The sequence below is a fragment of the Neorhizobium lilium genome, from assembly GCF_004053875.1.
GTDB lineage: Bacteria > Pseudomonadota > Alphaproteobacteria > Rhizobiales > Rhizobiaceae > Neorhizobium > Neorhizobium lilii.
In genome coordinates this window covers 1,242,964-1,299,514 of record NZ_SBIP01000002.1, presented here as the reverse complement: position 1 = coordinate 1,299,514, position 56,551 = coordinate 1,242,964, and the positions used below count along the sequence as shown (strand labels likewise).

Here is a 56,551-nt window from a genome sequence, read left to right as displayed (position 1 = left end):
TTCTCGAACAGGCTCCGAAGGAACGGCTGGAAGCAATGCTTGCCGGTATTCCGACCCAGGAGCGTAAGCATGGGGCCAGTTTTGCCAGCCGCCGTGGTTTCTTCGGTGCGCTCGCCGCTTCGCTCGTTATCGGTGTCATCGCTGACCGGACCTATCTCCGCTTGGGGCGCAGTATCGGGAAGGACGAAGGCAGCGAGTGGCGCTTAGCTGTTGCGCAATATATCGCTCTCTATACGGCCGATACGTTAGCTGGTCCGGTTCCTCCTGCCGATGTCCAGGCGGCTCAGCTTGCTCGTATCGACAGCAAGCTTGACCTTGCCCTTTCGCCCGAAACCGTGGCTCTGCCAGGGCCCGATTTTAAGCGAGCCCAATTGCTCCAGTATGAAGACCGTCCCTTAGCGCAGATCGTTTATCTCGATCCGGAAAGCGGCCCGATGGCGCTTTGCATCATCCACTCGGATGATGGTGCCAAGGCCCCGGATGTGGAGGGGTGCAAAGGGATGAACGTTGTCTATTGGTCGACGGCAACGCATGCCTTCATGTTGATCGGCCATGCTCCTGTCAGCCGCCTTCGGGAAATCGCAAATACGATCCGGCCGAAATTCACGGCTTAAGCATTATAAAAGATGCGATCAACAAGCTTCAGGGTCAACAACTCCGGACCGACGGACGAGGTCTTGACCCTACATCTTTAGGGCGGCTGGGGATGATCGGCCCGCGTTTCTTCACGTCGAGCCTGAAATACTTCGCGGATGTGTTCTTTGTGGCGGCTTTTATGTCCCTGCTTTAGCTTTCCCTAATTACTGCGCGTGATAATGGAGGTGACGGGAGGATGGTATGCAGAGCAAATTGGCTTGGACGAATAACGAACTCGAGGACCTATTAAGGCAGCTCGACGTGGCGTTAGAGGCTTCAGGCATTGGCATCTGGCAGCATAATCTGCGGCGGAACCAAACCCGATGGGACGAACAGCTGCAGCGGTTGTACGGGGTCAAAAAGGGGGAGCACGACGTTGTTTGGCTTGAAAGCGTCCATCCCGAGGATTGTGCTGAAGCAAGCGCGATCTTTGAAGAAGCAATTGCCAACAAAAGCGATTACGCCTCGCAGTTCCGAATTATCAGGCCCGGCGGCGAAGTCCGGCATGTTCGCTCGCGCGCCAAGTACTTCATCGACGGCAAAGGTGAAGAGTGCTTCATAGGGGCCGAGTGGGACGTCTCAGAAGATGTTCAACGAAATGAGCAACTGGCTGGGGAACGAGAGGCTGTCGAGAAAAGCCGCGGTGAAGCCAAATATGCTGCCGAGCACGATCATCTCACAGGCCTGAAAAACCGGCGGGCATTTGATGAGGCATTCGCGCGACTGGCAACAGGAGTTGATGATGTCGCAGCCCTTTGCCACATAGACATCGACCGCTTCAAGGAAATCAACGATCGATTTGGTCATGCAGGTGGCGATGCCATCCTCCAGCACGTCGCTTCGGCATTGTCCCGCGTTGTGGCGGGAGATGAAATTGCTGCTCGTTTGGGTGGAGACGAGTTCGCCATATTGGCACCCCAATGTCATAGCGAGCGCGTGGGAGTGTTGATCGACAAGGTTCGCCAGGAACTTTCCATCCCTTTCAACCTTGGTGGTGAAGCAGTTACGGTCGAGTTTTCGGCCGGTATCGCACATGCGCATGGCGCGCAAATAACTGCTCTGCTCGCATCCTCTGACATCGCGCTCTACGAAGCAAAGAACAATGGTCGTAGCCGAGACCAACTTTTTACGCCGACCCTGGCGGAGAGATTGAACCAAGAGAAGCAGTTGCTTCAAGACCTGCGCAATGCCTTGCGCCTCGGCGAAATTGTGCCCTTTTATCAGGTGCAGGTCGAGGCGCGGGGTTTTTCAATTTGTGGACTGGAAGCGCTGGCGCGTTGGCAAAGTCCGAAGGGCTTGAGAGCGCCTGGGGACTTTCTCCCGGTGGCAGCTGCCCATGGTTTGATGGAGCCTATCGACGATGCAATTCTGCGGCGTGTTCTGTTCGACATCAAGCGATGGGCAATGGCCGACATCGCGGTGCCCCGTGTTTCCGTCAATCTGTCGGCGGCACGGCTCGCAGATCCACGGCTTTTAGACAAATTGCGTTCCCTCGCGATACCGGCAGGTCGGCTGAGCTTCGAGCTCATCGAGACGATTTTCCTGGATACGTTGAGCAATCAGATAAAGGACAATATCAGGCAAATCCGGGAGCTTGGAATCGAGATAGAAATCGACGATCTCGGTTCCGGGCACGCCTCCCTGATTGGTTTGGTCGAACTTCGGCCCGATCGTGTGAAGATCGATCGTCATCTTGTCAGTCCGGTGCTGGGAAGTGAAACACAACGCCGGCTGATCAGCTCTCTCATCGATATCGCCAGGACGCTGGATATGATTGTCGTTGCAGAAGGCGTCGAGACGATGGAACATGCCACCGTACTGGCAGAGCTGGGCGTCGATGTCCTCCAAGGCTTCGCTTTCGGCCGTCCTGAGCCTGCCGTGGCGGTGATAAGGCGGCTTCTCGATCAGCATCAGGTCCACACATTGCCCGTGCGGCAAATCTGATTGCCTTGGCTCGGTCATAGCACCTACAGTGGAAAGAGCAGAACATCCCGGCTTGCAGCAGGACTGCATCAATCTACCCTCATTGCGCCTGTGACGGCCATCATCTTCGCGGCTGGTCCAGAAGTCGCGTGAGGACGTTTCGCTTTCTTTTATGCGGAATAAGATCGACATCGCTTACGAGCCTTGCCCCGCCCTCGCGGCGCTCCAGGGTGATTTTTCGGCTGTGGAAAGCTTCCAGCTCTGCTCTATGACCGACGCTTACGATGGTCACCTTCGGCAATTCGTGGATCATCATGTCCATGATCTTGTCTTGCGTCTTCTCATCGAGAGCCGACGTTGCTTCATCCAGCACGACGATATCGGGATCGTGCAGCAGAAGACGCGCGAAGGCGAGGCGCTGCTTTTCGCCACCCGATAGTGTGTGGTCCCACGGCGCGTCGTCCTCGATCCTGTCGCCGAGGTGACCAAGGCCGACTTTCTCAAGCGCGACCTTGATCTCGTCCAGCGGCCAGCTTTCGGCGGGGCGAGGATAGGCAACCGCGCGGCGAAGAGTGCCGGACGGGATGTAAGGACGCTGGGGCAGCATGAAGAGCTGGCTATCGGCTTTGAAATTGACGGTTCCGTCACCCCATGGCCAAAGTCCGGCAATGGCCCGAACCAGCGTGCTCTTGCCCGATCCGGATTCTCCGGCCACGAGCACCCGCTCCCCGGCTTCGATCCTGACCTCTGTTTCCTTGACGACCGCGGTTCCGTCGCCGAGCGACACCGAGAGATCTTTGAGTTCAAGCATGACATTGCCGTCGGTCTGGCCGTGCTTTATGCGTCCGAGCGAGTCGCTCTGCTCGGCGCGCTCCAGGCCGTCGAGAGACATCATCAGCGAAGCGACGCGTCGTGCGCAGGCGTTCCAGTCGGCAAGCCGCGGGTAGTTGTCGACCAGCCATCCAAACGCGCTTTGGACGATCGTAAAGGCAGAGGCTGCCTGCATGACTTCGCCGAGCGTCATGCTGCCGTCCAGGAACTTCGGAGCACAGAGAAGGACCGGTACGACAGGCGCGATCAGCATCGACCCATGTGATACGAGTGTCGTGCGCATATACTGGTGCGCCAGCAGCCGCCACTGCCGACGGACATTGGCGAATGTTCTGTCGAGGTCGTTGCGCTCCTCCTCTTCGCCACCCAGAAGTGCGATGCTTTCGCCGTTCTCCCGCACGCGGGTCAGCGTGTAGCGGAACTCGGCTTCCACCTGGTTCTTGACCTCGGAAACCTGAACGAAATTGCGACCGATAAAGGCAATCGAGCTTGACGTGATGACGGCGTAAAACACCGCTGCGATAACGAGGAAGCCGGGGATGGTGACAGTAGATCCTCCGATGGGCAGGGTTAAAGCGCCGCCGATCGTCCACAACACCACGATGAAGGTCGAGGCTGAGACGAATGCCGCGATGACTCCCGCCACGAAATCGACAGGCGACTCGGTCGCGATCCGCATATCTTCGGATATGCGGGCTTCTGGGTTCTGATGGTCTCCGCCGATGAGATTCAGCTGGTAGTACCGGCCGTTTGCCAGCCAGCGGGCAATCAGCGCCTTGGTCAGCCAGGAGCGCCAGCGCCGCTGGATCATCATGCGAACATAGACTTGCACGGTGACAAGGCTGACGCTTCCCGCAACCAGCGGCGGGAACACCGCAGCCAGATAGTAGACGGCGGACGCATTGCGTTGCTCGATTGCGTCGAAGATTTCGCGGTTCCAGACGTTTATTCCATACTGGAAGCCGACATTGATGCCGATCAGGGCCAAAAGCCCGATGCAGCAGGGCCAGGCCCACTTGTTGCCGCGGCGGCCCCAGAAACCGCGCGCGCTGATCCAAAAGCGCTTCAGCAGATAAGCTCTGCGCGCCTCTTCCGCCTCTTCTGGCGTTAATTGGGGATCGGGCTCGATGACATTTGGGATTGGCTCGACTTCAACACTTTCGCGGTCGTGGGGCTGCCCGCTGAGATGAAGTTCTGCCATTGTTACCGTCTCCTACACCTCGCCAGTTCGCGAGTGGCGAGAAAACGTATCGATATGTCTTCGGTTCCGGAGACTTTAAAACAGATACAAGCTCATGATAATATTGATAATCGTTAATCGGTCAGCTTCAGCCCTGCAATAACGGGAGCAACTGGTCACCCTGTCGTTTGATCTCCGCCAGATAGGGCGTATCCGACAGTATGAAGTGAGTGATCCCCAGCTCCTGGTATTTCCGCAGCGAACGGGCGACATCCTGGGCCGAGCCGACCAACCAGGTCGTGCCCGCACCCCCGCCGCCGAATTTTCCGGGTGCGGTATAGAGGTTGTCGTCGATGACATCGCCCCGAGCCTGCAGGTCGAGAAGCCGGCGCTGCCCGACGGCAACCGGTCCTGCGTGGTCGTTCCAGCCGGAGCCTTTGACCTTTGCCATCTCGGCGACCTTGGCTTCTGCATCGGCCCAGGCCTGTTCGGTCGTGTCGCGGACAAGCGTGGTAATGCGTAGCCCAAATTCAAGCGGAGGCAGGTCGCGGTCCAGTTCCTTGCTCAGCGCCTTGAGGCGCTCTATCCGCTGCTTGACGTCCTCCAGCGGCTCGCCCCAGAACAGCTGAACATCGGCCTCAGTCGCCGCCACCTTCTCCGCGGCCTCGGACGCTCCTCCGAAATAGAGTTTGGGGTGACGTCGCTCGCCCCGAGCTTCAAGGCGTGGCGCTGCCGTGGAGTTTTCGACCTGGAAATACTCGCCCGCATAGGTGACGCCTTCGTCCGTCCACAGCTTGCGGACCAGCCGCATGAACTCCTTGGTGCGCGCATAACGTTGCGCCTGATCGCCCTCGCTGTCCCCATAGGCTGCAAGGTCGTCCTGGCCCGAGACTATGTTGACCTTCACCCGACCGCCGGTCAGCTGGTCCAGCGTGGCAGCAGCGGATGCGAAGTTCGCCGGCCGCCAATAGCCGGGGCGGATCGCGATGAGCGGCTCGAATGTGGTCGTGCGGGCCGCCAGCGCGGCAGCGACGGTAAAGGTATCCGGGCGCCCCCAGCCCGTCCCGATCAAGGCGCCCTTCCAGCCATGCTGTTCCAGTGCGAGAGCCTGGGCGGTCAGCGTCTCCAGGCTGTTGGGGTTTGCCGTTGCAGTGTCGCCTCTATGGCCGGCCTTCACGTCATTGGGGATATACCAGAGGAATTCCGGTCTGCTGCTCATGCGATTGCCTGTATCGGTCGGTTGAAATCGGATTTGAACGATTGCGAACGGCTGAGATGGTCTCTCACGGAGGGGCCGTCAGCTGTTCAGGACGGGCTATCTCTGCATCCCCCAGCGGCGGACGGTGACGTTCTCGATGACGCGGAAGATGACGCCTTCCACTAGTAGGCCAATGATGATGACCATGGCCAAGCCGGCAAACACCTTGTCGGTAAAGAGCTCGTTGCGGTTGCGGAAAATGAACCAACCCAGCCCGCCGGAAGAGGACGAGACGCCGAAGACCAGTTCGGCGGCGATCAGCGTTCGCCAGGCGAAGGCCCAGGCGATCTTCATGCCGTAGAGGATCGAGGGCAGGGCGGCGGGAATGAGGATACGGACGACATAGGATGGCCCGCGCAGTCCGTAATTGCGCCCGACAAGGCGCTGCGTCTCCGGCACGCTTTCAAAGCCGGTGAGTGTCGCAAGCGCGAACGGCCACATGACCGCATGGACGAGCACCACCAGCAGGCTCTTTTCTCCGAGCCCGAACCAGAGCATGGCGACCGGAAGGAGCGCGATAGCCGGCAGCGGATTGAACATAGAGATCAGCGTCTGCAGCAGTTCGCGCACGAATCCACTGACAACGGCAAGCGACACGAAGACAAGCGCCAGTACGATCGAGATGACATAGCCCTTCAGGAGCACGAACAACGAAGCCCAGGAGGATTGGAGCAGGTTCTCCGTGGTTACTGCTTCCCACAAGGCCGCCATGGTGGCGGTGAAGGTCGGGAACAGGATTGGCTTGTTCATGTAGCGGGCAGCCAGCTCCCAGATCAGAGCGAGAAGCGCCAGAACGAGGATCTTGCGAATGATCGCCGACGTGAAGACGAAGTCGCGCAGACGGACTGCGGCCCGAGATTTTTCGGCGGGCCTGCCAAGCGAGAGATCAGACATGTTGAACAGCCTTGCTGTCGGTGCGCTTCGTAAACAGCAGGTCGTGAACTTCGCGAGACAGGGCTTCGAGCCGAGCGCTCCCTAGATCTCCCCGGCCGAATTCGCTCGTGTCGAGGCTGGTGATCGTCCGGCCCGGATGCGGACTGAGCAGATGCAGTTTCGTGCCGATCAGGATCGCCTCCTCGATCGAATGGGTGACAAAGAGCAACGTGAAGCCCAGCTCCTCGGCAAGATCGAGAAGCTCGCCCTGCAACTGCGTACGGGTAAGGGCGTCGAGTGCCGCAAATGGCTCGTCCATCAACAGAACATCGGCATCGGTCACCATTGCGCGGGCAATCGCGGCGCGCTGCTTCATGCCGCCGGATAGGGTGTGCGGATAGCCGTCCAGTACGCGCTCCAAGCCGACCTTCTTCAATATAATCTCGGACCGTTCCCGGATTTCCACCTTGGAAAGCCTGCTCGCCATGCGCAGCGGAAATTCCACGTTCTGCCGCACCGTCTTCCACGGCAGGAGCTGGTCGAACTCCTGGAAGACGACGATCCGGTCCGGTCCTGGCCCTTTGACCTCCCGTCCACGCACCCTGATGGCGCCGGATGCGGGCTTGAGGAAACCCGCAACGGCTTTCAGGATAGACGACTTGCCGCAGCCTGAAGGCCCAAGAAGCACAAGACGTTCGCCTTCGGCAGCGCGAAAGGAGACGTCGTCCACGGCCCTTACCACGCCCGCGGGCGTCCGGTATTCCAGCGTCAGGCGGTCGACTTCAAAAACCGCGGGCAAAACCGGATCACGTGCCAGCATGGATTTCAGCTTCCGTTTTCACCATGCAGCTCGTCGAAGGTGTAGTCCTTCCAGCTGTCGGCCTTTTTCTTGATGGCGCCGGTCCGGTAGAGGAAGTCGGCGAAAGCGAAGGAGCGTGACGGCACGACCGTAAATTTGCTGTCCGGAGATTCAATCAGCGACTGGATGAAGGCCGGATCGAGCTTGGACTTCTCGACGCGCACATAGGTTTCGGCAGCTGCCTTCTTGTTGGCCTCGATCCAGGCGCTCGCCTCCTTCAGGGCCTCGAAGAAGGCCTGGAAGGTTTTTGGATTTTCATCGCGCCATTCGGTGGTCGCGTAGAGATAGGTCGGCGTCACCGGACCGCCGAGCACATCGTATGACGAGAAGATCTTGTGGATCTTCGGGTCCTTCAGAGCCTGTTCCTGGAACGGCGTGTTGGACAGATGGGACGTGATCTCGGTGGAACCCGACAGAAGCGCTGCTGTAGCATCGGGATGCGGAAGACTGATCGTGTTGTTGTCGAGCTTGCCCTGGTTGCCCGGCCCGAATTCCTTTTCCGCCGCCATCTGAAGGATGCGCGCCTGGACCGAAACGCCGACGGCTGGAAGAGCGATCTTGTCGGTCGGTTTGAAGTCCTTCAGCGTCTTGAGGTCCGGATTGCTGGTGATCAGATAATTTGGCTGGTTGGCAAGGCCGGCGACGATCTTAACAGCGCCATCCGTGCGCCCCCATAGCGTCAGAAACGGGCCGATGCCGGCGGCGGCAATATCGATGGAACCCGACAGGAGCGCGGCGTTGATCGCATCGCCGCCGGATAGCTGCGCCCATTCCACCTTCACGTCATCGAGGCCGAGCGCCTTGGCATGTTTTTCGATCAGGTTCTGGTCGCGGATCACATGCAGCGGCAGGTACAGTGTGCCGAACTGCTGCGAGATCCGGATAAGGCCCTCGGCAGAGGCGCTCGTGGCGGGGACGAGCGCGGCCAGGCCTAAGGCGGCGGCGGCAACGAGCTTCAGGGTTTTCAGCATGAAACGACCTTTCAACGAGCGAGGCGGAGATAGTGAGAATTATAGATATCAGCCTGCGGCACTGGCGAGCTTGGAGCCACCGTAGTCGCCAACGGTGAATTCATTGGCGACGCTGTCGCGCAGGCCCTGCCGACGGTTCGGATCTATGCCGAGCTCGGGGAAGAGGAGCTCGCCGACGCGGTAGGCTTCTTCAAGATGCGGATAGCCGGAGCCGATGATCGTATCGATGCCGAGCGCCTGGTATTCGCGCAGCCGTTCCGCCACCTGTTTCGGCGTGCCGACAAGCGCGGTGCCAACCCCGGTACGCACCAGCCCAACGCCCGCCCACAGGTTCGGCGCAACGAGGAGTTTGTCTCGGCGGCCACCATGGAGGGCGGCCTGCCGCTTCTGGCCAACCGAATCCATTTCTTTCTGGAAGCGCTGCCAACTGCGTTCGATCTGGTCGTCCGAAATGTTGCTGATCAGACGATCCGCCGCGCGCCAGGCGTCCTCTTCGTCTTCGCGGACGATGAAATGGATGCGCATGCCGAAGCGGATCTTGCGGCCGATCCTTAAGGCCTTGGCACGCACAGCCTCGACCTTTTCCTTCACCTGTTCGAGCGGTTCGCCCCAGGTCAGATACATGTCGGTGGCATTGACGGCGAGATCCTGGCCAGCGTCCGACGATCCGCCGAAATACAGTGGAGGATGCGGCTGGCCGATAGTCGGGAAATCCGAGCGGGCGCCTTTGAGTTCATAATACTTGCCCTTGAAATCGACCGTCTCGCCCGTCAACAGCCGTTTCCAGATATCGAGGAATTCGCCTGCCTGTTCGTAACGCTCGTCGTGCCCGAGGAAGATCCCGTCACCGGCAAGTTCGGCCGGATTGCCGCCGACCACGACATTGAGAAGCAGCCGTCCATTGCTCAAGCGGTCGAGTGCAGCCGTCTGGCGGGCAGCGAAGGTGGGGGAGGTGACGCCCGGGCGAAGTGCTACGAGATATTTCAGCCGCTCTGTGACGACCGAGAGCCCGGTCGCCGTGATCCAGGAATCCTCACAGGATTGCCCCGTCGGCAGGAGGACGCCTTCGAAACCTAGCTCATCAGCCGCAATGGCGACCTGTTTGAAATAGCGGAACTCCGGCCGGCGGCTCAGATGCTCGGTGCCAAGATAGGTGCCGTCGCCATGGGTCGGAATGAACCAGAAAAAGTTCAGTGGTTCAGTTCGGTTCGCAGCGGTCATGAATATCTCCTGGCATCGAACAGGAAAGGCTAGTGACGACCCATGCCGCAGAGAAGGCAGATTATTTTCTTTTCGCCTCAGCCAGGCCACAGGAAAACTATCCTCGACGCGGCAAGGCGAACGACATTTCAGGCGATGCGAAAACAGCTGATTATTTCACCTTGAAGCCCATACGTCTTACCACCTGTATCAGCGCATCCCGCCCTTTCAGCGCGGCGACATCCGCGATCCGGCTGGCAACCACATTCGTCCAGCCACGTGGCGGCATGCCTTGACCTGTCTGGAATGCCGCCATCCGTTCGTCATAGGCAGAAAGCTCCGCTTCAGAGGTTTGTGGTTGGTAGCGCTCCCGGTGCAGGACCAGTTGTTGCGGCAGGCGCGGCTTGATCTCGGTTTCCACGGTTGGATCAGGATAGCCGACCGTCATGCCGAACACAGCAAAGCTCTCCGGCGGCAATCCGAGCACCTCGCCGACCTCAGCAGGATGGTTGCGGATGCCGCCTATGTAGCAGGTGCCCAGCCCAAGCGATTCCAGTGCAACAAGCGCATTTTGCGCAGCAAGCGCGGCATCGACCGACGCCAGAAGGAAGCTCTCGAAATAGTCGAGCCCATCACCGCTCTTGTCGCGCTCGGTTGCGATCTTACGCAAGCGGGAAAGATCGGCGAGCCAGACCAGAAAAAGCGGAGCCGATAGGATCTGCGGATTGGGGCCAGCCAGCTCCGCAAGCTTTGCGCGGCGCTCCGGATCCTCGACCGCTACCACGCTCCAGGCCTGCAAACCTGACGAAGTGGGGGCCGATTGCGCAGCCGCGACCGCCAGATGCAATAGGCCGTCCGGCACGGGTTGAGGCAGGTAGTTGCGCACCGAACGATGCGAGAGGATCGACTCCAGCGCGGAATTCCAGTTCGATGTGTCGGCTGATTGAGCCGCGCCGTAACGGCGGCGCAGCAGATCTGCGGGCGCATCGGTTGGCGCCAAGGCAGAGGCGAAACGCGTAACGGACATAAGAGCTCCTCGTCTAATTCGAATTCGGGCCGGCTCGCGCTTCACCGGCGCTTGATCTGGATGTGGAGCCAAATCATCTCCATGCCAAGGCTGCCGGCTCAGATTCCAGACGCATCGATTGAACGCTGTTCGGAAACTGCGGTGTCACAGCTCCTAAAGGCTCCCAGTCAGGTCAGCCGATACGACATCATTTGAAGGGTAGGGCTGTCTAGGCAAAGCAGCTCCGAACGCCTCACGCGGCGATCGCTTGTCCGGACCGAAGATGATCGCGAATGGCGAGTTTCAGTTCGCCGATGCTGGGAAATCGTTGATCGTCCAGGTCGATGACATGAAACTTGACTGCGATGAACCGCAGTTCTCCCTGATCCGGTACGGCGATGCCGACCGGCAATCCACCAAATTCAATAACCTGTCTCTGCATGGTCTTGGCTCCAACCTCGTTGTCGTCCCTGTTCGTCAGCACCTGGTAAGGACCAGGCGCACATTCGTGACGCGAAGCCGAGACAACAACGGAAGCTGGAAACAGCCGCGATCTCGCCGGTCGGGGCAAGCCTTGCAGGGAATGAAGTGGTCATCGCTGTTTCCGTTATCTGGTGATGTCTGGCGTGAACTCTAACGGCAGCAGCCGTCTCTCACGAGGCAAAGAAATCTATCTTTGTTGTAGATTTTAGATGGCTCTTCTCCGACGGGACGGCGCTGTTTTCCTATCTTCTGTCTGTCGGCAAGGTTGCAAATGAGGTCTGCGATGATCACGACGCTTCTCATCCCCGGCTTAAACGGTTCGACGGATGATCATTGGCAAAGGCATTGGGCGAGAGACGATCCGCAGGCGGTGGTGGTGGAGCAGGACGACTGGGCCTGTCCGGTTCTTGGGGATTGGCAGCAAAGACTTGACGAGGCGCTGTCGAAAACGGACGGCGCCCTTCTTGTTGCCCATAGCCTCGGCTGCCTGCTGGCCGCCAGCTATGCCGCCCGACCGGCCGGGAAAATCAAGGGCGCACTTCTGGTCGCCCCCTGCTCGCTGGAAGCGGTGCAACGGCTTCATCCCTGCATGGTGCGGTTCGGGGATGAGCCCTTGGATCGGCTGCCGTTTCCAAACCTCGTCATAGGCAGCCTCGACGATCCCTATATGAGCATCGAACAGCTGGAGCGGCATGTGGCAAGCTGGGACAGCGAACTGACGACGATCGGCTTTGCCGGCCATATCAATGTCGCGAGCGGTTTCGGCCCCTGGCCGCAGGGTCGTCACTTTCTCGACCGGCTGCTGAGACGTGCTTCACCCTCGCTCCCGGCACCATTGGCTCTGCCGCATACGATGCTTAAATCCGTCGCAGGCTCGCAACACTCGGCGATATGAAGTGCCGCCAATGGTACATCGTCGGCGTTTCGGCCGGACTTTGGTTGAAGCTTTGGCCTGACTCCTGTATCGCTCGGCATTGCAAGGCGGGATTAGTGGCCGCCTGGCCGTGGTTGGATTTGCGATGCTGACGAAAAAGGGAAAATACGGGCTGAAGGCTCTCGTGCATCTGGCGCAGCTGGAGCCCGGCAAGACGGCCTTCGTCAGCGAGATTGCGATCCAGAACAATATCTCCAAGAAGTTCCTCGACGCCATCCTGCTGGAGCTGCGCAAGGGCGGCATCCTTCGGTCGAAGAAGGGACCGGGCGGCGGCTATGCGCTCTCCAAACCCGCCTCGCAGATCTATATCGGCCATGCCGTGCGCATCCTGGACGGCCCGCTTGCGCCTATCCGCTGCGCCAGCAAGACGGCTTTCGAGCCCTGCGACGATTGCGACTTTCCCGACGACTGTCAGATCCGTCATTCAATGACGCAGGTGCGCGATGCCATTTCTGCCGTACTCGACACCATGACCCTGGAAGACATGGTGGCACGCCGCTCATCCGGCATTCTCAAGACAGCCGGCGTTGGCGAGTAAGCGTCTGCATCAAGCGCTTGCCGTTCCCGTCTCGTATATGAAGAATGGTTACCAGCTATAACGGCCGTGATTGTTTTGAACGTTCTGTCTTGCCAGTGGTCGATGAAGGCAACTAAGTCGAGCAGTGCATGTTAGGCGGTCGGAATGGAGGCATTCATATCGCAAAGAGCGTGATACGTTTGACCCATGCTGATTCCGTCCTGGCCGAGGTCCGTGCCGGGGAACGGGGCTCCGGATTTCTCGAGACCCTAGCGAGGACATGTGAACAGCGACCAGACATTTCTTGATCTCTACGCCGGCAAACGAATCCTCGTAGTCGAGGACGAGTATTTCCTGGCCGATGAGGTTCGGCGCAGACTAACCGAGCTTGGGGCAACGGTCATCGGCCCAGCGGCGAATGTTGGAGATGCGATCGAGCTACTCGATACCAATGATATCGATGCTGCAATCCTTGACGTGCACCTGGGGGATGAATTTGTTTTTCCGGTCGCCGAGCGGCTGGAGGAGATGAATGTTCCGTTCGTTTTTGCCACCGGCTATGATCCGGCTTTTATTCCCCGGCAATTCACGGGCTTTTCTCTCTGTGAAAAGCCAACGGAACTCGGTAAAATTGCAAAGGCACTTTGGAAGGGTGAACCGGACCGCCTCCAGTAGTATCGTCAATCACCCAGCTGAAGTGTGATTTTTTCCCGGGCGCGGTTGACGCGGCTCTTAACCGTGCCGACGGGGCAATCGCAGCGTTTCGCGGCTTCCTCGTAACTTACGCCCTGGATAAAGATAAGATCGATCGCCGTGCGGTATCTCTCCGGAAGATTGGAAATCGCAGCTTCGAGTTCATGGCCGCGTACCGACCATTCCTGATGGGGCTGAACAACGGAACGGCGCGCAAGCGCATCGTCAAACCCCACATGCTCGCGCTTAGCCAGACCAAATCTCGTGCAGAAGCTATTCCGCATGATCGTGAACATCCACGACTTGAGTCGCGTACCTTCCTCAAACCTATCGATATTGCTGAGCGCCTTAAGGAGGGTTTCCTGCACCAGATCGTCTATATCCGTGGACGAGGAATAGAACCTCCGCGCAAACTTTCGCAAAGCCGGCATGAGTTCTATCAGCTCAGCTTCCAGTCTTGAATACCGATTCGGTCCGGACATTTGACTCTCCTGTCTCAAGTCGAAACCCGGTCGATCAAAGCCTGTTCCTGCAAAAGTGACAAGAAATCATTTTCGTACGCCAGCGTACGAATGGTTGCTGACTTAAAGCTGCGTTGCGCCGAAACCTCTGTTCGGAAGTAGTCTACCAGACGGCCAGCGGATCGATTTCCACCGTGCCGCCCTCACGGGCGCTTTCCAAGGCGGCAATACCGCACAGGACGGACATGGCGCCGGCGCGCGAACCGGCGCGCTGCCGCAGTCGGTCGTTGGAGCCGGGCTTGAAGATCATGTCGCGCATACGGTTGTCGCCGCCGTAATGGCCACCCGGCTCATGCGGGATCCAGATACGTTCCACACCGCCGCCGAAGCTTTTCACCAGCAGGATCTTGTCGGCTGGAGGCTCCGTCCAGGGCTGCTTCTCGAATTGCCGAAGCTCGATACGTCCCTTGTGCCCATTGAAGGCAATATGATGCCCTTCGATCGGCATATAGGTGTTGAGCGAGTAGGAAACCTGAACATTGTTGCGATAGCGGATCGTCGCCGTCATCGTGTCGGGAATGTCGATCTCTTCGCGGAAGACGCAGGCGTCGCGCACATAGCCATCGACCGTGGATGGGTCCTCGTAAAGCGCGTCCAGGAAGGGGTCTGCGGCAAGGTCGAGGTAATAGGGGCACTCGATTTTGTGCGGACAGAGCTTGCAACGCGGGCCGCGGAAGGGACCGTTACGCCCGTAATGCAGCAGCTGCGCGAAGGATTTTACCTCGACCGGATCGGAGTCCAGATACCAGTTCAGAAGATCGAAATGGTGCGTCGCCTTGTGCACGAAGAGGCTGCCGGAGCGGGCGGTGAAAGCATGCCAGCGGCGGAAGTAATCGGCTCCATGCTGGTTGTCGAGATACCAGTGGAAGTCCACGGAGGTGATGTCGCCGATCGCTCCTTCCTCGATCAGTTCCTTGATGCGCGATGCCGTCGGGGAAAAGCGGTAGTTGAAGGAAACGTCGACGCGCCGTCCGGTGCGGGCCTCTGCATCGCGGATGCGGGCGATCTTCTCGCGGGTCGTGGTCAACGGCTTCTCGCTGATGACGTCCGCACCGCCTTCCAACGCCCGCACGATAATGTCGTCATGTGTGTCGTCCGGCGTGCAGACGATCACCAGGTCGGGGCGAAGCTCCGCCATCATGCGATCGAAATTGGCATAAAGCGGTGCGTCGGAGCCGATCATGGTGCGGGCGCGCTCCGCCCGCATCAGGTTCACGTCGCAGATGCCGACGAGCTCGACATATTCGCTCCAGCCGTTCAGCAGTTCGCGACCCCACATCGTGGTGCCTCGATTGCCGGTGCCGACCAGCGCATAGCGCCGTCTCTGTGTCGCCTGTGACATGGTCGTTCTCCTCCCGAATTCAATTACGCAGCGGTGTCGGCCTGGCACACGCTGTCGTAGCGCTCAACGATGATGCCGAGGACTTCGTCTACCGGACGCGCCTGCCAGCGATGCGAAAATATCTCCACCTCCTGCGGCCCAAGGAAGCCAGCGCGCTCGATCATGGCGCGGAAGCGCCCGAGGTCCACGACCCCGTCGCCCATCATGCCGCGATCGTTGAGCGGATCGGCGGTGGGCACAAGCCAGTCGCAAATATGGTGCGCCAGGATCTGTCGGTTCCGGCCCGCACGCGCAACCTGCTCTTCCAGCTCCGGATCCCACCATACATGATAGACATCGATCGCAACCCCGGTTCCTTCGCCCAGCCGGTCGCAGAGATCGAGGGATTGCTTCAGCGTATTCAGGCAGGCGCGTTCGGCCGCGTAGAAAGGATGCAAGGGCTCCAGAGCAAGCTTGACGCCCACTTGGCGCGCATGGGGAAGTATCTCGGCCATGCCATCCTCGACCATCTGCCGCGCACCGGGCAGGTCCCGGGAGCCCTTGGGCAACCCGCCGACGACCACGACCAGGCAGTTGGCGTTCAGTGCCGCTGCTTCGTCAATGGCGCGAAGATTATCCTCGATGGCGGCTTGCCGACCGGCCGCGTCGATCGCCGGAAAGAAGCCGCCGCGGCAGTGGCCCGTTACCCGCAGGCCATTTTCGGCAACGATGCGGGCTGCTTCCGCAAGGCCTGCCTGGGCTACGTGCTCGCGCCAGGGGGAAATGGAGGTGATGCCGTGCCTGAGGCACGCATCGACGATCTCGCCAAACGAGCCGGCCTGTCGCACGGTCGCGAAATTGATCGATAGATTCTCCAGTGACATGCCAAGCTCCTCCATCGGATTTCTCTGGTTCATAAACTGGCGAAGGTCGCCTGGGCCGCATGCTCGGAAAAGCCGAGGCCGGCAGCACGGTTAACGGAGCCCAAGGCAAGGCGACCCCGTTCCACCTTGAGGCGCAGCCTGCCGCCGTCAGTCCGGTGGTAAAGGTCGCCATGGCTGCTCGACCAAGCCTGAACTTCCGCGCTGCTCGCTCCGCTCATGCCATCGACGTAATGGTGGCCGTTGCGTTCGATATGCCCGAGGTCGAGCAGGCCAGCGAGAGCCAGATCCTGCTGCAGGGCAATGCCGGCTTGGGTGGTGAGATCCTCTGCAGACATGAAGTAGCCGCTGCCGTCCTGCCCGTTCCAGAGCGTTACCCGCATGGCGTTCAGCAGAGCCCGGTAGAAGCCCTTGCAGGATTTGGACGATATTCCTTTGTACCCTTGAGCCCGGGCGCGCAGGAAGGCGTCCGGGTCGCCATCGGATTCGTCGATCTCCAGCGCGATCCTCGAGCCAAGCCCCGCAACCGACGTGGACAGCGCGTTAGCCCGCGCGATCGGCTGTTCGATGAAGAGGAGCGAGGCCCTTAGGCGCTGAAGCGCCGGCTCCGCTTCTATGCGGTCAAGTAGATCGGCGACCGCAGCCCCATCGGCAAATTGTTCATTGCCATCCATGGTCGCCCGGTAGTGCGGCAGCCGGTCCAAAACAGCTGCAACCGCCCGCAGGCGCTCAAGATCGGCGGTGGGGTTCCCCGAGAGCTTTATCTTGAAATACTCGATGCCGTAGGTACGGATTTCCTCTTCCAAGCATTCCGGAAGACCGTCGTCCAACCGAGCTATTTTCATTTCTCCCGCCGTCAGGGCATCCGCATACCCCACGGTATGGCGCAGATGAAGGAAGGACGCAGGCTTGAGCCCGCTCAGGAAGGCCGGGATGTCGAAGCCCGCAAGGTCGGACGTCGTGGACGCGTCCATACCCGGCAGGTTGGCGGCAATCGCATGATGCACCGGCACATCGTTTATCCGGCAGAGCGCGTCGAGGACGGCGCGGTCCACCAGCGCCAGCCCGAAGGAAGCGATCAACCCGTTAAGGCCTTGCTTTTCGCAGATCCCATGTTGCGACGGCTCGATCGCTGCATGCAGGCCGAAGGCGGTCAGAGGCTCGGCGGCAGTTGCAAGGTCGACGGCGACAGCAAGCGAGCGGCGCAGCTGCGCTTCGTTATCAGCATTGCTGAGGCTTGGGTTCTTGTCGAACCATTTCGGAACCATGAGCTCGGCTGCGTAACCGGTGGCAACCTGCCCGTTTTCATCTGCAACTTCCAGAGCCAGGAAGATCTGCGAAGCCTCCTGTACGGTTGCCGCACCGAAGCGGAAAGGCAGCCGCATGGAGAGACGTCTTTCGCGGATTTCCGCCTGCCGAACTTTCAAACGCCGCTGGCTACCCATCTCAATTTATGCCTCGAACTGCGAGGAAGGTCTTCATCCGCGCGGCCGCCATGTCTGGATCGGACAGGACGTTGGCCTTGTCCGCCAAGCGGAAGAGTTCGGTGAAATGCAGCGTTGAGCGCGTGCTCTCCTGGCCGCCGATCATGGTGAAATGGTCCTGCAACCCGTTCAGATAGGCTAGAAAGACGACGCCGGTCTTGTAGAAGCGGGTCGGCGCCTTGAAGATGTGGCGGGACAGTGCCACCGTCGGTTCCAGGATATCGAAGAACTCGTTATCGGCGCCGCGCTTGAGGCTTGCGAGAGCTTGTGAGGCTGCTGGCGCAATTGTGTCGAAGATCCCCAACAGGGCATCCGAATATCCCTGTCCGTCGCCGGCGATCAGTTCGGCATAGTTGAAATCGTCGCCGGTATACATCCGCACGCCCGAGGGCAGGCGGCGGCGCATGACGATCTCCTTCTCCTTGGACAGCAGGGAGATCTTGATGCCGTCGATCTTGTCGCTATTTTCGGCGATCATCTGGAGGCAGGTTTCCATGGCCTGCATGTGATCCGAAGAGCCCCAGTAGCCGGCAAGGGCGGGATCGAACATCTCGCCCAGCCAGTGAATGATCACCTTGTCCCGCGCGCTTGAGAGGACACGGGAATAGGTGGAGAGATAATCCTCGGTCGAGGCAGCGTTGCGGGCAAGCGCCCGGCTTGCCATCAGGATCACCCGGCCGCCCTGGCCCTGCACGAAGTCGAGTTGCTCCTGGTAAGCGGCAACGATGGCGTCGAGGTCATGGACCTTGTCTTCGAGATGATCCGTGCCGACGCCGCAGGCAATCAGCGCATCGTCGCGGCTGGCAGCCTCCTTCAGCGAACGGGAAATAAGCTCCTGCGCGTCGCGCCAGGTAAGGCCCATGCCGCGCTGTGCCGTGTCCATGGCCTCCGCCACGCCCAGCCCCAGATCCCAGAGACGATGGCGAAAGCGTAGCGTGGCCTCCCAGTCTATGGCTGGCGTCAGCCAGGGATCGTTGTCCGCCAGTGGATCGGCAACCACATGGGCGGCAGCGAAAGCGACCCGGTTGAAGTCCCGTGCCTGACGCTTCTGGAACGGGATCGGCGTGCCGGTCATCGTGTATGGGATGATGGTCCGATCCGGATTGGGGAGCGAGAGAGACGTCATGGTCAGTTCCTCACATAATGGCGGGAACGTCGAGCCAGCGGCGTTCCCGCCAGGACTGGAGCCCGAGTTCGGCAAGCTGCACGCCCTTGACGCCCTCCATCAGCCCATAAGGCCAGGGGCCGTCTTCCGCGAGGTAGCGGAGGAACATTTCCCACTGCGCCTTGAAGCCGTTGTCGTAGACGATGTTGTCGGGCACTTCCTGCCAGGTCTTGTAGAAATCGATGGTCTGCGGCTGGTCCGGGTTCCAGACCGGCTTTGGCGTCGCCGTGCGCGGCTGGATATAGCATTTGCTAAGGCCGGCCACGGCCGATCCATGCGTACCGTCCACCTGGAATGTAACCAGATCGTCGCGGCGGACGCGAACGGCCCAGGAGGAATTGATCTGCGCAATGACGCCGCCTTCCAGCTCGAAAGTCGCGTAGGCGGCGTCGTCCGCATCGGCCTCATAGGCATTACCCTGTTCGTCGACGCGCTTTGGAATATGGGTCGTGCCAAGGCAGCTCACCGCCTTTACCGGGCCGAACAGATTGTCGAGCACATATCGCCAATGGCAGAGCATATCGAGAATGATGCCGCCACCATCCTTCAGGCGATAGTTCCACGACGGCCTCTGGGCCGGCTGCCAGTCGCCCTCGAATACCCAGTAGCCGAACTCGCCGCGCACCGATAGGATTTTGCCGAAGAAGCCGGAATCCCGCAGCATCGCAAGCTTGCGCAGGCCGGGAAGGAATAGCTTGTCCTGTACGACGCCGTGCTTGATGCCCGCGCTTTCGGCCAACCGCGCTACGGCGAGCGCATCCTCCACCTTGTCCGCAATGGGCTTTTCGCAATAGACGTGCTTGCCGGCATGGATCGCCTTGGTCAGCAGCTCGGCGCGCATCTGTGTCGTCCCGGCGTCGAAGAACAGCGTGTCGTCCGGGTTTGCCAGTGCCGCGTCCAGATCCGTCGTCCAGCGTGGTATGTCGTGACGCTTGGCGAGTTCCTCGATCTTGGCGGCGTTGCGCCCGACCAGAATGGGATCGACCATCAGTCTCTCGCCATTCTTCAAGGTGAGGCCGCCCTGGGCGCGGATCGCCAGAATCGACCTTACCAAGTGCTGATTATATCCCATGCGTCCGGTGACGCCGTGCATGATGATGCCAAGACGCTTCATGATGTTCCTCCTCCCGATCGCCGGCTTGTCCATGTGCAATGGCACCGGCCTAGATGTGCAAACAGAAGCGGGTGCGGCTGCCGCAGGCTCTCCCAGGGAGCCAGCGCGGACTGCCGAGGATCAAGCGGCCTCCTCCGCCCAATCCGCACGCAGTTGTAACTATCTGGTTATTTGAGACTACGAAGACGGCAGTCTGTCAAGCGTCTTTTTTCAACGATGTAGAAGCTCAGCCGAGGCGCGGTTCCCGTCGCATTCAGGCGTAAGCCGTGGCTAGTACGGTCGCGACAATATGCTGACCCCAGCGCTCCAATTCGGCAGGCGCAACCAGATCTCGCTGAAAAATCGTGGATAAGGTGAAGCGGTTCGACAGGTAGAAATAGCCAAGGGACGCGATCGTTAAATAAACATCGACCGGATCCAGTCCTGCCCGAAACACGCCGTCGCGGCTACCGCGCTGCAACACATCCTTCAGCTCGGAGATGAAATTGGAGTGCATTTCCGCGACCACCTTGGACTGGCGCAGATAGCGGGCCTGGTTGAGGTTCTCGGTTGCAAGAATGCTAAGGAATTCAGGATGATCGAGGAAATAGTGCCAGGTGAAGAGGGCAAGTTCGCGCAGGCCCTCGGCGGGAGGCTTGTGGGCGAGATCCAGTCGGCGCTCAGCATGCCGAATGTTGCGATAGGCATCTTCCAGAACGGCGAGATAGAGGGCGTCCTTGTCACCGAAATAATGATAAATCATACGCTTATTGGTTCCGGCCCGGCGTGCGACGACATCCACTCGGGCACCTGCCAGACCCTTGGCGGCGACTTCCCGACGTGCTGCCTCCAGAATGGCGGCGCGTGTGCGTTCCGGATTTCGCGGTTGCGAAATGCTGCGACGCCGTTTTGGTTTCTCCGACTCTGCGGTGTCGGTAATGGCTTCCTTGGCGGTGTCGCTCACTGCACAAATCCCGCTTGACATGTTTTATCTTCGGTGTTCCCATGTAACCACATAGTTATAAGACGGCAATATGCCGTTTGCAGTCATCGTAAATTGGCAGTCATTAGGGAGGAGTTGCCAATGCCTATGGTGCTTGACAGGAGAAGCGTGCTTTGGGGCGGACTTTCGGTCCTGTCGCTGGCGGCTTTCAATACCCCGGCTCTCGCCCAGGCGGCTCGCTTGCGGATGATCTGGTGGGGTTCTCAGGAGCGTGCAGACCGCACCAACAAGGCGATCGCCGCCTTCAAGGGCGTGAAGCCAGACATCACGATAGCCGGCGAGTTCGCTGGCTGGAGCGACTACTGGCCGCGTCTGGCGACCCAAGTCGCGGGCCGAAATGCCCCCGACGTGATCCAGATGGATTACCGCTACATCTTCGAGTATGCGCGGCGCGGCGCGCTTGCACCGCTCGACGATTATATCGGCAAGGCGCTCAAGATCGACGATTTCGGCAAGGCGAATGTGGATTCTGGCCGTGTCGATGGCAAGCTCTTCGGCGTTAATCTGGGGGTCAACTCCAGTGTCGTGATCTACGACAAGGCCGCCTGGGAGAAGACCGGCGCCAAGGCTCCGAGCATGGGCCAGACCTGGGAGGAGTTCGCCGAAAATGCGATCGCCTTCGGCAAGAAGAAGCCAAAGCCCGGCTATTTCGCAACGGCCGATGCCAGCGGGCTTGAGCCGAGCTTCGAAAACTATCTGCGGCAGAACAAGAAGGCATTGTTTGCCGCGGATGGCCAGCTGGGCTACGAGCCGGCCGACGTCGCCGCCTGGTTCAAGATGTGGCAGGACATGCGCAAGGGCGGAGGCTGTGTTCCAGCCGACGTGCAGGCGCTCGACCAGCTCAACATCGAAAGCAACGCGCTGACGACAGGCAAGGCAGCGACCGCCTTTGCGCATTCCAATCAGTTCGTGGGCTATCAGGCGCTCAACAAGGCCAAACTCGCGCTCACGGCCTATCCAAAGGTCAGTGCGTCCTCACCGTCTGGACATTATCTCAAACCGTCCATGCTGATGAGTGTATCGGCCACGAGCCAGAATGTGCCGAACGCCGTGGACTTCATCAACTTTCTCGTTGCCAACCCGGCAGGGGTGGATTTGCTGGGCGTCGAACGCGGCGTGCCTGCCTCCACGGCCATGCGTGATCAGCTGACGACCAAGCTCGATGAAGTAAGCAAGGCCATGGTGGAATATATTGCCGCCATTACACCGGCGGTCGACCCGCTGCCGATCAACCCGCCGCAGGGTGCGGGCGAGCTCGCTTTCGTGCTGACCAGGGTCAGCCAAGAGGTCGCGTTCGGACGCATTACCCCGGAAGAGGGCGGCGAGCGCATGGTCAGCGAAGCCACGCGCACCCTGTCGCGGAAGTAGCCCATGGCGCTTCATTCCGAGATCCTGTCGAAGGAGAGCCGCCCGGCGGCTCTCCGGAGCCGAGGAGCGTTCGGGGGTGTCCTGGAACGCAATGCGGCAGGCTATGTTTTCCTGTTGCCGTGGCTGCTGGGCTTTTTCGGGCTGACGCTCGGTCCAGCGCTCGCCTCACTCTATCTGTCTTTTACCAATTACGACCTGCTCCAATCGCCTGATTGGGTGGGCGCGGCAAATTATGTACGCATCCTCACGGATGATCCGAAATTCAGCGCTGCCATGCAGGTCACCTTTACCTATGTGATCCTTTCCGTGCCGCTGAAGCTGGCCTTTGCACTGGCGGTCGCCATGGCCTTCAACCGCGGCATCAAAGGCCTGACGCTCTATCGCGCGATCTTCTATCTGCCTTCGCTGCTTGGTTCGAGCGTTGCGATCGCCGTGCTGTGGCGGCAGCTCTTTGCATCGGACGGTCTCATCAACATGGCGCTGTGGCAGCTGTTCGGCTTCGAGGGACCGAGCTGGATCTCCAATCCCGACTACGCGCTCTATACGCTTGTCATGCTGTCGATCTGGCAGTTCGGCTCACCGATGATTATCTTCCTGGCCGGTCTTCGGCAGATCCCGACGGATATGTACGAGGCCGCGCAGATGGACGGTGCCGGCAAGGCGCGGCAGTTCTTCAAGATCACGCTGCCGCTGCTGACCCCGGTCATCTTCTTCAACGGGGTGATCCAGACGATCGAGGCCTTCAAGGCCTTCACGCCTGCCTTCATCATCTCGGAAGGAACGGGCGGTCCCATCAACTCGACGCTGTTCTATACGCTCTACCTCTATCAGGAGGCCTTCGGCTTCTTCCGGATGGGCTATGCGTCGGCACTCGCCTGGATCCTCGTCATCATCATCTCGCTGTTCACCGCCTTTTCGTTTCTCGGCGCGCGCTATTGGGTGCACTACGATGACTGATGCAACTCACGCCCTCCTGGCGCCCCCGAAGGTCCAGCGCTCTGCATTCAAATCGATTTTGCTTCATGCGGTGCTGATCCTCTGTTCGTTCGGCATGCTCTATCCCATCCTTTGGATGATCTCCGGTTCGTTCCGGCCACAGGAAGAGCTTTTCGGCACGTCCTCGCTTATACCTTCGGCGCTCGATCTCGGCGGCTATGTTCGCGGCTGGAGCGGCCTGCAGGTCACCTTCGGCCGGTTCTTCTGGAACTCGCTGGTGATTTCGGTGCTGGCCACGATCGGCAATGTCGTCGGCTGCTCGCTTGCGGCCTTTGCATTCTCGCGCCTGCGCTTCGCCGGACGCAATTTCTGGTTCGCGCTGATGCTCGGCACGCTGATGCTGCCCTATCACGTCGTGCTCATCCCGCAATATATCCTGTTCCTGCACCTCGGCTGGGTGAACACGCCGCTGCCGCTGATCGTGCCGAAATACCTGGCGACCGATGCCTTCTTCATCTTCCTGATGGTGCAGTTCTTCCGCGGCATCCCCAAGGAACTGGACGAGGCGGCTGTCATGGATGGCTGCAGCCCTTTCCGCATCTACTGGAAGATCATGCTGCCGCTATCGCTGCCGGTTCTGGCGACGGCGGCGATCTTCTCCTTCATCTGGACCTGGGACGATTTCTTCGGGCCGCTGATCTACCTTAGCGATATCAACACCTACACGGTGCAGCTGGGGCTGAGGTCGTTCGTGGATTCCACCGGCAGTTCCGATTGGACGGCGTTGTTTGCCATGTCCAACCTCTCGCTCATTCCCGTCTTCCTGTTCTTCCTGTTCTTCCAGCGGCTGCTGATCGAAGGCATCGCAACCACCGGCATGAAGCGCTGACCCATACAAAGAGTGATCCCATGACACCTGTCCGTTTTGCCGTGATCGGCATCAACCACAACCACATCTTCGGGCAAGCCAACTGCCTGCTCGATGCCGGAGCCGAATTTACCGGCTTTTATGCGCAGGAGGATGACCTCGCGGCAGAGTTCGCGGCCAAATACCCGCAGGCAAAACGCTATGACGACCCACGCCGTGCGCTGGACGATCCGGCGATCGAGCTCATCGTCACGGCGGCCATCCCGGATCAGCGGGCACGGATTGCCCTTGAAGCGATGCGGGCCGGCAAGGATGTGATGACCGACAAGCCGGGCATGACGACACTGGAAGATCTGGCGGAACTGCGCCTGGTCCAGGCGGAGACCGGCCGCATCTTTTCCGTGCTTTACTCGGAGCATTTCGAGAACCGGGCGACCGTGCGAGCCGGGGAACTGGTCGCATCCGGCGCGATCGGCAAGGTCGTGTCCACGGCCGGCTTTGGGCCGCATCGGATGCGCCCGGCCCTGCGACCAGAGTGGTTCTTCGAGCGTAAGCGCTACGGTGGCATCCTTGTCGACATCGCTTCGCACCAGTGCGAACAGTTCCTGTTCTTCACGGGTGTCGAAAGCGCAGAGATCCTGTCGGCAAGCGTCGGCAATCGGGCGCATACGCAATGGCCCGGCCTGCAGGATACGGGAGACATCCATCTTGCAACACCCGATGCTACGGGTTTCATCCGTGTCGATTGGTTCACGCCGGAGGGCCTGTCCACCTGGGGCGATGGTCGTCTCTTCATCACCGGCACCGAAGGGATGATCGAACTTAGAAAATATGTTGATGTCGCTGGCCGGTCGGGCGGCGACCATCTTTTCCTGACGGACTCGAAGGGCGTCACCCATATGGATTGTTCGGCCCTGCCGCTGCCCTATGGAGCGCAGCTGCTGTCCGACATCCGCAACCGTACCGAGACGGCCATGCCCCAGAGCCGCTGCTTTGCCGCGATGGAGCTGGCGCTGAAGGCTCAGGCCAAGGCCGAAGGAGCCCAGAATGTCTAAGCGCTTCAAGGTCGGCATTATCGGCTGCGGCATCGGCCGCTCGCATATCGTGGAAGGTTATCTGCCGCATGCAGACAAGTATGAGGTCGCCGCACTCTGCGATCTCGATGAAACGCGCCTCAACGCGGTTGCGGACGAGTTCTTCGTTTCCCGCCGCACACGTTCATCCGACGAGCTGATGAGCGATCCGGACATCGACATCATCGATATCTGCACGCCGCCCGCCGTTCACACCAAGCTCGTGCTGCAGGCGCTTGCCGCGGGCAAGCATGTGGTCTGCGAAAAGCCGCTGACCGGGTCTCTCGCCGAGGTGGATCAGGTTCGTCTGGCGGAGAAAAACTCCAAAGGCCTGTTGATGCCCATCTTCCAGTATCGCTACGGCGAGGGAGTGGCGCAAGCAAAGCGGATCATCGATAGCGGCCTGGCCGGCAAGCCTTATGCGGCAACCGCCGAAACCTTCTGGCGGCGCACTGCGGACTATTACGACAACCCGTGGCGCGGGCGGTGGGCGACCGAGCTCGGCGGTGTTCTGATGACGCATGCCATCCATCTGCACGATATGCTGACCTATCTTCTCGGTCCGATCGAGCGGGTCTTCGCGCGGGCCGAGACACGCGTCAACGCAATCGAAGTGGAGGATTGCGTCTCCGCCAGCCTGTTGATGCAGAACGGCGCGCTTGCCTCCCTGACGGCGACGCTTGGAGCCGCGGAAGAGATCAGCCGTCTGCATATCGCCTTCGAACACGTCACCTTCGAGAGCAATCACGAGGCCTATTCGCCGGGCGACGGACCTTGGCGGATCGTGCCTGTCAGCGACGAGGTGCGGCAGGCGATCGACGCGCTTCTGGCCGATAGCCCGCCCGTCGGACGGCGCTTCAACGGACAGATGGAAGCTTTCTATGGCGCGCTCGTCTCAGGAGCGGCGCCACCGGTGACCAGCGAGGATGCGCGCCGCTCGCTGGAGCTGGTTACGGCCATCTACCATTCGAACGACACGCATTCCGATGTGGTCCTGCCGATTGCCGAGGACCATCCGAAATATCACAGCTGGCGGCCTTGAAGCACCGGTCAGTGGGAGGAGTTTGACATGGCGAGCGGTATCACGCTTGAGAAGATCCAGAAGCGCTACGGCGCCTTGCCCGTCATTCATGGCGTGGATTTGAAGATCGAGCCGGGAGAGTTCACGGTCTTCGTCGGGCCTTCGGGCTGCGGAAAATCCACCCTTCTGCGGATGATCGCAGGGCTTGAGGAGATTTCTGGCGGGGAGCTGCGCATCGACGGTGAGCGGGTCAACGAGACGGCCCCATCCAAGCGCGGCATCGCCATGGTGTTCCAGTCCTACGCGCTCTATCCGCATATGAGCGTCTACAAGAACTTGTCCTTCGGGCTCGAGACGGCTGGCATGAAGAAGCCGGAGGTCGATGCGCGGGTGAAAAAAGCTGCGGACATCCTGCAGATCGGGCCGCTTCTGCAGCGCAAGCCGAAGGCGCTTTCCGGCGGGCAGCGGCAGCGCGTGGCGATCGGCCGTGCGATCGTTCGCGAGCCCCGGATCTTTCTCTTCGACGAACCGCTCTCCAACCTCGATGCGGAACTGCGTGTGCAGATGCGTGTAGAGCTTTCCAAGCTGCATCAGCAGCTCGGCAGCACCATGATCTATGTCACCCATGACCAGGTGGAAGCGATGACGATGGCCGACAAGATCGTCGTGCTGCGCGATGGGCGCATCATGCAGGCCGGGCGTCCGCTCGATCTTTACAACGACCCTGCCAATCAGTTCGTGGCTGGCTTCATAGGCTCGCCCAAGATGAACTTCCTGTCGGCCAAGCTTGACGAGACGGATGCTTCCCATCGCACGATCGAAATCGCCGGGCAGCGGATTGAGCTTCAGAAACCACTTGCGGCAAGGGAAGGCGAGCCGTTGACCTTCGGGCTGCGGCCGGAACATATCCAGCCGCAAGACAATGCCCTATCGCTCGGCTCGGCTTCCGTGCAGCTGGTAGAGCACCTGGGCGGCTCGACAGTCGTCTATGCCAGCACCCAGGACGGCCAGCCGGCCACAGTTCTGCTGGAAGGCCAGCGGCCGATACGGATCGGCGAAACTATCCCGCTCTCCTTCCATCCCTCCAAGAGCCACGTCTTCGGGCAGGACGGCCGCCGGGTCTGTTAGGACCAGTCGATTAACCTGAAGCGCTCCATCGCTTGGACGTCATCGTCAAAGGCCGCATCCACTGAACAGACGCGGCGGGGATATAAATCCCCATGTCCGGATCTCGTCCTTTGCTTCAATCCGCCCTAAATAGCTTCGCACGCTGTTTTGCACTTCAGCCCCCGATCCGGAGGAAGGTCTGTCATGTTCTTCAAGAAGAAGCTTTTAGGTATCGCATTGGCGCTTGGCGTTTCAGCCACCATGGCGCAGGCACAGGTGGTCGTATCCTCCAAAATCGACACCGAAGGAGGCGTGCTGGGCAACATCATCCTTGCGGTGTTGAAAGCCAACAAGATCGATGCCACCGACCGCATCCAGCTCGGTGCGACGCCGGTCGTGCGCAAGGCCATCACGGCTGGCGAGATCGACATATACCCCGAATATACCGGCAACGGTGCCTTCTTCTTCGAAAAGGGCGACGATCCGGCCTGGAAGGATGCGGGCAAGGCTTATGAGACCGTCAAGAAGCTGGACTATGACGCGAACAAGATCGTCTGGCTGACGCCGTCGCCGGCCAACAACACCTGGGGCATTGCAGTCCGCAAGGACGTGGCCGATGCCAACAAACTCAAGACGCTGTCCGACCTCGGCAAATATGTGGCTGGCGGCGGCAAGATCGTGCTGGCCGCGTCTTCGGAATTCGTCAACTCCGCGGCTGCGCTGCCGGCCTTCCAGAGCACCTACGGCTTCACCCTGAAGCCCGACCAGCTGATCACGCTGTCGGGTGGCGACACGGCTGCCACCATCGGTGCAGCCGCCAACCAGACGAATGGCGCCAATGCCGCCATGGTCTATGGCACGGATGGTGGGATTGCGCCGTCCGGTCTCGTGGTTCTGGAAGATGACAAGGGTGTGCAGCCTGTCTACCAGCCGGCGCCGATCATTCGCGAAGAGATTCTGAAGAAGAACCCGACCATCGAGAGCTTGCTGAAGCCAGTGTTCGAAAAACTCGACCTCGTCACCCTGCAGGACCTGAATGGGCGCGTGCAGGTGGGCGGCGAGCCGGCCAAGGCGGTTGCGGAAGACTTCCTCAAGAAGAACGGCTTCTTGAAGTAATCCGCCTTCGGCTCCAAGATGCCATCGAGCCGGGCGCCGTGCCCGGCTTTTTCTTCAGGAAGTGGTAGCGTGGCTTGAGCATCCGCATCGACAAGCTTGGCGTCGTTATCGGCCTGATCGCGCTTTACGGCATGTTCGCAGCCTCGTTCGCGGTGCTCAAGCCCAACCGCATCCTGCAGGGACAGGCAAAGAGCATGCTGGAGTCCTTGCCCGGCGCCAGCGGCTGGGGGCTACTGCTGCTGCTGCTGTTCATAATCCTGATCGCGCTGATACGGGTGCCGGCCTGGAGCCGGCTTGTCGGGGCCGTTGCGGCACTTGCCGCACTCGTTTTCGCCATCGGCTTTGCCGCCGGGGCGCTGACGCCGCCGGGCAACAGCTATGCGCGCGTTTCGCCCGCCGCCGGGTTCTGGGTTCTGGTCTTCGCCTTTGCGCTTCTGGCTGCCGATGCCATCACCCGGCTCCAGCCGCCCCCCTGGATGCGGCTCCTGTTCCTTGGCGTCTTCGCACTCCTGGTCTGGGGTATTTTTGCCTCCGATCTCTGGGCGGGGCTTTCGATCATGAAGGAATATGCTGGCCGGTCCGAGGTCTTCTGGTCGGAAGCCGGCAAGCATGTGACGCTTGCCATCGGCTCGCTTCTGTCGGCCTGTCTGGTTGGATTACCTCTCGGCATTTTCTGCCACCGGGTTCCATCGATCCGAGCCACGGTGCTCAACACGCTGAATTTGATCCAGACGATCCCGTCGATCGCGCTGTTCGGCATCCTTATCGGGCCGCTTGCCTGGATCGCGACGAACATTCCCGGCGCCGCGGCCATGGGCATACGCGGCATCGGTACTGCGCCAGCCTTTGTTGCGCTGTTCCTTTATTCGCTGCTGCCGATCGTCGCCAATACCGTGGTGGGGCTTGCCGGCGTGCCGCGCGAGGCCAATGACGCCGCCCGAGGCATCGGCATGACAGACCGGCAGCGGCTTATCCAAGTCGAACTGCCGCTTGCCATGCCGGTCATCCTCACCGGAATCCGCATCGTTCTTGTCCAGAATATCGGGCTTGCGACGATCGCGGCGCTGATCGGTGGCGGCGGATTCGGCGTCTTCGTCTTCCAGGGGATCGGCCAGACGGCCATGGATCTGGTATTGCTCGGTGCTGTGCCGACCGTGGCTTTGGCCTTCGCCTCTGCAGTCATTCTTGACGCGCTGATCCAGATGAGTTCCGCAGTGCCGCAAAGGGCCACATCCGCATGATCGAGATCGACGCCATTACCAAGCGCTACGACGATATCACCGTCGTCGATACGGTGTCGATGATCGTGGAGCCGCGCACGGTCACGGTGATCGTGGGCACGTCCGGTTCGGGAAAGACGACGCTGCTGAGGATGATCAATCGACTGGTGGAGCCGAGTTCGGGCGCAATCCGGCTGGATGGAGAGGACAGCCGCTCTATCCCGGGCCATGAGCTTCGCCGCCGGATCGGCTATGCCATCCAGGGACATGGGCTGTTTCCGCACCGCACGGTCGCGCAGAATATCGCAACCGTGCCGAACCTGCTCGAGTGGCCGAAGGCCCGCGTGGACGCCAAGGTGGAGGAGTTGTTGTCGCTCTTCCAGCTCGACCCGAAGGTGTTCGCAAACCGTTATCCGCACGAGCTCTCGGGCGGGCAACAGCAGCGCGTCGGCGTGGCGCGGGCGCTGGCAGCGGAACCGAAGGTCCTGCTGATGGACGAGCCCTTCGGTGCGCTCGACCCGATCATCCGCGCCAAGGCGCAGGAGGATCTCCTCGCAATCCAGAAGCATTTCGAAACCACGATCGTACTCGTGACCCACGATATGGACGAAGCCTTCCACCTCGCCGACAAGATCGCGGTCATGGACAAGGGGCGGGTGCTGCAATACGGGCCGCCGCCCGAACTGGTCCGTCATCCAGCCAATCCTTTCGTACAGACCCTGATCGGCGACATGCAGCGACCTTTCCGGCTGCTTGCGGTCTCGACCGTTGCTGGCGCGACGGAGCCGGGCGAGGCGGGGGGCGAACCCATATCCGAAGACCTCAGCCTGCAGGAAGCTCTCGCAGAGCTTATGTGGAGTGGGCGCAGGGCCGCCCCGGTCATCTCGCAGACAGGTGAAATGGTGGGACGCATCACGCTCGATGCGCTGCTGAAGCATGCGGCGAGGCCAAAATGACGCCGACGATCCTCGTCAGCATCTGGGTGCCGAGACTGTTGCGCGGCCTGCTGCTGGTCGTGCTGCTTGCCTTCCTGCTGTCACCGGAGAGTTTCGAATCGCTGCTCAAGCCGCTGGTGCAGCCCAATGCTCCCGCCATCTACAATCAGGGCAGCCTGCTCACCATCACGCTCCTGCATCTGCGGACGGTGTTTCTGGCAACGGTCGCAGCGACCGTGATCGCCGTGCTGCTCGCTATTCTCGTCACGAGGCCTTTCGGCGCGGAGTTTCTGCCGCTTTCCCGCAGCCTGGTGAATATCGGCCAGACCTTTCCGCCGGTCGCGGTTCTGGCCCTCTCCGTGCCGGCGGTCGGTTTTGGAGAGAAGCCGACGCTGATCGCGCTGTTTCTCTATGGCCTGCTGCCGATTTTCGAGAACACGCTGACGGCGCTGACCAATCTGCCGCGCCCGGTGATGGAGGCGGCCAAGGGTTCCGGCATGACGAGCATTCAGCGCCTGCTGAAGGTGGAACTGCCGCTGTCGCTTCCGGTCATCGTCGGCGGCATCCGGCTGTCGGTGGTGATCGGTCTGGCAACGGCGACGATCGGCTCCACCGTCGCGGCCAAGACCCTGGGCGAGGTCATCATTGCCGGCCTGCAATCCAACAATCTCGCTTTTGTCCTGCAGGGCGGGTTGATCGTCGGGGCGCTGGCGGTACTGATCTACGATGCTCTCGGGGCCGTCGAGGCCATGCTCGCCCGCCGCGCCGGTCTCGCCTGACAGAGAACCTCTGGAACCATGGGGGCCGGCGGCGGTTGACTTGGGAGACCCCCGATGAAGGAGATCCCATGGCTCAAGACCCATTCGAACCCGTTCCCAATCCAACATCGCCCGTGCCGCCCGTACCGGTTCTGCCGCCGATAGACGAGCCGGAACCCGATCGTTTGCCGGACGAGGATCCAATCCCAAATCCCGACGAGAACGACGAGCCGCCGATCTATGCGCGGCGGCGGATGGGAAAGCGCCAGAGCGACGACCGCTTGCCTCGCAGCAGGAACTGAAGCGGTCTTTCCAGGCCCTCATAGGCGAGGATCCCGGCAAGCGTCCCGATGATCACGCAGACGATGAGAAGCAGTGTCGGCGGAAGCGAGCCCGCAGCCTTGAGGGCTACCGAGATTGCAAACGTGTGCCACAGGTAGATGGAATAGGAACTGTCGCCCAGATAGGCCAGAGCCGGGAACTGCGGCAGCTTGCCCCGGGTTTCGATGGCCAGCGCGCCGATCACCAGCATCACGGCCAAAGGTCCGCAGGTCCAGGGGCCGAACTCCATGCGTAGGATCTGGATCGTTGCAAAACCGGCAAGCGCCAGCACGGCCATGACCGCCCCTAAGGACGCCGGAGGAAGGGCGCCGCGCTGCCACAGCTTTGCAATGACCGCACCCGCTACGAATTCAAGAATGACGGGTGCAGTGTAGAAAGCGACAAGCGGATCGGCTGGGCGAAACAGCATGCCAAGAATCGTGAGAAGGCCGAAGATGCTGCCAAGCAGGGCAAGCCTCAGGCCGGGCCGCGCGAAAAGCGTTGCGGCAAAGACCACGTAGAAGAAGATCTCGTAGTTCAGCGTCCAGCCCTGCACAAGCACAGGCCACATTTCTCCATTGCTGGGGGATTGCATGGGGATGAACAGGAAGGACGCCAGCGTGTGGGTAAGGCCGATCCGGAGATTGGGGAAGAGGCCGATCACCGCGCCCAAGAGCATGACAGCGGTCGCCGCCCAATAGGAAGGGGCAATGCGCAGGAGACGGTTGCGCAGAAAGCTCATCGGGCGGGTGGGGCGGCTGTCGCTGATCGCCATCATGATGAAGCCGCTGACGACGAAGAACACGTCCACACCGGCGGCGCCGATGGTGAAATGCAGCCCGCCTCGCTCCCCGGCATGAAAGACGACCACGGCAAGCGCCGCGAGCGCCCTCAAATACTGGATGGAATAAAGCGTGGGCATGGTTCGTATCCTCTGCCCGAAGGCAAGTCTGCGTCAGGCCGTCAAAAGCGTGGCTGAAGTCCGGCAGGCGCGGTCCTGGCGGCGGCGCGGCGGGGCTCGGCGACCTGGAGCGGTGCGATCGCCAGCCTGCCGGCGGCGAAATAGAACAGGAAGGAGCCGACCTGATAGGGGTTGATGATGTCGATCTCGACGAAGGAGCGGATCAGGAGCAGGCCGGTCAGTCCGAACAGCACTAGTGAATCCGGGGTGGTGTTGAAGGTCAGCAATCGCTTCAGATGGCCGGTCAGCGTCGTCAGCAGAATGAAGACAAGAAGCAGGGCACCGATCACGCCGGTTTCTACCGTCGTCTCGATATAGGTGTTGTGGAAATGGAAGCCGCTTTTTCCTGTAATGCCGAAATCGTCCCAGAGACGTTCGGCGTCGGCGAAACCGGGGACCCAGAAACCCTGATAGCCGATGCCGAGATAAGGCGATTGCTGAGCAATCGCGATCCCCTGCTGCCAGAGATAGGTGCGGCCGGTGAGGGTCGAATCCTTGCCGAAGAGGCCGAGGATGGCATCCATGGCGCCGAATTGCAGACCGCCGACCACGGCGCCTATCCCCATGACCATGGCGGCCGCGAAGAACATTCGCCGGTGCCGCGGCGAAAAGATCATGAAGGACTGCATGCCGATGCAAAGTGCCACGACCCCGATCGTGGTGATCGCCGATGTCGCCGATTGGGAGGCAAACAGGCAATAGGCCGAGAAGAGTGCCACCACGCCGATGACGGGCAGCCACAGGCCCCACAGCCGGAAGACCATCACGCCTGCATAGCAGAAAAATATGCCGAGAGAGGCAAAGAAGCCGAGCTGGTTCTTGGAGGAAAAGGCGCCGACGAAGCCGAAGGTGCCGTCCATGGAATCGAGCAGGTAGGTGCCGAAGACGATGGAATAGACCAGCACCAGGCCGACGCCGAGGATCGCTCCCTTGCTGAGGTTCTCGATGCTGACGGCCCGCATGGCGATCAGGGCGCATGCGATATGGGTCAGGTACTGGATCGCGGTGCGCAGCGATACGCCAAAGGCCGGTGACCAGAAGGCGGACACGAAGCAGAACAGCCCGAACCCGAAGATCCAGAGATATTTGCCATAGCTGCCGAGCGCTTTGCGATAGTTCACCAGAACCAGCAGGAACCACGCACCATAATAGGCAAGAATGGAGATCTGTCCGAAGCGGCTCGAATAGGCGAAAACGAAGAAGGAGATGGCGACCGCCATCATCGCATAGATCTGGTTTCGTCTTGGATCGATGAAGCTCGAGCTCGCAATCTTCATGAGGCAGACCTCACTGCATCAGGAGTTCGGAGGTTACCTTCACCACGTCGCCCGGCTGAAGCTCCGTGTTTTCGTCCACGGACACTTCCTTGGCACCCTGACCTGCGTCGCGGACCACGGTGTATTTGATGTTCGCGGCCTGGCGGCTGGGATCGAATTTCAGCGCTTCGGCCGACTGAGCAAGCGCTTCCGTCATCAACTGCCGGCTCGTGCCCAGCTGCAGACTTAGCTTTTCAAGCTCCGCTTCGGTGTCCTGAAGCTCCTTGGCACGCTGGGCGACCCAGTCGTTGCGAATATTGATCTCGTCCTGGTCGGCCTTGCTGATCGACTGTTTGGCCTGAAGCGCATTGGTATCGATGTCGAGAAGACTCGTCTGGATATCGGCAGTCCGCTCTTCCAGGGTAATCAGGCGATTGTTGTTGGTAATGCCCTGTTCGGTGAGGCGGGACATCTTGTCACGAGAGTCGGTGGCGATCTCCAGCTGCCGCTTCTGGGTCTCCGTCTTCTGGGCAAGCGACTGAACCTCGCTCTGCAGAAGAGAGCGCAGGTCGGCCAAAGCCTTCAGCTGAAATTCGTAACGGTCGCGGCGCGATTTCATCAGGGAGGCTTCGCTGTCGAGCAGCTGCTGCGCATTCTTGAAATTCTTCAGCTCCGGCGGCATTTCGATTTCCTTGGCATTGCCCACCTCGGAGAGGAGACGGGCTCGCCGGGCGATCAGCCTGGCGCGCTGGGAATCGTAGACGGCTGCCTCGCCCTGAGCGTTGAGAAAGTCTCGGGCAAAGCGCTGCCCGGCCTCCGAGCGCTTCAGCCCGCCGGCAAGGCTCAGCGCTTTCAGCACGGTGAGCCGGGGAGAGTAGGGGTATTCGCCGGGCTTATCGACATCTCCCGCCAGGAAGACCGGGCGGAACTCGGCGACCTCGACCGAAGCGGAAGGCAGATTGCGCAGGGCGAACTTGGTCCGCAGCTCCTCGCCGATTTCGCCGGCCACCTCGCCGGTGGTCTTTCCCGCCGCCGCCAGATCGCCGATGAAGGGGATGGAGATCGCCCCCGAGGGGCCGACCGTGTATTCGCCGCCGACGACGTCCCAATTCTTGATGCTGCCATCCGCGGGCTGCCACTCGGCAACGCGGATGCGCAGCTTGTCCATAACGCCCAGTTTGTAGCCGCTGTCGGCGGCCCCGGACGAGACAGTGGAAATCGCAAAAGCGGTGGCCGCCAACACAAATGTGGCAGTCACACGCCCCGCAGATGCAAGGTTCTTGCGCATGAACATCTCTTTCAATCGGCATGCCCGTTCAAGCCGGGCATCGTCTGGTCGATGCAGTCTGTGATCGAAGCCGGGCGGCTGCCCGGACACCGTATGTCAGTAACTGCCGCGGGCAAAGCATACAGCCGGAATCGTCTTCACGATAATGGCAATGTCCCGGAAAAGTGACCAGTTCTGAACATAGTGCGTATCGAACGCGATGCGGGTCTCGTAGGAGACATCATTGCGGCCGCTGATCTGCCACAGACCGGTCAAACCCGGCCGGGTGCGCAGGTAATAGACAGCGAAGCTGTCGTAGACCTTCAGCTCGTCATCGACCACCGGACGGGGGCCTACGACGCTCATTTCTCCGCGTACGATGTTGAGAAGCTGCGGCAGCTCGTCAAGGCTCAGCTTGCGCAGAACCTTGCCAACGATGGTAACACGGGGATCGTCCTTCAGCTTACGCGTCAGGCGCCATTCTTCCATGGCCTCGGGATTGTCCCGAAGGTATTTTCGCAGGAGATCATCGCCATTGGTGGCCATGGTCCTGAACTTGAGGCATTTGAACGGCCGACCGTTGTGGCCGATCCGGGTGTGTCCGTAAAATGCTGGTCCATTGTCCGAATACTTCACAAGCGCCATTATCATCAGAAAAATCGGGCTGAAGATGATGAGGGCGCAAAGCGCAGCCGTGATATCGAAGCTACGCTTGACCAAGCCGCCAATCGGCAGTGCCGCGGGGGTCTGATCGGAATTGACAAACGGCGAACCTGCCGAACGTGTCGCTGACTTCATAGAGAAGACTCCACTTTGTTTTGCGATAGTCGGTGCCTTTGAGGCGCGTCTTTGCACCTGCGATATGATAATAAGTCTGTGTTCGGAATTTGATGCTAGTCATTTTTTATCGGCATGCAGGCCTTGCCGGGGCTTGACGCCGTTCGTCACAAATCTGTCGTCATGAGTGTTACTGGTCATGGTCAGTAGTCGCATTGGCGAATACTTAAATCGATTTGTACTGTTCTGCGGTTATGGAATAATCGCTTGTCATCCCGTTAAAATTGCATGTATCGTACCTAAATGGGTGTAGCCGGAATGTCCGTTCCCTCTTCCGAAACAGGCGAAAGTAGCTTCAGGCTCCGACCAAAGGCCTAATCCTGTTGCACTGCAATACAATGTTGCGGCGCAAAAGAAAGATCGCGGAAGGCGTGACCTTTGTAATAAAAGTTGATCGAATATCGGATCAGGGGAGGCTCCTGGAGGGGTAAGGAGGAGCCAATGGGGCGGTCAGGGCTGAAACGTGGCGAAAAAGTGACACGTCATTTGTGGTATTTCGGTAAGAAAGAGTTTAGGTTAATCTGAAGAGGGCTTGAGGAACTGCGGAAACATTACGAAGTTTCAACGTGAAACGGCCTACACGATGGGGTAATGACTAACCTCTTCGGCAGGCTCGTAAACGTTCCGCAGAAGAGGAGCCTGTGGAACTGTTGCACTGAACATATAAAGCTGTTCGGGAGGAGTCTTATGTACGCGCCGCGCGTCTTTGTCAGCATGCTGGCAGTTTTGATCGTATTCGCCGTGTCGTCCTATCTTATCCATGGGTCGATCGTGACCGCGCTTATACAGACGCTGATCTGTACCGTGATCATTCAGGCGGGATATTTCGTTGGTATATTTTACCTCGTTCGGCGCGAAAAGCTTCGTAGCGAGGGAATACCTGCCCGCGAATCCATCCTTCTCCGGGGACTTGAAAGGGAAACGAGGGAGGAGATCCAGCCGACCGTCGCCCGCAACTTCCAGGCCCGCGACCGGTAGCATCTGCCATTGAGTTTGGTGATGCGCCTTGGTGGACGATTGTGCCCAAGGCCGATTTTCTTTTGACCCGGCTTCACATGAGGGCCATGTTCCTACGCTCATAATCGTTGCCCGTAACGATGGAGAGCATGAGTGGCCGAAACTTCCGCCCAGACGATCTGTGTCATCATTGCCGCGAAAAATGCCGCGGACACCATTGCCAAAGCCGTGCATTCGGCGCTGGCCGAGGGTCTCGTCAGCGAAGTGGTGGTGGTGGATGACGGTTCGACCGACCGGACATCGGATGTCGCTCGCGGTGCAGACGATGGTTCTGGCCGGCTGAAAATCCTGTCCTTCGCCCAGAACCGGGGGCCGTCGGCTGCCCGGAATGCGGCCATTGCCGCGTCGCAAGCGCCGCTCATCGCCATTCTGGATGCCGACGATTTCTTCTTTGCGGGCCGTTTCTCGCCCATGCTGGCGGAGGATGGTTGGGACCTGCTTGCCGACAACATCGCCTTCATCTCCGATCCTGCCGCGCTCGCCGTTCCGGAACGTTTCGAGACGCGACCCCGGACGATCTCGCTGGTGGATTTCGTGGAAGGCAATATCTCGCAGCGCGGCAAGCCGCGCGGCGAAGTGGGCTTTCTGAAGCCGATCATGCGCCGCGCCTTTCTCGACGCCCACAAGATCCGCTATGACGAGAAGCTGAGGCTCGGCGAGGACTACGATCTCTACCTCAGGGCGCTGGCCAAGGGCGCCCGCTACAAGGTGATCGAACATTGCGGCTATGGCGCCGTGGTGCGCCACGACTCCTTGAGCAGCCGCCACCGGACGGAGGATCTGCGGATGCTTTACGAGGCGGACGAGGCGATCCTGCGGGACGCGTCGCTTGCTCCCGATGCCCGTGCGGTCATCAGCAGGCACCGCAACCACATCCGCGACAGGTACGAGCACCGCGCCTTCCTGGATACCAAGGCGCAGTCCGGCTATGCGGGCGCGCTTCGCCGGCTTCTCAGCCGGCCGCAGCACATCCCGTCGATTGCCGCTGGCATTTTCCTGGACAAGCTGGACGGCTTCCGGGGCAGGACATCCCCGGTTGCTTCATCCCCTTCTGCCGTTCGCTACCTGCTGGCGGGCGTGCCCGCCGGCAGAAAATAGGGTCAGGCCAGTCAAAAATAGTCGCGGCGTACGCTATCGAGCACGTCGCGGAATCTCTGCTTGCAGTTTTCCAGCGCTCCGTCCGGGCTCAGATGCGGCTCGGCCCGGCTTGCCTGCCACAATGCCAGAATGGAAGGCGCTGCCAGTGCCTGCTTGGCGATCCCGCGTAGACCTGTCTGGCTGGGCGCCGAACGGGTCATGACATCGCCGCCCGCATGGGCCGGTGCCGGCGCCGATGAGGCTCCCGGTCGCTGTGCGTCGAAACGGATGCCCCAGAAACGGGCCTTTTTGGCCACCGCTTCTGCGCGGGTCGATACCGGCACATAGCGGGGTTCATAGCGGGCGCGGACGGAAGATGCCCAATCGCTCCACTTGAAATTGTTGATGGCACGCGACGTGGTGACGGCGACCCACGGCACCCGGAAGGCATCGGCCAGGATGGCGCCGTGCATGGATTCGGCCACGATGAACTCGGACTGAGCAATGTGGCGGATGACGGCCTTGGCCTCGCCGCGCGGATCGAGATAGGTCAGGCCCACCGGTTCGCAGACGGCGGGCCACATGCCGAATTCGGCGGATTCCCAGTGGGGGATGAACGTCTTCTTGTGGATCTTGGAGAGGTTCTGGAACTCCGGCATGTCGGCGATCATGACGGCCGGATCAGTGATGCCCTTTCCCGCCGGCAGGCCAAGCTTGGCGGCCGTCAGCGGGCCACGCACGCAGCGAACGTCCCAATCCGGCGTGGTGATGTTCGGCGCTTCGCCATAGCCGTAGCCGCTGCCGATCACCAGCTTCTTGCGGTCTGTCGGCAGAAGAACCGGATTGAGTACGGTGCCTACGCCGACCAGCACCGTCTCGGGATGAACGTCGCGGAAGCCTGGGAGAAGAAAGTCCCAGAGCCAGAGATTGAGGTCGTCGCCGAAATTGCCGTGATGAGATTCCCAGTGATAGGGGTACATGGCAGGCCTCCGTTGAGAATTGACAGATGGGAACCGCGCGATCAGCGCCCGGTTCGTCCTAGTTTTCCGGCACCGAGCGCAAAGGCGGCGCCGATCAGGCCCGGGTCCCGCATGACCCAGCGGGCAAGCAGACCAAAATCAGGCGCCTGTCTGCGCTTTAGCCGTCCAGCCTGGCTCCACAGTGCCTGTCTTCGGGCGGTATTCTTGTAGGACGCAATCGAGGCAACGTCGTCGGGGCGGGCGCGGAAACGCTGCTCCAGAGTGTCGAGGGCAACCCAGGTGTTGAACTGCTGGCGCAGAAACTGGGGCGACTGGTTGTCGATGCTATGGAAGATGTTGATCCCCATGCCTCTTGCAGCACCCGGCGCGTCGCAAAGAATGGTGCGCTTCGATTTCAGGATGCAATCGCAGAAGAACAGCACGTCTTCCGCTGCCAGCCGCAGCGTCGGCTCGAACCGGATGCTCTCGAACACAGGCCGGGCCATGACCATGCAGGTCAGGTGCAGGAAGCTCCAGTTTTTCAGCATGACGCTCGCCAAATCCGGCATTTCGATCACCAGCGGGTTTTCGGACAGCCGGGTGCCGCCTTCCGTCCGCTCGAGTTCGGCCATGCCGAAATGGTAGTAAAATTCCTCGCTCGCCTGCATCGAGGCCCAGTAACATTCCGCGCCGAACCGCGTCATGCTCTCGAAGGCGTTGCCGAGATGGTTTGGCAGCCATATGTCATCGGAGTCCAGCAGGGCGACGAATTTGGTTTCCGGCGGCACGGCGTCCAGGCCGGTATTTCGGGCGCCTCCCGGTCCGCCGTTCGGTTGGCGGATGACTTTGATGCGGGATTTCCAGGCCTCGTCGATGCCCTGAAGCTCGACATCTGCGGCAAGGGGTGACTCGTCGTCAACGATGATGATATCGAAATCCTGGTAGGTCTGCTCGAAGACCGATGTCAGCGCCCGGCGCAGAATGCCGAGTTCCTTTTGGTAAAATGGAATAACAACCGTAAATGTCGCCATGTTTTCGCCCCTGCTTTTTTCAAGATTGCAAGCCGCTGACTTTTGGCAGGCCTTGAGGTAGAGCGGCCACGGCCGCGTTCAAAGATACTCCAGTACGGGATTTAGGATATGGCTCCAACTCAAGGCGTGAAGTCCATCACGACGAATGTCGGCTGGAGCGTGCTCTCAAAAACCGCGACTTTCGGGCTGAAATTTGTCACCGTCCCCATTCTGGCAAGACTGCTGACGCCGGAAGATTTCGGATCCGTAGCCGTTGCGCTGACGGTTGTCCAGTTCCTGGCCATGATCGGTGGCGCTGGACTGACCTCCGCCCTGATTGTCGATCGGGACGGAGACCTCGATACAGTTCATACGGTTTTCTGGTCCAATCTGGCCATGGCCGTCGCCATGGCGCTCATCCTTTTCTTCGGCGCCGACGTGCTTGCGACGATGATGGGCGCGCCCAATAGTGCCGGTCTCCTGCGCATCATGGCGCTGCTCATCCCCCTGCAATTGACGGCGGACGTCGCCTATTCGCTGCTCGCCCGCGAGATGAATTTCAGCAAGGACGCGATCCTCAGCACCGTTTCGGAAGTTACGGCGGCGCTGGTCGCGCTTGGGCTTGCTCTCCTCGGCTTCGGGGTGTGGGCTCTGGTCGTGCAGTTGTTTTCCTCGGCGGCGATCCGGCTGTTCGGCCTCTATGCCATTACGCGCTACGCGCCGCGGCTTGTCATCCGGCCGGCTCGGATTCTGCCGCTGCTGCGCTATTCCTCCGGGCTCATGGGCTCGGAAATGGCGAATTTCGTCACCTTTCAGGCGCCGATGGTAGTCATCGCACGTATTCTCGGCCTTGCCGATGCCGGCGCCTATTCCGCCGCCAACCGGTTTGCCAGCATTCCGAACCAGGTCGTCCTGTCTGCCGTCATGGGCGTCCTCTTTCCCGCCTTCAGCCTGATGGGAGACGATCGGAAGCGGCGGTCCGAAGCGCTGATGTTCAGCACGCAGGCAATGACGGTGGTTCTCGCGCCGGCGATGTTCGGGCTCTGGGCCGTGGCGGAGCCCGCCATGCTGGTGTTGTTCGGGCCGCAATGGGCCTATGCGTGGCCGGTCCTCGGCCTGCTGTCGCTTTCCAAGGCGATCATCACGCCCTGCAGCACCTTCATCCCCTACCTCAAGGGAACGGGGCATAGCCGTGTGCTGTTCTGGTCGGCCGTGCTGCGGGCCATCGCCACAACGGCCGCGATTGCCGGCGGCGCCTATTACGGCAGCCTGGTGGATGCAATGATCGGGCTTTGCATCGTCAACGCTGTCACGCTTGTCGGATATTCCTGGGCCGTCTTCCGGGTGGACAAGATCCCGTTCTTCTGGGGCTTGCTGACGAGCAGCCGTTCGATGATCACCTCTTTCATCATGGCGATCGGTGTGCGCGTCTTCCTCCACACCTTCTCGGCACAGTTAACAAGCCCCTACCTCCAGGTGCTTGCCGGGGCCGCCGTCGGCGCCGTGCTCTATGCCATTCTCTTCCTTCTCACCGAAATGAGACTCATCCGAAAGATCGTGGATCTCGTTCGGCGGCGGAGAGGACGCCCAGCCACGGAACCAAGCTCTGCCTAACTTCGCCACAGATCCGCCACAATACGGCCATTTTTTAAGGCGGCCCTCTGTTGAGGGATCACTTTTGGGTGTGCCGAATAAAAAAATTTCGTGATCAGCCGCATCTGAATTTTCTTGTTGCGGCGCAGCAATGAGAATAACGAACCTCCCACGGAACAGGCGTTTTTTAGGGATTTCTAACGTAACGCCGGCTAAACACGAGTCGGTATCATATTGCCGCTATAAATTGCTTTCCTCAATTTTTTGCTGCACCGCCACATTTTGCGCTCATCTCACCCTGATCCTGTCGGGACGACTGCGGGCTAAAGTCTGCTCTGATGAAACGGCGATGAGGGGGGCATCGCCCAAAAGGGTGACTCGTTTGACTGTTGATCAAAACGTATCCTCCCGTATCAATCTGATGCGTATTTTGCTGATCTGCGGCATTGTCTTCGTACATGTGCCGAGTAATGACGGCACCAGCCAGTTCCTGGGGGCAAACGGCCTCTTCGACTGGCTGCGCGTATTTCTGGGCGACAGCCTCTTCCGGATCGGCGTGCCATGTCTCAGCGCGATTTCCGGCTATCTGCTGTTCGTGCGCGGCATGGAAAAGTTCGACTACGGAACGACCTTGTGGTCGAAGGCGCGAACGGTGCTCCTGCCTTTCCTGCTTTGGAATTGTGGGCTGTTCATAACCGTGCTCGTCATCCAGCGGGCGGACATGGGCATCGGCTACTTCCACGACCTGTGGAATTCATCTCCGCGCGAGCTTCTGACCTATGCGTTTGCGATCGAGGATTTTCCCGTCAATGTTCCGCTTTATTTCCTGCGCGACCTGCTCGTCTGCATCCTTCTGTCGCCGCTTCTGGCCTTGTGTGTCCGCCGGGCGCCCCTGTCGACGCTGGCGGTTCTTTTCCTGATTGCCGTCGTTCCGGATGTCCCGGTCGGTATCGTGTTGAAGAAATCCATCCTGTTCAGCTTCACCTTCGGCATCTATCTGGCGCTGAATAAAGTGGACTTGAGGGCGCTTGATCGTTTCGCCCTTCCGGGAACGCTGGCAGTGCTGCTGGCAGCCGGAGTCCTGTCCATCGGCCTCTACCGGACAGGCCCGGATTTCCCATGGTTCCTGGACTTGGCGCTGAATGCGCTCTCCATCGTTGGGGCCGGCGGCTTCTGGCTTGTCTCGGCTTTAGCGATCCGGACCCGGCTCAGCGAACGGCTGGCCGCGACCGGAAGCCTGAGCTTCTGGATCTTTTGCGCTCACTACCCGTTGCTGGTGGTAATGTGGATGATCTGGAACCGCGCCATGGCGGATTCCCTCTACCCGGTCTTCTATCTCGGCGCAGTTGCCACGAGCTTCATCATTCTGGTTGGGACCAACTGGTTCGTGTCTCACGCCATTCCGAGCCTTTATCAGGTGCTGACAGGCAGCCGCGGCCGGAAAGAGAAAATGCAGACGCCTGCAAAACGCCAGCTTCCTACACCTTATGCTCGCCACGGCGAGCCCCCCCTATCGCATAACAGCAGAGGTAAGCCATGACGGTTGGAACGATTTTCGCGCGACGATCCTGCTCCGTCCTTGCCGTGCTGCTCGGCCTGGCGCTGCCCTCGGTGACGCAGGCGCAGAGCGGCGTCACCGGCAAATCCTTTGTCGAGGACTTCGATAAGATAGATCCAGCTGTCTGGTACATTTCCGATGGCTGGAACAATGGCAGCCATCAGAACTGCAACTGGTCGAAAACTCAGGTCAAGGTGGAAAGCGGCATGCTCAAACTCGGTTTCGCAGAAGGCAAGACGGGCGACCGCAACTATGCCTGTGGCGAAATCCAGACCAAGGCACGTTTCGGCTACGGCACTTACGAGGTGCGGATGAAGAGCGCGACAGGGTCCGGGCTCAACTCTGCCTTCTTCAGCTATATCGGCCCAACCGACAAAAAGCCCTGGGACGAGATCGATTTCGAGGTTCTCGGCAAGAACACCAGTGAAGTGCAGGTCAACCAATATATCAACGGCAAGGGCGGCAATGAAAAGCTGATCCCGGTGGCGGGCGGTGCCGACAAGGGTTTCAACGACTATGCCTTCATCTGGGAAGAGAACCGTCTGCGCTACTTCGTGAACGGCAAGCTTGTGCAGGACGTCACCGACAAGGCCAAGATCCCGACCAATGCGCAGAAGATCTTCCTCAGCCTCTGGGGCACAGACACGCTGAAGCAGTGGATGGGGCCGTTCAGCTATGCCGGGCCATACTCCCTTACAGTGGATCGCGTTGCATTTACCGCGCTCGGGGAGACCTGCCGGTTCCCTAACTCCGTTCTATGCAAGCTGAACTGAGCCTTTGAGCAGGTACTGTCACAAACGACGGATAGGATCGAAGGATCCGGAAAGGAATTAGGCGAGTTGACGTTGCGGGTCCTTTATCTGGCGCATGATCTGGTGGATGCCGCCATCCGGCGGCGCGTCCTCACTTTGAAGGCTGGCGGCGCCGAGGTGGATGTCGCCGGTTTCCAGCGCGGCGGCAATCTTCTGGCCGAGCAGGACGGCGTCGCCTCTCTCGTGCTGGGCGAGACTGCCGATGGCCGCTTCGCCCAACGCATGGGCGCAGTGGCGGCTGCGCGTTTTAGCCTGAAGCGCAAACTTGCCGGTCTCTCCCGGCCGGATGTCATCATTGCCCGCAATCTGGAAACCTTGGCGCTGGCAGAGCCGGCCGCAGCGTTTTTTGGCGGCGGTGTTCCTGTGGTCTACGAATGTTTGGATATCCATAGGCTGCTTCTGGATGACGGGGCGAAGGGCAGGGCGATGCGCCTCGCCCAGCGCCATTTCGCACGCAATGCCAGCCTGCTGATCACCAGCTCGCCTGCCTTCGTGGAGAACTTCTTCAAGCCGCGCTCAGGCCTCGACCTGCCCGTCTTGCTTCTAGAGAACAAGGTGCTGATGCTTGATCCCGATCAGGCCGGGGTGCCCGCCGCGCCACGGGCCGCACCGCAAGGCAAGCCTTGGCGGATCGGATGGTTCGGCGCGATCCGCTGCGCCAAGTCGCTTGCCATATTGACCGAGTTTGCCAGGCGAATGGAGGGTCGGGTGGAGATCGTGCTGCGCGGCCGGCCTGCCTATAGCGAGTTCGCCGATTTCGACGCCCAGGTCGCAGCGGCCCCGCATGTGGAATTCCATGGCTCCTACCGCAACCCGGAGGATCTGGCGGCCATCTATGGCGATGTTCATTTCACCTGGGCGATCGATTTCTTCGAGGAGGGACTGAACTCGGACTGGCTCCTGCCCAACCGCCTCTATGAAGGCGGATTGCACGGCGTCGTCCCGATCGCGCTCGCCTCCACGGAAACCGGCCGCTTCGTCTCCAGCCGCAAGATCGGCTTGACACTCGACGGGGCAGAGCCGGAAAGTCTGGTCACGCTTTTCAACGGGATGACCGATGAGCGCTATGAGAAGCTGACCGCGGCCGTTGCCGCCATCGACCGCAGCCAGTGGGTCACCAGCCCAACCGACTGCCGTGCTCTCGTTGCACGCCTTGCGGCGCTCGATCGCAATGCTTCGTCGTCGGCCGCCGTGGCCGCTGTTTCAACTCTGCAGTCGTGAGGTCAAGGATGGTTATGAGTATGCCCTCGAATACCGACATGCCGAATATGCGCGTACTGCTCGTTATCCCTTGTCTGAATGAGGCGAAGACGATCGAACCGCTGCTTCATAAACTCCATGCCCAGCGCGGCGACACCGATATGCTGATCGTCGTGGCAGACGGCGGCAGCACGGACGGGACGCCTGAAATCGTGGCCCGCGTCTCGGAAACCGTTCCACAGGTCGTGCTTCTTCCCAACCGAAAGAAGATTCAGAGTGCCGCCATCAACCTTGCCGTCCAGCGGTTCGGCGAAGAGCGGGATTATCTGATCCGTATCGATGCGCATGGCGATTACCCCGACGATTATTGCCGGGCTCTGCTGGAAGAGGCCGTGGCGCTCGAAGCAGACTCGGTGGTGGTCGGCATGGATACGGTTGGTTTTGGCCTGTTCCAGAAGGCGACGGCCGCGGCACAAAACTCCAAGCTCGGCAATGGCGGCTCCAAGCATCGCGCCGGCGGCGGCGGGGAGTGGGTGGATCATGGGCATCACGCCCTGATGCGCATTGCAGCCTTCGAGGCAGTCGGCGGCTATGATGAGAGCTTCAGCCACAACGAGGATGCGGAGCTTGACTTCCGGCTGCGCAAGGCCGGCTTCCGCATCTGGATGACCGGCAAGACCTATATGACCTACTATCCGAGGGCGAGCGCCGCCGCGCTGTTCCGGCAATATCTCGGTTATGGCCGGGGCAGAGCCAAGAACCTGCTGAAGCACCGCTCCGTTCCGAAGATCCGGCAGGCCGTTCCGCTTGCGGTCGCGCCGGTGGTGGTGATCGGGCTTTTGGCGCTGCTTCATTGGTGGGCGGCCATCCCGCTGGCGATCTGGGCAGTCGCCTGCCTCGGCTATGGGGTGTGGATGGCGGTCGGACAGCGCAACCCGCTCGGGCCGCTCGCGGCTGTTTCCGCGATGATCATGCACTTTGCATGGTCGGCGGGTTTCTGGCTGGAACTGATCGGCGTCAAAGCGCGGAGGGCCGCATGATGGAGGAAACCCCGCTGCGCATCGATATCGGCATCTGCACCTTTCGCCGGCTGGAGCTTGAAGAGACACTTCGATCGCTCTTCGCACTCGCTGTTCCGCCGGCTGCCACGGTGCGGCTGATCGTGGCGGATAACGACGCAGTGCCCAGCGCCCAGCCTCTGGTGGACCGGTTGCGGGAGATCTCGCCATTCCCGATCGCCTATGTGCACTGCCCGCAGTCGAACATCTCGATCGCCCGCAATGCCTGCCTTACCGAGTGCAATGCCGACTACCTTGCGTTTATCGATGACGACGAGACGGCGGAGCCCGGCTGGCTTACGGCGCTCACCGCCACTGCGCGGCAGACGGGAGCGGATGCCGTGCTAGGTCCGGTTCGCGCGGTCTATGGCGCTGAGAGTGCCGCCTGGATGCGCGACGGCGACTTCCATTCGACAATGCCTGTCTTCGTCGGCGGCACGATCCGCACGGGCTATACCTGCAACGTGCTTCTCGACATGCGTTCGCCACATCTTGCCGGCGCGAAATTTGCCTTGTCGCTCGGCCAGAGCGGCGGTGAGGATACGCATTTCTTCACCCAGCTGACTGAGTCCGGCGGCAGGATAGAGTTCGCATCCGACGCCTTGATCCTTGAGGCGGTGCCGGCGAAACGAGCGAGCTTCTCCTGGCTTGCCAAGCGGCGCTTCCGTTCCGGCCAGACCCATGGCCGCATCCTGGCTGCCAAGAATTCCGGATTGCGCCGTGTCCGGCAGACGGCGATGGCCGGGCTGAAATTCGGCTATTGTGCTGCCGTCGTAGCCGGCACCGTCTTCCTGCCTGTCACACGCACGCACTATGCATTGCGGGCGGCCCTGCATGCCGGCGCCGTCATGGGCAGCCTCGGCATGCGCGAGATCCGCCAGTATGGAATTACGGAGACCGCATGACCGCAATTTCAGCGCCCACCGTTATGCTGGATGTCACCTTCGTGATCGCCGCCTACAATGCCGCGGACACGCTGGCCGATGCGATTGCAAGCGCGCTTGCGCAGGAGGGCGTATCCCTGGAAGTGATCGTGGTGGACGATTGCTCGACGGACGGCACGAGGGAAATGGTGGCGGACTATTCCGATAGCCGGGTGCGTCTCATCGCGCAGGCAATCAATGGCGGGCCGGCCGCCGCCCGTAATGCAGGCTTCTCAGCTGCCACGGGACGCTGGATCGCGGTGCTCGATGCCGACGACACCATCCATCCGCATAGGCTGCGGACCATGATCGACCGGGCGAAGGCTGCGGATGCGCAGGTGGTGGTGGACAATATCGACGTCGTCCCGCTCGATGGCGGTGCGCCCGAACCGATGTTCCCGCGGGAAGAGCTGCAAAAGCGTCCGCTGATGACGCTTGCCGAGTTCATCCGCTCCAATGTGATCTTCGGTTCGACCTTCAACTTCGGCTATATGAAGCCTATCTTCGAGCGCATCTTCCTGCTGGAGCACGGCCTGCGCTTCGATGAGACGCTACGGATCGGCGAGGATTATGCCCTGCTCGCCGCAGCACTCGCCAGCGGTGCGCGTTGTGCGGTCGAACCGTCCGCCGGTTATGTCTACCATCTCCGGCACGGTTCGATTTCGCGCATTCTGAAGCCGCATCACTTGCATGCCATGCTGGAAGCGGACGAAACGTTTCTTCAGCGCTACCGGCTGGATGCGGATGCTATGGCCGCCCAAAAACTCCGGACGCGCAGCATTCGGGAAGCGGCTTCCTTCATCACGCTCATCGATGAGATCAAGAAACGCTCCGTCGGCGGGATACTTAAAACGGCAATCGGTCACCCGCAGGCGCTCAAGCACCTGCGCATGCCGATCGCTGTGCGTATGCGCCGGCTGGCCAAAGCCGTCGGCGTTCACTGAAATCCGATCGAAGAGCAGGGTCGCTCTTAGAAAAGGACAATTGCATGATCATGATGAAACCAGTTCGTAAGGCAGTCATACCTGGTGGCAACGAGATGTTTGCGCAGCTGTTGCCCGGCATGGTATTCTATGGGCCGCAAGACCGCGTGGCCTGACTTACAGACCCTAGTCCGAGGAGCGACAGGCAGGATCTGTCGTTCCCGATCAATCCTCCCAAAGCGGACACAGCCATGGATCAGGTAAACTTCCGGCCGATGACGATTTTCCCGAGCGAAAGCAAGGATGCTGACAGCTTCATCGATCTCGACAAGCTGTGGACGGCAGCCATGCGCCGGCTTGGCGTCATCATCGTCTGCGTCATCGCAGCCGTTGTCCTGGCCGGTCTTTACCTGTTGACCGCGCAGCCGAATTACACGGCGATGACGCAGATCCTGCTGGACGAAAATCTGTCGCGCTACGCGGAGGATGCGACGGACAACCAGACGGCTCAGTTGATCGACAACCGCATGTCGAGCGCGGTCGAGATTTTGAAGTCCAAGGCGCTGGCGCTCAGCGTGGTGGAAAAGGGCAATTTCGACCAGAACGAGATGCTGGTGAACCCGCCCAAGTCGCCGGTCGATCTTATCAAGGGGGTCGTCCAGAGCGTAGTGTCGCTCGTCTCGCCCGGCAGCCCTCCGGCGACCGATAGCCAGATCCGCGCCGGCCGCCGGGAAAAGGCCGCTGCCGTGCTGCAGCAGGCGCTGACGGTGGAGCGCATCGGCCGCAGCTCCGTTATTGCCCTTTCGGTCAAGTCACCCGACCCGCAGCTGTCCGCGCAGATCACCCGCACCTATGCAAGCTCCTACCTGACGGAGCAGCTCAATGCCAATTTCGACGCCACCGAACGGGCCACGCTCTGGCTGCAGGAGCGTCTCACCGACCTGAACACGCGAGCGCAGGAAGCGTCGCTGGCCGTGGAGAAGTATAAGCGCGAGAAGGGGCTGGTTTCGCCGCGCGGCGAGCTGCTTTCCGCCCAGCAGCTGTCGGACCTGAACAGCCAGCTGATCGTTGCGCAGGCCGACGTGGCAAGCGCTTCCGCCCGTTATAATCAGTACAAGTCGATCCTCGATCAGGGCGCCGACACGGCCGTCCAGAATGCCGTCGTTTCCACTCGCGATACGGACAACACCGTCCTGCAGGATCTTCGCAAGCGCGTCATCGCCGTCACGGATCGCATGCAGGCAGTCGTGCAGCAGTTCGGCGCCAATCACCCGCAGGCCGTGGCCCTGGCCCGGGAGAAGGACGATCTCTCCCAGCAGATCTACCGGGAATTGCAGCAGCTGACCGGCAGCTTCAAGAATGATCTCGACGTCGCCAGTTCTCGGGAGCAGTCCCTGCGGGCGAGCATCGAGCGCGTGGCCGGCAACAATTCCGATGCCAATGTCTCCATGGTCCAGCTGCAGGAACTGCAGCAGAAGGCCGATGCGCTGAAGGCGCTCTACCAGTCCTATCTGCAGCGCTTCGAAACCGCGAGCCAGCTTCAGTCGCTGCCGATCGCCAAGGCGCGGGTCATCTCCGATGCCGGCGTGCCGACCGCACCGTCAAGCCCGCGCAAGACGCTGACCATAGCGCTTTCCGTAGTGCTTGGCCTGATGCTGGGCTGCGCGATCGCCGCGCTTCTTGAATTCCGCGAACGCTTCTTCCGCACCAGTGAAGACGTGCAGGAAAAGCTTGGCATGCGGTTCCTCGGCTACCTGCCCATGCTCAACGCGATGCAGTCCGAAGATAACACAGCGGCTCCCGCTCCTGCAGAAGTCGCAGAAGGCGCGCAGCTTCCTGCCGGAGCGCCCATCTCCTTCCGCCGGATGATGCGGATCGCGGTGGAATCGCCGCGTTCCCAGTTTGCCGAAACGCTGCGCAATACCAAGCTTGCCTGCGATATCGTCTTTCAGGGTCGCAAATGCTCGGTCATCGGCGTCGTCTCCTGCCTGCCCGGCGAAGGCAAATCCATGGTGGCGGCAAATCTTGCCGGCCTGATCTCGGCGGCCGGCGTGCGGACCCTCGTCATCGATGCGGACATGCGCAATCCGGGCTTGAGCAAGATGCTGGCGAGCGAGCCTGAAGTCGGGCTGGTGGACGTGGTGCTGCAGAAAACGCCGTGGACGGCGGCCGCACGGGTCGATCGCCGCTCACGCCTGACCATCCTGCCCATGACCATGCGCAGCCGGCAGCTCAGCCACACGAGTGAACTTCTCTCATCGACCGGCATGAGCCAGTTCCTGGACAGCATCAAGGATACGTTCGACGTCATCATCGTCGATCTCGCGCCGTTGATCCCGGTCATCGATGCCAAGGCCTTCGAGCCTTATGTCGATGGCTTCGTCTTCGTGACGGAATGGGGGGTAACGCCGGTCAAGGCGGTGCAGAGCGTGATGCGCTCCGAGCCTCAGATTGCGTCGAAAACCATTGGCGTGATCCTCAACAAGACCGACATGTCGAGCCTGCGCAAATATGCGGATCCCGGCGCACCGGAGCGCTTGGCCGAAAGCTACTCTTCCTATTATCGCGAAGGTCCGGCCTCACGCCCGAAGTAGGGCTCACACTTCCATTGGGTCGCTTCGGCGGCGCGGCACATCCCTGCCGCGCCGTCTTGCCGATGGGCATAAGGCCCTTCCTTGCGCTGCCGAACTTGCCTACGATGGCCGGTATCGCGATCATCTCCAGACGGGAATTTTCATGGCCTCGCTCAATCGTTTCTCCGTAAAGCCGCTCTCGACCATGACGCGCCTGCTGGCCGACGTCGCCTCGGCGCGGCGCGAGCCGGAACTGGTCATCCGGGATGCGCGCATCCTCTCCACCTATTCGGAGCGGATGATCGACGGCCGGGAAGTCTGGGTCTCGGGCGGACGGATCGCAGCCGTCAAGCCAGCCGGAAGCTACAGCGGTGGCGCCGCCAAGCTCTACGATGCGCGAGGCGGCATCGTCGCGCCAGGACTGGTCGATCCGCATATCCATATCGAGTCCTCGATGGTCACGGCCTGCGCCTATGCGGAAGCAGCCCTCCTCAACGGAACGACCACGATTTTCTGCGACAGCCACGAGATCGGCAATGTCATGGATGTGGCCGGCGTCGAAGCCATGCTGGAGGACGCGCGCCAAGCACCCCTTTCGATCTTCCTGACCGTGCCGAGCACGGTGCCGGCCACGACTGCGGAGATGGAGACGGCAGGCGGGGACCTGACGCCGGACAAGATCGCTGAGTTGTTCGACAAATGGCCGGAGGCCGTGGCGCTCGGTGAGAAGATGGATTTCGTGCCGGTCGCCATGGGCGACGAGCGCAGCCACGCCATTCTCGCCGCGGCGCTGCAACGGGGGCGGCCGGTGTCGGGCCATGTCTACGGCCGGGAGTTCGTCGCGGCCTATGCCGCATCGGGCGTCACCGACACACACGAGGCGATCGATCGCGATATTGCCGACGACCTGCTGGAAGCGGGCGTCTGGCTGTTCCTGCGCGGCGGCCCGCCGACGACGCCATGGCACTCCCTGCCGCAGGCGATCAAGACGATCACCGAGCTTGGCGCCAGCCACAAGCGGGTCGCCGTCTGCACCGACGACCGTGACGCGGAAGATCTGCTCGCCTTCGGCATGGACTGGGTGACGCGTGAAGCGGTGAAATACGGCATGACGCCCGAGCAGGCCTGGTCGATGGGCTCGCTGCACGGCGCAACACGCTTCGGCATGGAAAACGAGATCGGCGGGCTGGGCGGTGGCCGTCGGGCGGATCTCGTCCTGCTTTCCGACGACCTGAAACCGGTCAGCACTTGGTATGGCGGCGAACTGGTGGTGGACGACAAGAAGATCACGCCTCTCCTCGACGAGGCGCTGTCCAAGCCATACCGCTATCCGGACGCGGCCTACCACACCGTCAAGCTGCCGAAGGGCCTGAAGCTGACGCCCGACCTGCCGACCGAAACCGTCGTCGCCCACACGATCAAGACGGAGCTTCCGGGCATCACGCTCCGGCATGTGACCGTCACGCTGGAACCCGCCAATGACTGGCAGGCGCATTTCGACAAGCACGATCTCTGCTTCGTGACGGTGGTGGAGCGCCACGGCAAGTCCGACGGCAATGTCGCGCATGGGCTTCTAAACGGTTTCGGGCTGAAGAAGGGCGCGGTCGCCTCTTCGGTGGGGCATGACAGCCACAATATCATCGTTGCCGGCACCAATGCTGCGGATATGCAGGTGGCACTGGATGCGATCGAAGCGACACAGGGCGGCGTCTGCGTCGTCATGGACGGCAAGGTGACGGCCATGGTACCTCTGCCGATAGCCGGCCTGCTGTCGGACAAGCGCGTCCACGCGGTTGCAGACGAGGTGAAGGCCCTGAAGCTCGAATGGGAAAAGGCCGGCTGCACCATCGCCTATATGGGTTTCAACCTCATCCCGCTGTCGGTCATTCCGGAAATCCGCATCACCGACAAGGGGCTGGTACTGGTGCCGGAAATGCGGATCGAACCGCTGTTCGAGCCTGCATAGGCGGTCTTGAAAGCGCCGGCCGTAAGATCGTCACACTTGGTCATTTTCGCCGCGCCTCTGCCTTGATGCGCGTGTACCCTCGCGGCCGATTCGCTGTCCGAAGGGGCGGGGCACACTATTATTCAAGGAGAGCATGATGACCGACGCCAAGAATGGAATTTCCGGGCTGCGGCCGCATATCACGGTGATCGGCGTCGGTGGCGGTGGCGGCAACGCGATCAACAACATGATCGCGGAAGATCTACAGGGTGTCGAGTTCATCGCCGCCAATACGGATGCCCAGGTGCTCGCTACCTCCAAGGCGTCCCGCCGCATACAGCTCGGCGCGCATATTACCGAGGGCCTGGGCGCAGGCTCCCAGCCTGAAGTCGGGCGTGCGGCCGCCGAGGAATCGATCGATGAGATCATGGATCACCTTGCCGGATCGCATATGTGCTTCGTCACGGCCGGCATGGGCGGCGGCACCGGGACTGGCGCTGCCTCGGTGATCGCGCATGCGGCCCGTTCGGCGGGCATTCTCACGGTCGGCGTCGTCACCAAGCCGTTCTTCTTCGAAGGCAATCGGCGCATGAGGATGGCGGAAGCGGGCGTCGAGGCGCTGCGCCAGGCGGCCGATACCGTGATCGTCATTCCCAACCAGAATCTTTTCCGGATTGCTGATGCGAAGACCACGTTCGCCGATGCCTTCATGACGGCCGACCGGGTGCTGTTTGCCGGCGTCGGCTGCATCACCGATCTGATCGTCAAGGAAGGCCTGATCAATCTCGACTTCGCGGACGTGAAGTCAGTCATGCGCGGCATGGGCCGGGCAATGATGGGCACGGGCGAAGCTGCCGGCGAGGGCCGCGCGATGAATGCCGCCGAAGCGGCAATCGCCAATCCGCTGCTGGACGACGTGTCGCTGAAGGGCGCACGAGGCGTGCTGATCTCCATCTCCGGCGGTTCGGACATGACGCTGTTCGAAGTGGACGAGGCGGCGAGCCGTATTCGCGACCAGGTGCAGGACGATGCCGATATCGTCGTCGGGGCGATCTTCGACCGCAATCTTGATGGCAAGTTCCGCGTGTCGGTCGTGGCGACGGGGCTCGAAGACGGTGGGCTCGCGGCCCCCGCGCCGGAATACGGGACAGAATACGTCCAGGCCCGCACCCTGCAATAACCTTTGGTCGGCGCCGGCGGAGCAGTCCGCCGGCGCCGTTTGCCATCAGGCTTTCTTCAGCGCCGCATAGGCGACCGCCATACGGGCGGCCAGTGCCGCGTTATTGCGCACGAGGGCGATGTTGGCCTTCAGGCTCTCACCTTTCGACAATTCGTTAATGCGCGCCAGAAGGAAAGGCGTCAGCTCCTTGCGGCCTATGCCGCGTTCCTCCGCCTCCCGCACCGCATCCGCAATCGTGCCGTCGATGAAATCGGGCGTCAGCGCGGCCTCTTCCGGGATCGGGTTGGCGATCAGCAGACCGGTGCCGGTGCCGAGCTGGTGGTGCAGGTGCATCGCCTTGGCGATGTCTTCGGCCGTGTCCAGCCTGTGGTCTGCCGTGTAGCCGCTCTGGCGGGTGAAGAAGGCCGGAAAATCCTCCGTGCCATATGCGATCACGGGCACGCGCTGGGTTTCCAGATATTCGAGCGTCTTGGCGATATCGAGGATTGATTTGACGCCTGCACAGACGACTGCTGTCTTAGTGCGGCCAAGTTCGGTCAGATCGGCCGAAATATCGAAGGTTTGTTCGGCACCGCGATGGACGCCACCGACGCCGCCGGTCGCGAAGATGTCGATGCCGGCGAGGTCGGCCAGCAGCATGGTTGCCGACACCGTGGTTCCCGCCGTCTGGCCGCGCACCATGGCGACAGCCAGGTCGCGTCCCGACGCTTTCACGACGCCCTTGGCCTGCGCCAACTGCTCCAGTTCGTGATGTTCGAGGCCGGCGCGCAGTTCACCATTGATGACGGCGATGGTCGCGGGCACGGCGCCGTTCTCACGCACCACGGCCTCGACGCCGAGCGCCGTTTCCAGGTTCGCCGGATAGGGCATGCCATGGGTGATGATGGTGGACTCGAGCGCCACGATCGCGCCGCCGCTTGCGAGCGCTTCGGCCACTTCCGGGCTGAGCTTGGGCTTTATCAGAGACATGAGATTTCCTTTCAACCGGTGATGCGATGCAGGTTTGCATCGAGAAACGTGTCGGAGAGTTGCGGGTGGACGCTGGCCGGTGTTTCCGTCGTCATGGCGCCCAGCAGTGCGCCGATCCTTGCCGCGGCATAGAGATCGTCGCCCGCCATCAGGCGGTGCAGCGTGCCGGCAATCATGGCATCGCCAGCGCCCGTCATATCCACCGAGGCGGCGGCGACAGCAGAGAAGACCCGGATGCCCTCCATGCCGGCGACGACGATCCCCTCCGCGCCCATGGTGACGATCGCCTCTCCGGCGCCCGCCTTTTGCAGGCCGAGGGCCGCGTCCTGCGCGTCCGCCATGCTCCTGCCCGTAAGGCGAGCGAGAATGGCATTGGCTTCATCGAGGTTCATCAGCAGAAGGTCGATGCCGGTCAGGTCGTTCGGCAGGCGGGCGGCCTTGACGGTGGACACCGCGTCGATGGCCAGACGAAAACCGGCGGTCCTCGCCTTACCGATCAGGGCGGCCAAGGTTTCTGCGGGCAGGTTGCAGTCGCTGAAGACCCAGCCGGCGGACGCCAGATGGGGCCAGATGCGGTCGATATGGTCGGGCAGCAGAAGATCGAAGATGCTCATGTCGGCAAGCCCCATGACGAGGTCGCCTGCGGGGTCGAGCACCGCCGCATATTCCGCCGTCGGCCGCTCGCCGGTCACCGAAACCTGGCTCACGTCTATGCCGCGCTCGCGCATGGTGCTGAGCAGCGTGCGACCTGCCTCGTCGTCGCCGACGATCGATACGAACGTGGTGGCGGTGCCGAGCCTTGCGAGGTTTTCCGCAACATTGCGGGCGACGCCGCCCAGGCTGCGGACGCCGTCCACCGGATTGGAGGTTTCCGGCACCAGCGGCTGCCGCGCCCGGTATTTGCGGTCGAGTACCGCCCCGCCGATGCAGACGGCCCGCGCCGGTTCCGCCAGCACATAGCCGCGGCCGAGAATATGGCCCTTCTGCATGAGCTGGACGATATGCGCAGCTACCGTGGAGCGCGCCAGGCCCAGCATGGAGGCAATCTCCTGCTGGCCGACAAAGGGATTGTCGCGGATTGCCGCGAGCACGGCTGCTTCCTGCGGGCTTGCTTCTGTCATGACCGGAGCCTCGAATGTTGTTGGCTCAATACAACATCTGACTAGCAAGTCAACAATAGTTGCGAGACTGATTAGCGCTGGGTACGCAGCCCATCCATCAGCAGGCCGATCAGGCGATGCGCCCGCTGGCGCCATTCCGGCGAGTCCGGGATGGAATAGATGCTCGACAAGGCGTGCAGCAGGTCCGTCGTTTCTATGTCCTTGCGCACGAAGCCTTGAGAACTAGCATTCTGTAGCAGACTGTCCAGCGCGCCGCGCACAAGGCCCGCGCCCTCCGCAAACAGCGCGGAATTGGACGTCATCAGGATGCGCAGGCTGTTTGCCATGCCGCGCTTGGTCGCCATGTAGCCGACGAAGCGGCGGGTCCATTCCTCCAGCGCCACATCCGGCGGATGGTTGGCCGACAGGTCGGCTGCGGCGGCGGCAAGCCCTTCGAGTTCGCGCCGATAGACGGCTTCCACCAGATGCTCACGCGTCGGAAAATGCCGATAGAGCGTACCGATCCCGACGCCTGCCTGACGGGCGATGTCCTCCAACGCGGCCTCGCCTGCCTTTTCCGCAAAGACAGTAGCAGCCGTCTCGACAAGCTTGTCGCGATTGCGGCGGGCGTCCGCGCGGAGCTTGTTGGGCGCAGGGCATGGTGTTGTCGTCTCGGCCGAGGACAAATGAAAAACTCCGCAGCATGGCCTTGACGAAAGCCGGCCAATCCTTAGTTTAAACGGAGGCGCCTCCGTTTATCTGGAGTGCCTTACACTTC

At 60.8% G+C, this 56,551-nt stretch carries 51 protein-coding genes (1 of these 51 cut by a window edge); 27 read left to right on the top strand and 24 right to left on the bottom strand.

The features are described 5' to 3' along the window. Positions 1 to 614 carry the 3' portion of an anti-sigma factor family protein gene (locus EPK99_RS12480; protein ID WP_128443329.1) on the top strand. Its footprint begins 178 nt before the window's first position, so only the last 614 of its 792 coding nucleotides appear in the window; the start codon falls outside the window, past its left edge; its stop codon occupies positions 612 to 614. A 223-nt stretch (positions 615 to 837) separates the two neighbouring features. Then, complete coding sequence (locus EPK99_RS12475) at positions 838 to 2,580, top strand: bifunctional diguanylate cyclase/phosphodiesterase (RefSeq protein ID WP_128443328.1); 1,743 nt, start codon at positions 838 to 840, stop codon at positions 2,578 to 2,580. Positions 2,581 to 2,680: 100 nt separating this feature from the next. On the opposite strand, the gene EPK99_RS12470 is transcribed toward EPK99_RS12475, so the two are convergent. From EPK99_RS12470 to EPK99_RS12435, 8 genes are all read right to left on the bottom strand, one after another. Further along, positions 2,681 to 4,591, bottom strand: coding sequence for an ABC transporter ATP-binding protein/permease (locus EPK99_RS12470; RefSeq protein ID WP_128443327.1), 1,911 nt, complete (start codon positions 4,589 to 4,591; stop codon positions 2,681 to 2,683). Positions 4,592 to 4,718: 127 nt separating this feature from the next. Then, positions 4,719 to 5,789 (bottom strand): LLM class flavin-dependent oxidoreductase, encoded by a 1,071-nt coding sequence (locus tag EPK99_RS12465; protein ID WP_128443326.1) that lies wholly within the window; start codon positions 5,787 to 5,789, stop codon positions 4,719 to 4,721. A gap of 96 nt (positions 5,790 to 5,885) precedes the next feature. Continuing rightward, entirely contained in the window at positions 5,886 to 6,722 is an 837-nt protein-coding gene (locus EPK99_RS12460; protein WP_128443325.1) for an ABC transporter permease, read from the bottom strand. After that, a complete protein-coding gene (locus EPK99_RS12455; protein WP_128443324.1) occupies positions 6,715 to 7,521 on the bottom strand; it encodes an ABC transporter ATP-binding protein in 807 nt (268 codons plus the stop codon). The genes EPK99_RS12460 and EPK99_RS12455 overlap by 8 nt, the downstream gene beginning before the upstream one ends. A 5-nt stretch (positions 7,522 to 7,526) precedes the next feature. Next, positions 7,527 to 8,531 carry an ABC transporter substrate-binding protein gene (locus tag EPK99_RS12450; RefSeq protein ID WP_128443323.1) on the bottom strand — a complete coding sequence of 335 codons (1,005 nt, stop codon included), beginning with the start codon at positions 8,529 to 8,531 and terminating at the stop codon, positions 7,527 to 7,529. Positions 8,532 to 8,579: 48 nt separating this feature from the next. Next, positions 8,580 to 9,752, bottom strand: coding sequence for an FMNH2-dependent alkanesulfonate monooxygenase (ssuD, locus tag EPK99_RS12445; protein WP_128443322.1), 1,173 nt, complete (start codon positions 9,750 to 9,752; stop codon positions 8,580 to 8,582). Between the two features lie 151 nt (positions 9,753 to 9,903). Continuing rightward, positions 9,904 to 10,758, bottom strand: coding sequence for an NADPH-dependent oxidoreductase (locus tag EPK99_RS12440; protein WP_128443321.1), 855 nt, complete (start codon positions 10,756 to 10,758; stop codon positions 9,904 to 9,906). A 232-nt stretch (positions 10,759 to 10,990) separates the two neighbouring features. Continuing rightward, a complete protein-coding gene (locus tag EPK99_RS12435) occupies positions 10,991 to 11,179 on the bottom strand; it encodes a hypothetical protein (protein ID WP_128443320.1) in 189 nt (62 codons plus the stop codon). A 324-nt stretch (positions 11,180 to 11,503) separates the two neighbouring features. On the opposite strand from EPK99_RS12435, the gene EPK99_RS12430 reads away from it, so the two are divergent. The 3 genes from EPK99_RS12430 to EPK99_RS12420 all read left to right on the top strand — a co-directional run bounded on the left by EPK99_RS12430 (position 11,504) and on the right by EPK99_RS12420 (position 13,346). Beyond that, the gene (locus EPK99_RS12430; protein WP_164901760.1) at positions 11,504 to 12,115 is read left to right on the top strand and encodes an RBBP9/YdeN family alpha/beta hydrolase; all 612 of its coding nucleotides are present in this window, start codon (positions 11,504 to 11,506) and stop codon (positions 12,113 to 12,115) included. 124 nt (positions 12,116 to 12,239) lie between these two features. After that, a complete protein-coding gene (locus EPK99_RS12425) occupies positions 12,240 to 12,692 on the top strand; it encodes an RrF2 family transcriptional regulator (protein ID WP_128443318.1) in 453 nt (150 codons plus the stop codon). Positions 12,693 to 12,953: 261 nt separating this feature from the next. Then, positions 12,954 to 13,346 (top strand): response regulator, encoded by a 393-nt coding sequence (locus EPK99_RS12420; protein ID WP_128443317.1) that lies wholly within the window; start codon positions 12,954 to 12,956, stop codon positions 13,344 to 13,346. A 5-nt stretch (positions 13,347 to 13,351) separates the two neighbouring features. On the opposite strand, the gene EPK99_RS12415 is transcribed toward EPK99_RS12420, so the two are convergent. The 7 genes from EPK99_RS12415 to EPK99_RS12385 form a co-directional block, all read right to left on the bottom strand. After that, entirely contained in the window at positions 13,352 to 13,846 is a 495-nt protein-coding gene (locus EPK99_RS12415) for a sigma-70 family RNA polymerase sigma factor (RefSeq protein ID WP_128443316.1), read from the bottom strand. A 142-nt stretch (positions 13,847 to 13,988) separates the two neighbouring features. Beyond that, positions 13,989 to 15,227 (bottom strand): Gfo/Idh/MocA family protein, encoded by a 1,239-nt coding sequence (locus tag EPK99_RS12410; RefSeq protein ID WP_128443315.1) that lies wholly within the window; start codon positions 15,225 to 15,227, stop codon positions 13,989 to 13,991. Positions 15,228 to 15,250: 23 nt separating this feature from the next. Beyond that, the gene (locus EPK99_RS12405; RefSeq protein WP_128443314.1) at positions 15,251 to 16,090 is read right to left on the bottom strand and encodes a sugar phosphate isomerase/epimerase family protein; all 840 of its coding nucleotides are present in this window, start codon (positions 16,088 to 16,090) and stop codon (positions 15,251 to 15,253) included. A 29-nt stretch (positions 16,091 to 16,119) separates the two neighbouring features. Then, on the bottom strand, positions 16,120 to 17,532 hold the full coding sequence (locus tag EPK99_RS12400) for an enolase-like domain-containing protein (RefSeq protein ID WP_128443313.1): 1,413 nt from the start codon (positions 17,530 to 17,532) through the stop codon (positions 16,120 to 16,122). Between the two features lies 1 nt (position 17,533). Continuing rightward, entirely contained in the window at positions 17,534 to 18,697 is a 1,164-nt protein-coding gene (locus EPK99_RS12395; RefSeq protein WP_128443312.1) for a dihydrodipicolinate synthase family protein, read from the bottom strand. A 10-nt stretch (positions 18,698 to 18,707) separates the two neighbouring features. Then, positions 18,708 to 19,850 (bottom strand): Gfo/Idh/MocA family protein, encoded by a 1,143-nt coding sequence (locus EPK99_RS12390; protein ID WP_128443311.1) that lies wholly within the window; start codon positions 19,848 to 19,850, stop codon positions 18,708 to 18,710. Between the two features lie 253 nt (positions 19,851 to 20,103). Beyond that, positions 20,104 to 20,814 (bottom strand): TetR/AcrR family transcriptional regulator, encoded by a 711-nt coding sequence (locus tag EPK99_RS12385; protein WP_128443310.1) that lies wholly within the window; start codon positions 20,812 to 20,814, stop codon positions 20,104 to 20,106. A 99-nt stretch (positions 20,815 to 20,913) separates the two neighbouring features. On the opposite strand from EPK99_RS12385, the gene EPK99_RS12380 reads away from it, so the two are divergent. From EPK99_RS12380 to EPK99_RS12335, 10 genes are all read left to right on the top strand, one after another. Beyond that, positions 20,914 to 22,200 (top strand): ABC transporter substrate-binding protein, encoded by a 1,287-nt coding sequence (locus EPK99_RS12380; RefSeq protein ID WP_128443309.1) that lies wholly within the window; start codon positions 20,914 to 20,916, stop codon positions 22,198 to 22,200. Positions 22,201 to 22,203: 3 nt separating this feature from the next. Further along, complete coding sequence (locus EPK99_RS12375) at positions 22,204 to 23,157, top strand: carbohydrate ABC transporter permease (RefSeq protein WP_164901759.1); 954 nt, start codon at positions 22,204 to 22,206, stop codon at positions 23,155 to 23,157. Continuing rightward, positions 23,150 to 24,025, top strand: coding sequence for a carbohydrate ABC transporter permease (locus EPK99_RS12370; RefSeq protein WP_128443308.1), 876 nt, complete (start codon positions 23,150 to 23,152; stop codon positions 24,023 to 24,025). The genes EPK99_RS12375 and EPK99_RS12370 overlap by 8 nt, the downstream gene beginning before the upstream one ends. A gap of 20 nt (positions 24,026 to 24,045) precedes the next feature. Next, on the top strand, positions 24,046 to 25,059 hold the full coding sequence (locus tag EPK99_RS12365) for a Gfo/Idh/MocA family protein (protein WP_128443307.1): 1,014 nt from the start codon (positions 24,046 to 24,048) through the stop codon (positions 25,057 to 25,059). Beyond that, positions 25,052 to 26,119, top strand: a complete 1,068-nt coding sequence (locus EPK99_RS12360; protein WP_128443306.1) for a Gfo/Idh/MocA family protein — start codon at positions 25,052 to 25,054, stop codon at positions 26,117 to 26,119. Before EPK99_RS12365 ends, EPK99_RS12360 begins: the two co-directional genes overlap by 8 nt. Positions 26,120 to 26,146: 27 nt before the next feature. After that, complete coding sequence (locus EPK99_RS12355; RefSeq protein ID WP_128443305.1) at positions 26,147 to 27,226, top strand: ABC transporter ATP-binding protein; 1,080 nt, start codon at positions 26,147 to 26,149, stop codon at positions 27,224 to 27,226. A 183-nt stretch (positions 27,227 to 27,409) separates the two neighbouring features. Continuing rightward, on the top strand, positions 27,410 to 28,321 hold the full coding sequence (osmF, locus tag EPK99_RS12350) for a glycine betaine ABC transporter substrate-binding protein OsmF (protein WP_128443304.1): 912 nt from the start codon (positions 27,410 to 27,412) through the stop codon (positions 28,319 to 28,321). 131 nt (positions 28,322 to 28,452) lie between these two features. Then, positions 28,453 to 29,562 carry an ABC transporter permease gene (locus EPK99_RS12345; protein WP_128443421.1) on the top strand — a complete coding sequence of 370 codons (1,110 nt, stop codon included), beginning with the start codon at positions 28,453 to 28,455 and terminating at the stop codon, positions 29,560 to 29,562. After that, entirely contained in the window at positions 29,559 to 30,497 is a 939-nt protein-coding gene (locus tag EPK99_RS12340) for an ABC transporter ATP-binding protein (RefSeq protein WP_128443303.1), read from the top strand. Before EPK99_RS12345 ends, EPK99_RS12340 begins: the two co-directional genes overlap by 4 nt. Then, positions 30,494 to 31,255 (top strand): ABC transporter permease, encoded by a 762-nt coding sequence (locus EPK99_RS12335; protein WP_128443302.1) that lies wholly within the window; start codon positions 30,494 to 30,496, stop codon positions 31,253 to 31,255. Before EPK99_RS12340 ends, EPK99_RS12335 begins: the two co-directional genes overlap by 4 nt. A 217-nt stretch (positions 31,256 to 31,472) precedes the next feature. Here the strand turns inward: EPK99_RS12335 and EPK99_RS12325 are convergent, their stop codons facing one another. From EPK99_RS12325 to EPK99_RS12310, 4 genes are all read right to left on the bottom strand, one after another. Then, complete coding sequence (locus tag EPK99_RS12325) at positions 31,473 to 32,477, bottom strand: acyltransferase family protein (RefSeq protein WP_128443300.1); 1,005 nt, start codon at positions 32,475 to 32,477, stop codon at positions 31,473 to 31,475. A 41-nt stretch (positions 32,478 to 32,518) separates the two neighbouring features. Beyond that, a complete protein-coding gene (locus EPK99_RS12320) occupies positions 32,519 to 33,793 on the bottom strand; it encodes an O-antigen ligase family protein (protein WP_128443299.1) in 1,275 nt (424 codons plus the stop codon). Positions 33,794 to 33,803: 10 nt separating this feature from the next. Then, positions 33,804 to 35,060, bottom strand: coding sequence for a polysaccharide biosynthesis/export family protein (locus EPK99_RS12315; protein ID WP_128443298.1), 1,257 nt, complete (start codon positions 35,058 to 35,060; stop codon positions 33,804 to 33,806). A 96-nt stretch (positions 35,061 to 35,156) separates the two neighbouring features. After that, positions 35,157 to 35,837, bottom strand: coding sequence for a sugar transferase (locus EPK99_RS12310; protein WP_128443297.1), 681 nt, complete (start codon positions 35,835 to 35,837; stop codon positions 35,157 to 35,159). Positions 35,838 to 36,563: 726 nt separating this feature from the next. Here EPK99_RS12310 and EPK99_RS12305 point away from each other — a divergent pair. Together EPK99_RS12305 and EPK99_RS12300 are read left to right on the top strand one after the other, a co-directional pair. Further along, positions 36,564 to 36,854 carry an exopolysaccharide production repressor protein gene (locus EPK99_RS12305; protein WP_128443296.1) on the top strand — a complete coding sequence of 97 codons (291 nt, stop codon included), beginning with the start codon at positions 36,564 to 36,566 and terminating at the stop codon, positions 36,852 to 36,854. Positions 36,855 to 36,986: 132 nt separating this feature from the next. Next, the gene (locus EPK99_RS12300) at positions 36,987 to 37,991 is read left to right on the top strand and encodes a glycosyltransferase family 2 protein (RefSeq protein ID WP_128443295.1); all 1,005 of its coding nucleotides are present in this window, start codon (positions 36,987 to 36,989) and stop codon (positions 37,989 to 37,991) included. An 11-nt stretch (positions 37,992 to 38,002) separates the two neighbouring features. Here the strand turns inward: EPK99_RS12300 and EPK99_RS12295 are convergent, their stop codons facing one another. Beyond that, entirely contained in the window at positions 38,003 to 38,950 is a 948-nt protein-coding gene (locus EPK99_RS12295) for a polysaccharide pyruvyl transferase family protein (RefSeq protein WP_128443294.1), read from the bottom strand. A 41-nt stretch (positions 38,951 to 38,991) separates the two neighbouring features. Then, entirely contained in the window at positions 38,992 to 39,960 is a 969-nt protein-coding gene (locus tag EPK99_RS12290) for a glycosyltransferase family 2 protein (RefSeq protein WP_128443293.1), read from the bottom strand. Positions 39,961 to 40,068: 108 nt separating this feature from the next. On the opposite strand from EPK99_RS12290, the gene EPK99_RS12285 reads away from it, so the two are divergent. From EPK99_RS12285 to ftsZ, 10 genes are all read left to right on the top strand, one after another. Continuing rightward, on the top strand, positions 40,069 to 41,553 hold the full coding sequence (locus EPK99_RS12285; protein ID WP_128443292.1) for a lipopolysaccharide biosynthesis protein: 1,485 nt from the start codon (positions 40,069 to 40,071) through the stop codon (positions 41,551 to 41,553). 361 nt (positions 41,554 to 41,914) lie between these two features. Beyond that, the gene (locus EPK99_RS12280) at positions 41,915 to 43,072 is read left to right on the top strand and encodes an acyltransferase family protein (RefSeq protein WP_281033461.1); all 1,158 of its coding nucleotides are present in this window, start codon (positions 41,915 to 41,917) and stop codon (positions 43,070 to 43,072) included. Then, a complete protein-coding gene (gene exoK, locus EPK99_RS12275) occupies positions 43,069 to 43,863 on the top strand; it encodes an endo-1,3-1,4-beta-glycanase ExoK (RefSeq protein WP_128443291.1) in 795 nt (264 codons plus the stop codon). The genes EPK99_RS12280 and exoK overlap by 4 nt, the downstream gene beginning before the upstream one ends. Before the next feature lie 66 nt (positions 43,864 to 43,929). Next, positions 43,930 to 45,123, top strand: a complete 1,194-nt coding sequence (locus EPK99_RS12270; protein ID WP_128443290.1) for a glycosyltransferase — start codon at positions 43,930 to 43,932, stop codon at positions 45,121 to 45,123. Positions 45,124 to 45,143: 20 nt separating this feature from the next. Beyond that, positions 45,144 to 46,142, top strand: coding sequence for a glycosyltransferase family 2 protein (locus EPK99_RS12265; protein ID WP_245582395.1), 999 nt, complete (start codon positions 45,144 to 45,146; stop codon positions 46,140 to 46,142). Further along, complete coding sequence (locus EPK99_RS12260) at positions 46,139 to 47,065, top strand: glycosyltransferase family 2 protein (RefSeq protein WP_128443289.1); 927 nt, start codon at positions 46,139 to 46,141, stop codon at positions 47,063 to 47,065. Before EPK99_RS12265 ends, EPK99_RS12260 begins: the two co-directional genes overlap by 4 nt. Continuing rightward, complete coding sequence (locus EPK99_RS12255; RefSeq protein WP_281033459.1) at positions 47,062 to 48,027, top strand: glycosyltransferase family 2 protein; 966 nt, start codon at positions 47,062 to 47,064, stop codon at positions 48,025 to 48,027. The genes EPK99_RS12260 and EPK99_RS12255 overlap by 4 nt, the downstream gene beginning before the upstream one ends. Positions 48,028 to 48,257: 230 nt before the next feature. Beyond that, positions 48,258 to 50,600, top strand: a complete 2,343-nt coding sequence (locus EPK99_RS12250; protein ID WP_128443288.1) for a polysaccharide biosynthesis tyrosine autokinase — start codon at positions 48,258 to 48,260, stop codon at positions 50,598 to 50,600. 142 nt (positions 50,601 to 50,742) lie between these two features. Continuing rightward, positions 50,743 to 52,545: an adenine deaminase gene (locus EPK99_RS12245; RefSeq protein ID WP_128443287.1), complete on the top strand. Its 1,803-nt coding sequence runs from the start codon at positions 50,743 to 50,745 to the stop codon at positions 52,543 to 52,545. Between the two features lie 136 nt (positions 52,546 to 52,681). After that, complete coding sequence (ftsZ, locus tag EPK99_RS12240; RefSeq protein ID WP_128443286.1) at positions 52,682 to 53,704, top strand: cell division protein FtsZ; 1,023 nt, start codon at positions 52,682 to 52,684, stop codon at positions 53,702 to 53,704. A 45-nt stretch (positions 53,705 to 53,749) separates the two neighbouring features. Here the strand turns inward: ftsZ and EPK99_RS12235 are convergent, their stop codons facing one another. The 3 genes from EPK99_RS12235 to EPK99_RS12225 all read right to left on the bottom strand — a co-directional run bounded on the left by EPK99_RS12235 (position 53,750) and on the right by EPK99_RS12225 (position 56,459). Beyond that, entirely contained in the window at positions 53,750 to 54,673 is a 924-nt protein-coding gene (locus EPK99_RS12235; protein ID WP_128443285.1) for a pseudouridine-5'-phosphate glycosidase, read from the bottom strand. Positions 54,674 to 54,684: 11 nt separating this feature from the next. Beyond that, positions 54,685 to 55,794 (bottom strand): carbohydrate kinase, encoded by a 1,110-nt coding sequence (locus EPK99_RS12230; RefSeq protein WP_128443284.1) that lies wholly within the window; start codon positions 55,792 to 55,794, stop codon positions 54,685 to 54,687. Between the two features lie 71 nt (positions 55,795 to 55,865). Further along, positions 55,866 to 56,459, bottom strand: a complete 594-nt coding sequence (locus EPK99_RS12225; RefSeq protein ID WP_128443283.1) for a TetR/AcrR family transcriptional regulator — start codon at positions 56,457 to 56,459, stop codon at positions 55,866 to 55,868. Positions 56,460 to 56,551: the final 92 nt, after the last annotated feature.

What these genes read in the sequence shown, in the direction of transcription:
- EPK99_RS12470 (WP_128443327.1), bottom strand. Translation starts at nt 4,591, where the DNA reads ATGGCAGAACTTCATCTCAGCGGGCAGCCCCACGACCGCGAAAGTGTT.
- EPK99_RS12340 (WP_128443303.1), top strand. Translation starts at nt 29,559, where the DNA reads ATGATCGAGATCGACGCCATTACCAAGCGCTACGACGATATCACCGTC.
- EPK99_RS12295 (WP_128443294.1), bottom strand. Translation starts at nt 38,950, where the DNA reads ATGTACCCCTATCACTGGGAATCTCATCACGGCAATTTCGGCGACGAC.
- EPK99_RS12335 (WP_128443302.1), top strand. Translation starts at nt 30,494, where the DNA reads ATGACGCCGACGATCCTCGTCAGCATCTGGGTGCCGAGACTGTTGCGC.
- EPK99_RS12325 (WP_128443300.1), bottom strand. Translation starts at nt 32,477, where the DNA reads ATGCCCACGCTTTATTCCATCCAGTATTTGAGGGCGCTCGCGGCGCTT.
- EPK99_RS12320 (WP_128443299.1), bottom strand. Translation starts at nt 33,793, where the DNA reads ATGAAGATTGCGAGCTCGAGCTTCATCGATCCAAGACGAAACCAGATC.
- EPK99_RS12260 (WP_128443289.1), top strand. Translation starts at nt 46,139, where the DNA reads ATGATGGAGGAAACCCCGCTGCGCATCGATATCGGCATCTGCACCTTT.
- ssuD (WP_128443322.1), bottom strand. Translation starts at nt 9,752, where the DNA reads ATGACCGCTGCGAACCGAACTGAACCACTGAACTTTTTCTGGTTCATT.
- EPK99_RS12390 (WP_128443311.1), bottom strand. Translation starts at nt 19,850, where the DNA reads ATGAAGCGTCTTGGCATCATCATGCACGGCGTCACCGGACGCATGGGA.
- EPK99_RS12245 (WP_128443287.1), top strand. Translation starts at nt 50,743, where the DNA reads ATGGCCTCGCTCAATCGTTTCTCCGTAAAGCCGCTCTCGACCATGACG.
- EPK99_RS12370 (WP_128443308.1), top strand. Translation starts at nt 23,150, where the DNA reads ATGACTGATGCAACTCACGCCCTCCTGGCGCCCCCGAAGGTCCAGCGC.
- EPK99_RS12425 (WP_128443318.1), top strand. Translation starts at nt 12,240, where the DNA reads ATGCTGACGAAAAAGGGAAAATACGGGCTGAAGGCTCTCGTGCATCTG.
- EPK99_RS12460 (WP_128443325.1), bottom strand. Translation starts at nt 6,722, where the DNA reads ATGTCTGATCTCTCGCTTGGCAGGCCCGCCGAAAAATCTCGGGCCGCA.
- EPK99_RS12230 (WP_128443284.1), bottom strand. Translation starts at nt 55,794, where the DNA reads ATGACAGAAGCAAGCCCGCAGGAAGCAGCCGTGCTCGCGGCAATCCGC.
- osmF (WP_128443304.1), top strand. Translation starts at nt 27,410, where the DNA reads ATGTTCTTCAAGAAGAAGCTTTTAGGTATCGCATTGGCGCTTGGCGTT.
- EPK99_RS12455 (WP_128443324.1), bottom strand. Translation starts at nt 7,521, where the DNA reads ATGCTGGCACGTGATCCGGTTTTGCCCGCGGTTTTTGAAGTCGACCGC.
- EPK99_RS12345 (WP_128443421.1), top strand. Translation starts at nt 28,453, where the DNA reads ATGTTCGCAGCCTCGTTCGCGGTGCTCAAGCCCAACCGCATCCTGCAG.
- EPK99_RS12450 (WP_128443323.1), bottom strand. Translation starts at nt 8,531, where the DNA reads ATGCTGAAAACCCTGAAGCTCGTTGCCGCCGCCGCCTTAGGCCTGGCC.
- EPK99_RS12265 (WP_245582395.1), top strand. Translation starts at nt 45,144, where the DNA reads ATGCCCTCGAATACCGACATGCCGAATATGCGCGTACTGCTCGTTATC.
- EPK99_RS12475 (WP_128443328.1), top strand. Translation starts at nt 838, where the DNA reads ATGCAGAGCAAATTGGCTTGGACGAATAACGAACTCGAGGACCTATTA.
- EPK99_RS12380 (WP_128443309.1), top strand. Translation starts at nt 20,914, where the DNA reads ATGCCTATGGTGCTTGACAGGAGAAGCGTGCTTTGGGGCGGACTTTCG.
- EPK99_RS12430 (WP_164901760.1), top strand. Translation starts at nt 11,504, where the DNA reads ATGATCACGACGCTTCTCATCCCCGGCTTAAACGGTTCGACGGATGAT.
- EPK99_RS12415 (WP_128443316.1), bottom strand. Translation starts at nt 13,846, where the DNA reads ATGTCCGGACCGAATCGGTATTCAAGACTGGAAGCTGAGCTGATAGAA.
- EPK99_RS12235 (WP_128443285.1), bottom strand. Translation starts at nt 54,673, where the DNA reads ATGTCTCTGATAAAGCCCAAGCTCAGCCCGGAAGTGGCCGAAGCGCTC.
- EPK99_RS12250 (WP_128443288.1), top strand. Translation starts at nt 48,258, where the DNA reads ATGGATCAGGTAAACTTCCGGCCGATGACGATTTTCCCGAGCGAAAGC.
- EPK99_RS12385 (WP_128443310.1), bottom strand. Translation starts at nt 20,814, where the DNA reads ATGTCAAGCGGGATTTGTGCAGTGAGCGACACCGCCAAGGAAGCCATT.
- EPK99_RS12395 (WP_128443312.1), bottom strand. Translation starts at nt 18,697, where the DNA reads ATGACGTCTCTCTCGCTCCCCAATCCGGATCGGACCATCATCCCATAC.
- EPK99_RS12255 (WP_281033459.1), top strand. Translation starts at nt 47,062, where the DNA reads ATGACCGCAATTTCAGCGCCCACCGTTATGCTGGATGTCACCTTCGTG.
- exoK (WP_128443291.1), top strand. Translation starts at nt 43,069, where the DNA reads ATGACGGTTGGAACGATTTTCGCGCGACGATCCTGCTCCGTCCTTGCC.
- EPK99_RS12400 (WP_128443313.1), bottom strand. Translation starts at nt 17,532, where the DNA reads ATGGGTAGCCAGCGGCGTTTGAAAGTTCGGCAGGCGGAAATCCGCGAA.
- EPK99_RS12315 (WP_128443298.1), bottom strand. Translation starts at nt 35,060, where the DNA reads ATGCGCAAGAACCTTGCATCTGCGGGGCGTGTGACTGCCACATTTGTG.
- EPK99_RS12435 (WP_128443320.1), bottom strand. Translation starts at nt 11,179, where the DNA reads ATGCAGAGACAGGTTATTGAATTTGGTGGATTGCCGGTCGGCATCGCC.
- EPK99_RS12310 (WP_128443297.1), bottom strand. Translation starts at nt 35,837, where the DNA reads ATGAAGTCAGCGACACGTTCGGCAGGTTCGCCGTTTGTCAATTCCGAT.
- EPK99_RS12365 (WP_128443307.1), top strand. Translation starts at nt 24,046, where the DNA reads ATGACACCTGTCCGTTTTGCCGTGATCGGCATCAACCACAACCACATC.
- EPK99_RS12465 (WP_128443326.1), bottom strand. Translation starts at nt 5,789, where the DNA reads ATGAGCAGCAGACCGGAATTCCTCTGGTATATCCCCAATGACGTGAAG.
- EPK99_RS12360 (WP_128443306.1), top strand. Translation starts at nt 25,052, where the DNA reads ATGTCTAAGCGCTTCAAGGTCGGCATTATCGGCTGCGGCATCGGCCGC.
- EPK99_RS12290 (WP_128443293.1), bottom strand. Translation starts at nt 39,960, where the DNA reads ATGGCGACATTTACGGTTGTTATTCCATTTTACCAAAAGGAACTCGGC.
- ftsZ (WP_128443286.1), top strand. Translation starts at nt 52,682, where the DNA reads ATGACCGACGCCAAGAATGGAATTTCCGGGCTGCGGCCGCATATCACG.
- EPK99_RS12285 (WP_128443292.1), top strand. Translation starts at nt 40,069, where the DNA reads ATGGCTCCAACTCAAGGCGTGAAGTCCATCACGACGAATGTCGGCTGG.
- EPK99_RS12410 (WP_128443315.1), bottom strand. Translation starts at nt 15,227, where the DNA reads ATGTCACAGGCGACACAGAGACGGCGCTATGCGCTGGTCGGCACCGGC.
- EPK99_RS12355 (WP_128443305.1), top strand. Translation starts at nt 26,147, where the DNA reads ATGGCGAGCGGTATCACGCTTGAGAAGATCCAGAAGCGCTACGGCGCC.
- EPK99_RS12375 (WP_164901759.1), top strand. Translation starts at nt 22,204, where the DNA reads ATGGCGCTTCATTCCGAGATCCTGTCGAAGGAGAGCCGCCCGGCGGCT.
- EPK99_RS12305 (WP_128443296.1), top strand. Translation starts at nt 36,564, where the DNA reads ATGTACGCGCCGCGCGTCTTTGTCAGCATGCTGGCAGTTTTGATCGTA.
- EPK99_RS12440 (WP_128443321.1), bottom strand. Translation starts at nt 10,758, where the DNA reads ATGTCCGTTACGCGTTTCGCCTCTGCCTTGGCGCCAACCGATGCGCCC.
- EPK99_RS12405 (WP_128443314.1), bottom strand. Translation starts at nt 16,090, where the DNA reads ATGTCACTGGAGAATCTATCGATCAATTTCGCGACCGTGCGACAGGCC.